Here is a 57,671-nt window from a genome sequence, read left to right as displayed (position 1 = left end):
CGGCCGCTTGCTGCACCAAAGCCCCCGTCGCAACCGACCCGGTGAACGAGATATGGTCAACGCCCGCGTGCCCGGACAGCGCCGCGCCAGCCTCAGCCCCCAGACCGGGAACGACGTTCAGCACACCGGCCGGCAAACCGGCCTCAACCGCCAGATTGACGAAGGCGAGGGCGGTCAAGCAGGCCTCTTCCGCGGGTTTCAAAACGCATGCATTGCCCATGGCCAGCGCCGCCCCGACCGAGCGTCCAATGATCTGCATCGGGTAGTTCCACGGCACGATATGCCCCGTGACCCCATGCGGCTCGCGCAGGGTGTAGACGGTGTAACCGTCGAGATAAGGGATAGTCTCACCCATCACCTTATCCGCCGCACCCCCGTAGAATTCGCAATATCGCGCCAGAGCGATGGCGTCGGCGCGGGCCTGGGTCAGCGGTTTGCCGACATCCATGGCTTCAAGCCGGGCGAGGTCGTCCACCCGGTCCAGAACCAATTGCCCAAGTCTGCTCAGGATGCGCCCCCTCTCAAACGCAGGCACCCGGCCCCAATCTCCGTCCAACGCGGATCGCGCGGCAACAACAGCCGCATCGATATCTGCCTGCTGACCACGTGCAATCTGGCAGAGTTCCGACCCGTCCGAAGGGTTCACAAGCGGCAAGTATTCCCTTGCTTCCGGTCTTTGCCATTCCCCGCCGATAAGGCATTGGCTGGGGTCGAACCAAATCGGGTTGGTCATTGGGAACTCCTGTATTTAGGCTCTAACATTTAGAATATCATGCGATTTTGCGGCCGATTTCGGGCAATTGCGGCGCGGCCGAGATGAGCTTACGGGTATAAGGATGGCGAGGATTGGCAAAGACATCCTCAGTCTCGCCCTGTTCGACGATTTTCCCGGCCTGCATCACCATCACCCGATCCGTGATCGTACGCACGACGCTCAGATCGTGGCTGATGAACAGGTAGGTCAGATCATAGGCCGCGCAAAGCTCAGCGAGAAGATCGAGGATCTGCGCCCGGACCGACACGTCGAGGGCCGAGACTGCCTCGTCAAACAAGATCAGTTCTGGTCGGATAATCAACGCGCGGGCAATGGCGATACGTTGCCGCTGCCCTCCCGAGAATTCGTGGATGTATTTCCCAGCATCATCCGGGCTGAGGCCGACGGCGCGTAGCATCTCGGCGATCCTGTCCTGACGCTCGGACCCTGTCGGAGGAGTTTCCAGCAAGTGAAACGGTTCCGTGATCAACCGCGCGACGCGGTGGCGCGGGTTGAAGCTGCCATAAGGGTCCTGAAACACGACCTGCATCTTGCGGCGGACGTCGAGATTTGGCTTGTGGCCCGAGTAAACGGGGGCGCCATCCAGACGGATATCGCCGGATTGAACCTCCTCAAGGCCAAGAATAGCCCGAGTTAGGGTAGATTTTCCACATCCTGACTCTCCGACTAGGCCCAGACGCTCTCCGCGGTTGAGGGTAAAGCTGATCGTGTCCACCGCCCGCATATGGGCGGGCTTTGTGAACAGTCCCGTGCGCGGCAGGCGATAGTCACGAACCACGTCGGTGACCTCAAGCAAGGGCTTTTGCTCCTGAGTTTCGGGCAGAGCAACTTGATGGTTCGAGGCGTCAAATAGCATCCGCGTATAGGGGTGCTGCATGTTTCTAAGCAGATGATCGGTTGCGCCGCTCTCGACCACTTGGCCCCGACGCATGACCACAATCTGATCCGCCATATCGGCCACCACGGCTAGATCATGGGTGATCATCAGAAGCCCCATGTCGTATTCGCGCACCAGCCCCTTCAGCAGGTCCAGTATTTGGGCCTGAGTGGTCACGTCCAGGGCTGTCGTGGGCTCATCCGCGATCAGCAACCTGGGCCTGAGCGCAATCGCCATCGCGATGACCACGCGCTGACGCTGACCGCCCGACAGCTCATGCGGGTAGCGGGACAGAGGGAAACGGTCAGGAGGCAGGCCAACACGACTGAGAACCTCTTGCGCGCGGGCCTCAGCTTGCGCCCGGGGCATCACTTTGTGGATCAGGATGGTCTCCATAACCTGATCACCGATGGTTTTGACCGGGTTAAGGGCGGTCATCGGTTCCTGAAACACCATTCCGATCGACGCGCCGCGAAGGGCGCACATTTCTGTCTCGGGCAGGTTTAGGATCTCTTGCTCGTCCAGATTTATCGATCCGTCGGTGCGCGCTCCGTTTGGCGTCAGTTGCATGACAGCCAGCGCAGTCATGGACTTGCCCGAGCCGCTCTCTCCCGTGACCGCCACGATCTGACCGGGCGCAATCGATAGGCTGACTTGCTTCAGGATCTCGGCCCCATGTATGGCCAGAGACAGGTTTTCGATACGCAACAGGTTCATGCCCGCGCCACCCTTATGCGTGGATCGAGCCAGTCGCGCAGACCGTCACCCAGTAGGTTCAGACCCAGCACCGTAAAGATGATCGCGAGACCCGGAATCAGAGCCAAATGCGGGGCAAAACTGACCATTGTCTGCGCATCGGCCAGCATTCGGCCCCAGCTTGGCGTGGGTGGTTGCGCGCCGAGACCGACGTAACTCAGCCCCGCTTCGGCCAGGATTCCAAGGCTGAATTGGATGGTCCCTTGAACGATTAGCAGATTGGCGACATTGGGCAGGATATGTTCTACAGAAATCCGCGCGGCACCTTTGCCCGACACGCGGGCAGCTAAGATGAACTCCCGTTCCCACAGGGACAGGGCCGCGCCGCGGGTGATACGGGCGAAGACGGGGATGTTGAAGATACCGATGGCGATGATCGCATTGATCGCTCCGGCACCAAAAACGGCGGTTATCAGGATGGCAATGACCAGCGATGGGAAGGCAAAGACCAGATCATTGCCGCGCATGATGACCTCATCCAGCCAAGACCCCTTACGCGCTGCCGCCGCCAGGCCCAAGGGCACGCCCAACGCCATACCAATCCCAACCGCCACCAGCGCCACTGCAATGGACGTCCGCGCGCCGACCATGATCATCGAGAACATATCACGCCCGAAGTGATCGGTGCCGAACCAATGCAGCGCGTTGGGTGGTTGCAATTTGGCAGGAATGTCCAACGCCGTGTGGTCATAAGGCGTCCAGACAAAAGACACCAGCGCCGCCAGCAGAACCAGAGACGACAGCACCGCGCCAAGGATCAGGTTTCGGCTCATGTCCGGCTCCTCAGCCTTGGGTCCACGGCGGCATAGGCCAGATCGACCAGAAAATTCACGGTGATGACGGCGAAAACCAGAAGCATAACCACGGATTCCACCACGATCAGGTCGCGGGCTGAGATTGCCTGAAACACCAACCGTCCAAGACCGGGCAGGTAGAAGACCTGCTCGATGATAATCGACCCGGCCAGAAGGAACGAAAACTGCAGCCCGATGATCGTCAGCACCGGGATCAGCGCGTTGCGCACTCCGTGTCTCCACAGCGCCTGACGGCGGGAAAGCCCCTTAGCACGGGCTGTGCGCATGAAATCCTCACCAAGAATATCCAGCAGCGACGACCGCATCACCCGCGCCAGAATGGCCGCTTGCGGCAGCGCCAAAGCGATGGCGGGCAGGGTCAGGGAATGCAGCCCGGTCCAGAACCCTTTGTCCCAACCGGCGAACCCTCCGGCGTTGAACCAGCGCAGGTTGATGGCGAAGATCAAGACCAGCATCATCGCGAACCAGAAGTTTGGTACGGCAATGCCCAGTTGCGTGGCCCCCATGACCGTCAGATCGCCCGGTTTGCCGCGACGTGCGGCAGCGTAGATGCCTGCTGGAAAGGCGATCAGGGTGGACAGGGTCAGCGCATAAAGCGCCAGCGGCAAAGACACCCATAGCCGATCCGCGATCATCTGCGAGACAGGCGTGCGATAGGTGTAGGAGGTGCCAAAATCGCCGGTCAGCATGCCACCAATCCAATTAAAGTACCGATCAAGTTTGGACACATCCAACCCCAACTCGGCCCTCAGAGCGGCCAGCGTATCGGGCTGCGCGTTGACGCCCAGCATGAATGAGGCCGGATCGCCTGGCGCGATCTCGATCACAGCGAAGATCACCACCGAGGCAACCGCCAGGCTGATCACCAGCGAAATCAGACGTTTGAGGGCATAGCGAAGCATCAGCGCCACGTTAGGCCGGGCCGCGCTTTGGGTCCAGCACCAGTTCCATTGTCGAGAATCAGTGCGGGCCCTATCCTAGAACCATTGTTTGAAAGGAAATTGATGATGAGAATACCTGTACTTGCGGCTTTGTTTTTAGCCGCAGCGGGCGCGGCGCCCGCTCAGCAACTGGATGCGGATTTCGTGATCACCGAAGACGGGCAATCCGCAGGATGCGCGGCCAGTATCGTCTCGGGTCTGGATCCAAACGGTGATGGCTTTCTGGCTGTGCGCACCGGGCCTGGGTCGAACTATTTCCAGGTCGACCAACTGCGGAACGGCGACACAGTCCGCACCTGCGCGCAGCAGGGGGAGTGGATCGGCGTCTACTATGGCCAGCCCCGTCGCAAGGGCTGGGTTCATAGCAATTGGCTGATTGACGGGGCGGGTTAGCCCCGACAGTTACTCAGCCCAGCTGATCGCGGTCAGATCAATAGCGGCTGTTGGCGCATTCTGCCACAGCCCCTGCACGCCTGCCTTGGCCACGCCGAGCTTGGCCAATTGGAACAAGTATCCGTTGACGTAGTCGCTGGAAATCAGCCGCTGTGCCTCACCCATCAGGCGGGTGCGCTCATCCGGGTCGGTTGTGGTGTTCAGCAACTCCATCAGCGCCTGAAAATCCGAGCTTTCATACTGGAAATAGTATTCGGGCCGGGCGTAGATGCCGATATCCATGGGCTCGGTATGGCTGACGATGGTCAGGCCGAAATCCTTGCCCTTGAAGACCGATTCCAACCACTGCGCCCATTCGACATTAATGATCTCAGCCGTGATCCCGACTTCGGCCAATTGAGCGGCGATGATCTCTCCACCTCGGCGCGCATAGGACGGGGGCGGCAGATGCAGCGTGGTTTCGAACCCGTCTGCCAATCCGGCTTCGGCCAGAAGGGACTTGGCTTTCTCCGGGTCATAGGCGGATTGCCCGGTCAGATTGACATAGGCCGGGTGATGCGGTGCGAAATGGGTGCCGATGGGGGTGCCATAGCCGAACATGGCTCCGTCAATGATCGCCTGACGGTCGATCGCGTGGGCCAGCGCCTGCCGAACGAGGATATCGTCAAACGGCGCCTGCTTGTTGTTCGTGGACAGGATCGTCTCCCCCTCGGTGGAGCCGACAAGCACTTGAAAGCGTGGATCGGCCTCGAACTGAGGCAGGTTCTCGGGCGCGGGGAAGTTGTCGAACACATCCACATCCTCGGCCATCATGGCGGCAAAAGCGGCGGTCGGATCCGAGATGAACTTGAACGTCGCCGTCTCTAACGCGGGCTGATCGCCCCAATAGTCGGGATTGCGGTTCAGCGTGATGCTGTCGCCCTGCACCCATTCGCCAAAGGTGAACGCCCCGGTTCCAACCGGGTTGGTCTTGATGTCGTCGATGCTGTCTGAGGCCACGATCACGGCGTCGCCCCAAGCCATGTTGAACAGGAAGTTCCCGTTTGGCTCGGACAGGGTCACCTTGACGGTCAGGGGCTCCACCGCCTCCACGCCTTCGATGCCAGCGAACAGCGCCTTTTGCGCATTCGCACTGTCCTCGGCCATAGCGCGATCCAGGCTGAACTTGACGTCCTCGGCATCCATTGTGGTGCCATCATGGAAGGTCACGCCATCGCGCAGTTTGAAGGTATAGACGGTGCCGTCGTCTGAGATCTCCCAGCTTTCCGCCAGCCCCGGCACGACCGAGCCGTCGCCCATGAAACGGGTCAGACCTTCGAAAATATTGGTGTAGACAACCGAATCAATGGCCTGCGCGGCGGCGCTGGTCGGGTCCAGATGCGGTGGCTCCAGCTGCATGGCGATGGTGATGTCGGATTTCGCCAACGCCTGCGTCGCCAGCACACTGGCGCTTAGCGCCAATATGGAACCGAAGGTTCGAAACATCTGCTTTGTCATGAAAATCTCTCCCCGTTGATGTCAACGTAGCCACGTATTTCGGGCCTATCGGAGGCCAGTGTTCCCTTAAACCTAGGGTCATTCAAGGAAATGTTCGCGCAACCGGGGTTTCGCGGGCCCGGTCCGATCTGTTATGCCGCGCTGCAACATGAACCGTGCCGGAGCCGAGCATGAGCGCCACAGCCCGCAAAAAAGCCCCGAACGCCGAGGATATCCGCGCGCGCAAAGGCGGCGATCCTTTGGTCAGTCTGACGGCCTACACCACACCGATGGCCCGACTGATGGACGCCCATTGCGACTTTGTCCTTGTTGGCGACAGCGTTGGAATGGTGCTGCACGGGTTGGAATCGACCCTTGGCGTGACGATGGAGATGATGATCCTGCATGGTCAGGCCGTCGCGCGCGGGCTGGAAGGCGCGATGATGGTGATCGACATGCCGTTTGGCAGCTACGAGGAAAGTCCCGCGCAAGCCTTCCGCAACGCGGCCCGCCTGATGGCGGAAACCGGGGCTGGCGCAGTTAAATTGGAAGGTGGGGTCGAGATGGCCGAAACCATCCGCTTTCTTGTCAAGCGCGGCATCCCGGTCATGGCCCATATCGGCCTGACGCCGCAATCCATCAACACGCTGGGCGGCTACAAGGTGCAAGGCCGTGACGAACAGGCCGAGGCGGTGCTGGCTGATGCCTCCGCCGTGGCACAGGCAGGTGCGTTTTCGGTTGTGTTAGAGAAGGTTCCGCAAGGTCTGGCCGATCGGATCACGGCTGAGGTGGAAATCCCGACCATCGGCATCGGAGCCTCTGCGGGCTGTGATGGGCAGATTCTTGTGGTAGACGACATGGTTGGCTTTTTCACAGCGTTCAAACCGAAATTCGTCAAACGCTACGCCGAACTTGGCCCATTGGCCGAAGCCGCCATTGCCGAATACGCCGCCGAAGTACGCGCCCGCACCTTCCCCGCAGATGAGCATGTGTTTGCTGACCAGGCCCCCAAGGGCACCCGCAAATGACCGCGCCAATTCTGCGCCGATTGGCGGACCTGCGGGCCTTGACCACGCAATGGCACCGTGACGGAGAGGTAATCGGCGTCGTCCCCACAATGGGCGCGCTGCATCAGGGGCATTTGTCACTGGTCGAGGCGGCCAAAGCCGGATGCGACCGCGTGATTGTCACGATCTTTGTGAACCCCAAACAGTTCAACAACCCAGAGGATCTCGCCAACTACCCGCGCACCGAGCATGAGGACGCCGAAAAGCTCTCCCCCTATGGCGTTGACGCGATCTATGTGCCGGACCCAGATCAGATTTATCCCGAGGGGTTCTCGACAACCGTAACGGTCGGGGGCCTGACCGATGTGATGGAGGGGCCCTTCCGCCCCGGTCACTTCGAAGGCGTCGCCACTGTCGTCGCCAAACTGTTCCTGCAAACGCAGGCGAATCGAGCCTATTTCGGCGAAAAAGACTATCAACAGCTGTTGGTCGTGCGGCGCATGGCCCGTGATCTGGATATCCCGATTGAGGTCGTCGGCTGCCCGACCGTGCGTGAGCCGTCGGGCTTGGCGATGTCCTCGCGCAATCTGCGCCTCTCAGCCGAAGGGCTGCAGATCGCGGCCCAAAAGAGCCAGATCATGCGCGAGATGGCAGAGGCGCTGTCACAGGGCAAGGATTTCGCCCCGCTTGCGCAAGCTGCGCGCGACACCCTGATTGAGGCGGGCTTCACCGAGGTCGAATATATCGACCTGCGCTGTGCCGAAACCCTGCAGGCCCTTTCCCGCGCAGACCGCCCGGCCCGCCTGTTCGTCACCGCCTGGGCGGATGGCGTGCGGCTGATAGACAATATCCCGGTCGCTGCAGCCTGATTTCTGCTCTGGCCCCTGCGCGAGTGTTTGCGCTAAAGTCCCGCAAAACACCACCGGGGGAGGAACGCGGGCATGACATATATTCTGGCTATTGATCAGGGCACGACATCATCGCGCGCCATTTTGTTTGACGCACAGATGCAGCGTGTGGCCACGGCCCAGCAGGAATTTCCCCAGCATTTCCCGCAGGAAGGCTGGGTCGAACATGATGTCGAGGATATCTGGAACAGCGTTCTGAGCGTTTGTCAGGAGGTGATGGAGACGGCGGGCACAACGCCTGCGCAGATTGCCGGGATTGGCATCACCAACCAGCGTGAAACCACCGTGGTCTGGGACAAGACCACCGGCAAGGCGATCCACAATGCTATTGTCTGGCAGGACCGCCGCACCGCCGATATCTGCGCCCGTTACAAACAAGCCGGGTGCGAGGATGACGTGACCCTGCAAACCGGGCTGCTGTTGGACCCGTACTTCTCGGGCACCAAGGTCAAATGGCTACTGGATACCGTTCCCGGCGCCCGCGAAAAGGCCGAAGCCGGAAAGTTGCTGTTCGGCACCATCGACTCTTTCTTGATCTGGCGGCTGACCGAAGGGCGCAAGCACGTCACCGATGCCACCAACGCAGCCCGAACCCTGTTGTTCGACATCCACAAAGGCGCATGGAGCGCTGAGATCTGCGATCTGCTGGATGTCCCGATGGCTATGCTGCCTAAAGTTCTGGATTGCGCCGCTGATTTCGGCTCAACCACGTTGCTCGGTGGCAATATCCCTATTCTGGGCGTGGCCGGAGACCAGCAGGCCGCCACTATCGGACAGGCTTGTTTCCAGCCCGGCATGATGAAATCGACTTATGGCACAGGTTGCTTTGCCTTGCTGAACACCGGCACGCAGCCGGTTGCCTCGAAGAACCGTCTGCTCACCACGATCGGGTATCAGCTGGATGGGCAGCGGACCTATGCGCTGGAAGGCTCGATCTTTATCGCCGGGGCCGCCGTTCAGTGGCTGCGCGACGCGCTGCAAATCATCGACTCGGCCCCGCAGAGCGGCGACCTGGCCGCGCAGGCCGATCCGAACCAGCATGTGGTGCTGGTGCCCGCCTTCACCGGACTGGGTGCGCCGTATTGGAAGCCGGATTGCCGTGGCGCGATGTTCGGACTGACCCGCAACTCGGGCCGGGCCGAAATCACCCGTGCCACACTGGAAAGCATCGCCTTCCAGACCCGAGACCTGTGGCACGCCATGCAGGGCGATTGGGGGGCCGAAGCCGAGGTGATCCTGCGCGTCGATGGCGGGATGAGCGCATCTGACTGGGCCATGCAGGGCCTCTCCAACATTCTGGGCGCGCCAGTCGATCGGCCCGTGATGCAGGAAACAACCGCCTTGGGGGCGGCATGGCTGGCGGGTATGAAGGCCGGGATCTATCCCGATCAGGACGGATTCGCCGAGACATGGCAATTGGATCAGAGATTCGAGCCTGACATGCCGCAAGAGAACCGCGACGCCGCCTATGCCCGTTGGCAACGCGCCGTTCAGGCAGCCATGGCGTTCTGACGGGTCTCCAAACACCAAGAAGGCGGGGCTTCAGCCCGGCACATCCCTCAACAGCGTTTTGAGTTAGCTGTGATCTTTCATCAACCGCTGCTTCTGCCGCGACCAATCCCGTTTGGCCTGCGTCTCACGCTTGTCATGCAGCTTTTTACCTTTGGCGATCCCGATCTTCAGCTTCGCCCGGCCCTTATGGTTGAAATACAGCACCAGCGGCACCAGCGTCATGCCCTTGCGCTGGGTTGCATTCCAAAGGTTCGACAGCTCTTTGCGCGACACCAACAGCTTGCGGCGGCGGCGTTCTTCATGCTTGAAAACCTTGGCTTGCTCATAAGGGGCAATGTAGCTGTTGATCAGCCATAGCTCACCGTCATCGACCGAGGCATAGCTTTCGGCGATGTTCGACCCACCCGCCCGCAGGGATTTGACCTCAGAGCCCTCCAGCATGATGCCGCACTCGATATCCTCTTCGATTGCGTAATCGAAGCGGGCGCGCCGGTTTTCGGCGATGACTTTGTAGTTCGGGTCTGTCTTCTGCTTGGCCATGACGCGATGATGTAGGCGGCTTGGGCGGTCCTTGCAAGGCGCAGCGCCTACCTCTTGGCCGAGATGATCAGATCTGGGCCAAAAATCGTGTCGGCATGGTTGGCGAGGTAAATCTTGAGCCACGGCGTGAAACGGGTGGGATGGCGGCGTACTTCGGCCAGCAGATCGTGATAGTCGATCCAACGGATATCCATCACTTCGTCCGGATTAGGCTCGATCTTCAACGGTCCGCGGACATGGGCGAGGAACACGTCAACGACCTCATGTTCTACCATGCTGTTGCCGACATCGGCGTGATACTCCAGCCGGTGGCGGTATTCCGGGTAGAGGCCGGTGATCCCCAATTCCTCACGCAGGCGGCGCACAGCACAGGCCGAGGCGCTTTCGTTCCAGTCGGGATGCGTACAGCAGGTATTCGCCCAAAGACCCGGCGTGTGATATTTGCCCATGGCGCGGCGCTGCAGCAGAATTTCGGTGCCCCGCACGACAAAGACGGACACGGCCTTGTGCTTGAGGCCCTTTTCATGCGCCTCCAGCTTGTCGACGGGGGTCAATTGGCCATCAACCCAGGCCGGAATCATCAATCCCATCTGTCATCTCCTGATGCCGATCCGCCGGAACGGCGGGAATTTGGGGTTATGCAATGGCCAGATCGGCGTGGCGGTTCGGTGTCATAGGGCTGAGCGCGGGCACCGCATGGAACGAAGGTGGCAATGATAAGTCAGGTAATCAATCGCACGAAAGGCCGCAGGTGTGCGGCCTTTCGTCATGTCCAACAGGATTTTTGGCCGATTTTACTCGCCGGAGACGCTCACGATGTAGGCATAGACATCCTCGCCGCCATTTTTCAGACGGAACGACATCTTGGACTTGGCCGCGGTTTCGCCCAAGTAATCCTTCAAAAACGCTTTGGGGTCCTGCGAATAGGCGACGAAGGTCTCTTCGTCCCAGACCAGCCCGTTTTCACCGGCAGCAACGATGCTGTCGCCGTATTTGAACCCCTCATAGGTGCCCGCAGTCCGACCTGCGATGCCATAGAGGTTCGGCCCGGTCTTGCCGCCCTTGACGATCACTTCGCCCTCGGGGTCCGCGATCATGTGGCAGGATTTACACTTGTTAAAGGCTTTCTTGCCTGCTTCGGCGTCGCCTTCCGCATAGGCTGGCAGGGCCAGCAGGCCGATGATTGCTGTAGCTAGGATGCGATTCATTTTTTGGCTCCGATACTTGGTGGCTTGCGCAGATGGTGCTTTTGAGCGGCCCAGAGTCAACGGGCAGATTGCCGCGCATACGCGCCTCTGGGCACCTGTACGGGCTTTCCTAGTCTGGTGTGTTCAGCGTGGACCAGCAAGGTAGCAAATCGTCGTAGACCGGTGTCGCAAGATAAATCGCCCGCGCAATCGCCCGCGCCAGGCAGAGCGAGGCCGCGTGGCCGATCTGCCCAAGCTCGGCCTCGGAGGTCATGGGCTTTGCCCCGGTGCTGACGCCAAACACCAGATCGCCATCGCCCGGCGTATGCGCGGGAACGATTGCGCGCGCGATCCCATCATGGGCGGCGACCGCCAGTCTCTGACATTGAGGTTTGGACAAGGCCGCGTCGGTGGCGACGATGGCAATCGTCGTGTTGGCTTTTTGCGGATCGGCCCGCATGGCCTGCGACTTGCGGCTGATTTGCAGTTGGCCCAGTCCAGCGCTGGGATCAGGCCCAAAACCGCCGAATTCATCGCCAATCTCGAACGGGGCGGCCCAGAAATGGCGATCACCCGGCGTTGTGACACTTCCCAGCGGGTTCGCCGCCACCAAGGCGCCAACGGTCACTCCGCTCTCTAAAACAATTGAGGCCGAACCCAGCCCGCCCTTGTGCATCGCCGCCAAGGCTCCGGTCCCTGCGCCAGTTGTGCCTAGGGTGAAATCCTCTCTGGCGGATTCAAAAGCCTTGCGTCCCAAGGCGCGATAGGGGTTTTCGTTCCATGCCTTGTCACCGCCGTTCAACAGGTCGAACAGGATTGCGCCGGGAACGATGGGGACTCGAATATCCCCTACCGGAAACCCCCGGCCTTGTGCCCGTAGCGCGTCCGAGACGCCCGAGCAGGCATCCAGACCAAAGGCCGATCCACCGGACAAAGTGATGGCGTCGACATGGGTGACGGATTTGTCGGGGGCGAGCAGGTCGGTTTCGCGCGTGCCGGGGGCTCCGCCCATCACGTGGACCGAGGCAGTGAACGGCGCGTCGGCTGTCAGAACGGTTGTGCCGGACTTCAGCGCTGGGTCCTGCGCATTGCCGACCTTCAGGCCTGGGACATCGGTGATAAGGTTTCGGGCTCCGGGGGTCATTTTCGCCTTTTGTGTTGGGCCGAAAGCGCGCTAGCGCGCGCTGCCTCCGGCGGAGGTATTTTTGGCCAGATGAAGAGCGGATCAGATACAGCGGCCACCGTCGACCTCGAGCGCTGTGCCGGTGATCATGCTGGCCTCGTCCGAGCAGAGAAACAGGGCCGCGTTGGCCATGTCCTGTGGGGTTGAAAAGCGACCAAGCGGGATGGTTGAGAGGAACTTGGCGCGAATCTCGGGCGTATCTTCGCCCATGAAGGATTTCAGCAGAGGCGTTTCCCCCGCGACCGGGCAGATGGCGTTGACCCGCACACTAGAGGGGGCCAGTTCGACCGCCATTGTTTTCGTCGCGGTGATCATCCAGCCCTTGGAGGCGTTGTACCAGTTCAGATTGGGGCGCGGCGACAGCCCGGCGGTTGAGGCGACGTTGAGGATCGCCCCAGCACCGCGCGACTTCATCGCCGGGACAAAGGCGCGGGCGGTCAGGTAGACAGACTTCATGTTCACGTTAAAGACGCGGTCAAAATCCCCTTCGCTGACGTCTTCCAGCGGTGTGGGCAGATGAGTGACACCAGCGTTGTTGACCAGAATATCGAGCTGTCCAAAGGCGGCCTCGATCGCGTCGGCCATGGCCTGAACCGACGCGCCGTCGCTGACATCCACCTGTTGCGGCATGGCGGCGGAGCCCAGTTGCGCCGCCAGGTCCTGCGCCGCGTCGCCGTTGATGTCAGCGATCATCACACGCGCACCCTCGGCCAGAAACGTCTTTACGATCCCGGCCCCGAACCCGGACGCGCCGCCGGTGACAATTGCCGTTTTCCCCTCCAGCCTCATGACGTTACCCTCCTGCCGCTTTTGCGGGTCAGAGTATCAACGGGTCGGCAAGATACCAGATCAATCTTCTGATACTTTCCCGCGCAGCGCCTTGACGTCGCCACGAGCCTTTTTCGCGGCCAGACGGCGCTTGACCGAGCCGTAGGTGGGCTTGGTGGCAATCCGCCGCTTGGGTTTGACCAGCGCCCGAGCGATCAGTTCCGCCAATCGGGTACGCGCAATCTCGCGGTTGCGGGCCTGAGAGCGGGTTTCTTCGCATTGAATGATGATCGCGCCATCCTTGGTCCAACGCCGCCCGGCCAGACGTTTCAAGCGGTTCTTCACCGGCTCCGGCAGGGATGGAGAGCGCGCGGCCTCGAACCGAAGCTCGACAGCGGTCGAAACTTTGTTGACGTTCTGCCCACCGGGACCGGAGGAGCGGACAAAGCTCTCGGTCATTTCCCAATCCTGGAGGATGATATCGTCAGTGATGCGCAGCATGGTTTGGACCTTACAAGGCGCGGGTGGAAACAGAAAGGGCCGCCCCGGTGGGACGGCCCTTCGAAAGTACAAGGAGGTCGGGTCGGTTAGATCAATCGACCAGCCGGAGCGAGCGCTCCGCCAAGGGCTGCCCTAGCAGGCTTTCCCCCCGGTTGTTCCGACACCTCTCTCCAATCTCTTTCTTGACACTGGATCACCTCCTTTTCTATCTGTTGCGGTTAGTTTTGAGCCTGACACAAGATGCGCCATTCTCAAAGCACTTTTTTACGCAGGCTGTGCGGCGGTCAGACGGGCGACGATCACCTTGAACGGGATCAGGGCAATCAGGGCCAGTGACAGCTTCACCAGCCAGTCCGCAAAGGCCAGCGTGACCCACAGCGGAGCCATCGGGCCGGACAGCATGAACGGCACAGGCTCCCACGCCCAGTTGATCGCAGCGTCAGCGTTTGCGCCGAAGAAGGTGACCGAGGCCGAGAAGGCCAGCGTAAAGAAGATTGCGGTGTCCAGCGCCGATCCGACCAGTGTCGAGACCAAAGGCGCGCGCCACCAACGGCCACCGCGCATCGCGTTGAACACGGTAACGTCAGTCAGTTGCGCGATCAGGAAGGCGGTGCCCGAGGCAACTGCGATCCGCAGCGGTACGGCGGCATAGGTGAAACCATCGCCCTGCAGCATGATCTGGCTACCGATCAGCGAACAGATGATACCGGTGACAAACCCGGCGAATACGACCTTGCGGGCCGGACCCACGCCATAGACGCGGTTCATGATGTCAGTGACCAGAAAGGCCAGCGGATAGGTGAAAGCACCCCAGGTCAGCAATCCGTCAAGGATCAGGAACTGAACCAGAATGTTCGAGGCCACAACAATGGCGGCCATGGCAAGGATGCCGGGAATATAAGAGCGTTGCATTTTCAGATGCCCGTTTTGACAAGGTAGCGGCGACTTGGCCAAGGGCTCATCCCAAGGCAAGCCGTGCGTTTAGACCCTTGGTCGCGACGTGTCAATCGGGCAGGAGGTATTCCACTATTTCGGTCCGCTGAAGCGCCAGAAAGTTATCGTCCGAGATCATCGTGGCGCGCAGGCGGTTCTGATCGTCGCGCCAGACCGACAGACCTTCGAGGTTGTCATGTGTGCCGGTTTCGGTTTCCAGAAGAACCTCCTCGGCGCGTATTGTGTCATTTGAGACGTCCCATCGGCGCAGGCGGGTGCGAAATCCGATGAATGCGACCGAGCGCTCAAGCACGTAGAAGCGCCCATCGGGGCCGAAATCAGCGGCAACGGGCAGGAAGCGATCCCGTTGTGGAAGGGTAAATGGGGTCGACCAGTTGGTCCCGTCCCAGCGAAAAACCGGAATATCGCCGCTCGCCGTGCGGGTTTTCTCCGGCAGGGTATAGAGGTGCCCTTGCCCGTCAATCGCCAGCCCTTCGAACGAGCCGTTGCGATTCAGCGCGCTGAAGGCGTGAGGGCGCGGCAGAACCAACGCGTTGGCTGCCGGAGAGCTATAGTAGGCCACGCGATGAACACCTTCGAAGGACACGAAAAAGCCGCCACCTGGCGCAAGGGCGATTCCTTCAGAGTCCCCCGCCCGGCCGCTCAGCTTACGCCCCATGCTGGACAGAAGCGGCCCGCGGTTTTGCACTTCGGCACCCGATATCGCATCTCCATCGCGCGTGATCCGTGCCGTGACCAGGGTTGCTCGGTCGCTCAGGAGGGTGACGTAGGATCCGTCGTCGCTCAGGTGTATGGCCGAGAAGCCACCGAACCAATCGGTGGCCTCGATCCATGTGTAGCTGCCCAGAAATGTGGCGCTTTTGACCTCAACCGCTGCGACCTGACCGGCCCACAAAGCAGCGGCAATCAGTTGGACGACAAAACGGCTGAGCATTGCTGGGGCAGATCGGCCAAAACATACTCACGACGTTTCTTGGGCGCAGGTGCGTTCGGATCGGGTGGCGGAGGGTTGAGGATATTGTTGACCCATTCCTGCGCCTGTGCGCAGCCATCACCCTTTGGCGGCGGGTCCTGATTGACGCAGCCTTTCGACCCGCGCGGGCATTTCAGGCGCACATGGAAGTGGTAGTGATGCCCCCACCAAGGCCGGATCTTACGCAGATAAGCCCGGTTGCCCTTCTCTTCCTTACACATCTGAACCTTGGCACCGGGGAACACAAAAATCCGCGCGACGCGCTTGTCCTTTGCGGCTGCTCGCAGAACGGCGTGGTGCTGTTTGGTCCAGTTGCCGTTCACGAACGCTCCGTTCGCGCGACGCAGGGAAATGGACGAGATATTCTCACGCGCGTTGCGCGACAGCCGCATGTTGTCTCCGGGCAGCATCCAGATATCGATATCCAGCCCCAACTGGTGCGAGCGATGGCCTGACGTCATCGGCCCGCCCCGCGGCTGGCTGATATCCCCGACATAAAGACCATTCCAGCCCGGCTGCTTGGCCGCAAACCGGCTGAGGTCCTGCACGTAGTCAATCGCCTCGGGGTGGCCCCAGTTGCGATTGCGCGACAGGCGCATGGCCTGCCATGTGGGCCCGGTTTCAGGCAGCTGCACCGATCCGGCGGCGCATCCGCGCGAATAACTGCCGAAGGCGGCAGGTTTTTGTTGTGAGCTTTGCTTTTGCGCCCCGAACAACTGCTTGGCCAGAGGCTGCGCCCCCGCCGTGCCTGCCCATGTGATCGTGGCTAATAGTGCCAAAAAACGTAGTAAAATCATCTGCTCTGATCCCCTTCCGGCTTTACCCAGCGCATCAGGAATAGACCCAGAATAAACAACAGAATGATCGGTGACACCCCTAGTCTTGCACTACCGGTCACAGTTGTTGCCACTCCGATCAGCAATGGCGCGGCAAAGGCGGTCGCACGGCCGGACAAGCCATAAAGCCCAAAGCTTTCTACCGGAGCCGCGGGATCGGTATAGCGCACCATCATTGAGCGGCTGGCGGATTGCAAAACCCCTCCCATCCCGCCGATCAGGATACCACAGCCGAAAAACACCATGTCGGGCAGTCCGGACCCTTCAGGTAGCGCTATGCCATAGATCTGCGTCCGGTCCATCGAAACGACGGTGATACAAACAAAGATCAGCACCCAGATTGCAACCAAAATGACCGGTTTAGGGCCGTATTTCCGATCCAACTTGCCCCCGATCCACGCAAAAATGGCGGAGGCCAGAACGCTGACAATCCCGAAGACACCGATCTTGATCAGATCCCACTCAAGAACCAGCCGCGCATAGACTCCACCAAAGCTGTAAAGCCCGTTCAACGCGTCGCGGTAAAACATCGACGACCCGAGATAAGTCGCCAGACTTACCCGATGCCGCAGGTTCGAGATGGAGTGCCCCAGCAGGCGTAGCGCCTCGGCGAAACTGCCGGTTTTCTCGGCTTTTGGGTCATCACGTACCCACAGGAAATATGGCACCATGAACAAAACGAACCACGCGGCGGTGAAAGGCCCAACAAAACGCGTGCCCTCACGCCTGGCGGCATCAAGGCCAAGCGCAGGCTCCATCCCGATCAATGTCTTACCGCTGGGTTGTTCGACAAACAGCGCCAGCATGATCGCCAGAGAAATCAGCCCACCAAAATACCCGAAGGCAAAACCCGAACCCGAGATCTCACCCACCTGATTATCATCGCCCAGTTCAGGCAGCTGCGAGTTGATGAAGATCAGCGCATATTCCGCCCCGACAAAGCCCAGCCCGAAGGCCGACAGCATCAGCCACATGTTCGAGCCGTCGGGCATGGTGTACCAAAGCGCAGCGGACCCCATCGCATACATAGCCGAGAACGCAAAAATCCACGGTATGCGGCGACCCGAAACATCTGCCATCGCCCCCAGCAAGGGCGCGCCAAAGGCGATGATCAGCCCGGTGATGGTCAGGCAATTGGCCCAGACCGTCTGCGCCCGCGCGGCGGCGGCTTGCGGGTCCAGCCCGGCATCGGTGAAATACCCTGCGGCGACCCCGGCGAAATAGGGGCCGAAAACAAAGGTAACCAGCAGTGTATGATATGGCTGAGACGCCCAATCAAAAAACCACCAGCCCCAGATGCGCTTGCGATTGGAAATCTCTGCCATGACTGCCCCAGTTTTTCTTTTGTCCAATAAGACGGGTGTTTGGTCCAATTCGCAAGCTTTCAGTTGGCGCAGGCTTGCTCTTTGCGGCGTGTGTGCTTAGGTCTTTTTCGGTGAAAGAACGGAGTACCCATGCTGTCGCTGATCCAAATCCTGCTGCTGATCCTGGACATTGTCTGGTTCATCATCCTCGCCCACGTGATCATGAGCTGGCTGATCAATTTCCAGGTGCTGAATCTGCACCAACAGCTGGTCGCGCAAATCTGGTACGGCCTGAACCGCATACTCGAACCGATCTACGGCCCGATCCGCCGTATCCTGCCGAATATGGGCGGGCTGGATCTGACCCCTCTGGTCGTGCTGATCGGGGTCTATGCGGCGCGGATCATCCTGATCAACAATGCAGGCTATTTTGTCTGACCTCTTGTTCACCGAATCTTAGTATGTGATTGTCCTGTCTTAAGAGCAGATAAACCTTAAAACAGGGCAACCCCGCACATGTTCGACGCCGCACCCCTGCTGCGAGATGTCTTTGGATTCGACGACTTCCGTCCCGGTCAGGAAGAGATCGTCGATGCTGTAACTGCAGGTGAAAACGTATTGGCAATCATGCCAACGGGCGGCGGTAAATCCCTGTGTTTTCAATTGCCTGCGTTGCTGCGCGATGGTGTGACGGTAGTGATCTCCCCTTTGATCGCTTTGATGCGCGATCAGGTCCGAGGCCTGCAAGAGGCCGGGGTTGAAGCCGGCGCGTTGACCTCGGGCAATACACCCGAAGAAACCGACGCGGTGTGGGAGGCGTTGGAGTCCGGACGGCTCAAACTCCTCTACATGGCGCCCGAGCGTCTGGCGGCCGGATCCGCGCTGGGCATGTTGCGCCGGATCAATGTCAGCCTGATCGCTGTGGACGAGGCGCATTGCGTCAGCCAATGGGGCCATGATTTCCGACCCGACTATCTGCGGATCGGAGAACTGCGGCGCGCTCTGAACGTGCCTCTGGCAGCGTTCACCGCCACGGCGGATGCCGAAACGCAAGATGAGATCGTCGAGAAACTGTTCGACGGCACAACCCCGCGCAAATTCCTGCGCGGCTTTGATCGGCCCAACATCCATCTGGCCTTTGCCGCCAAAGATGGTCCGCGCAAGCAGATCCTCGATTTCGCCGCCGCGCGTAAAACCCAATCCGGCATCGTCTATTGTGGCACCCGCAACAAGACCGAAGTTCTGGCCAAGGCTCTGCGCGACGAAGGACATTCAGCCTGTCACTATCACGGCGGCATGGACCCCGAGGACCGGCGCATCGTCGAAACGCGGTTTGCCCGCGAGGACGGGCTGATCGTCGTCGCCACCGTGGCCTTCGGGATGGGTATCGACAAACCCGATATCCGCTGGGTCGCCCATGCGGACCTGCCGAAATCCATCGAGGCCTATTACCAAGAGATCGGCCGTGCCGGGCGTGACGGAGGCCCGGCTGAAACCCTGACACTGTTTGGCCCTGATGACATTCGCTTGCGTCGGTCGCAGGTGGATGAGGGCCTGGCCCCGCCTGAACGGCGCATGGCTGATCACGCGCGCTTGAACGCTCTGCTGGGTCTGGCCGAGGCGCTGGTGTGCCGTCGTCAGACTCTGCTGGGCTATTTCGGAGAAACGGCCGAACCCTGCGGGAAATGCGATCTCTGCGACACCCCACCCGAGGTTTTTGATGGCACAACCCCCGTCCGCATGGCGCTGTCAGCGATCCTGCGGACCGAGGAATGGTTTGGCAGCGGCCATCTGATCGACATTCTGCTGGCCAATGAAACCGACAAGATCCGCGCGCGTCGTCACGATACGCTGTCGACCTGGGGCATCGGTAAGGACTGGTCGCGCCCGCAATGGCAGGCGATCTTTCGGCAAATGATGGGCCATGATCTGGTCCGCCCCGACCCCGAACGCCACGGTGCCTTGCGCATGACCGAGGCTGCCAAGCCGATCCTGAAGGGTGAGGCGCAGATCAACCTGCGCAAGGATACGATCCGCAAAGCCGCGCGCCGCCCGGCAGTCAAGGCGATGGTGGCCGAGGAAGACGCTCCGCTGCTCTCTGCCCTCAAGGCCAAGCGCCGCGCTTTGGCCGAAGCCGCGCGTGTACCTGCCTATGTCATCTTCCCCGACCGCACCTTGATCGAAATGGCCGAGAAACGCCCGCAAACACTGGACGACATGGCCCGCATCGGAGGGGTCGGGGCCAAAAAGCTTGAACGCTATGGCGACACTTTCCTTGAGGTCATCGCCGGGGCCGTAGAAGCTGTCCACCCCGCCCGCCGCAAGCTGGCCGGTCGCGAGCAGGGCGAGATTTACGACCGCCTGCTTGAGGTGCAGTCGCAATTGTCCCGCGGGCCAGATGGGATCGACAAGCCGCTCAGTTGCACGGCCTCGCAACTGGCGAAGGTGGCGCAGTTGCGACCGGATGACTCACGCGGGGTCGAACAGGTTTTGGGCGATCGTCGTCACGAAAGGTTCGGTGCAGCCTTTCTGGACGTGCTGCGGCAAGCGGGATAGGTCAGTTCACGTTTCAAAGGCGTCAAAAGACACGGCCTCTCCCAGCGGTCGACCTTGCCTTTTGACAAAATCTCTTTTGGTGAAACGTAAATCGACCTAGATACCGCAGGACAGGCAAGGAACGAGGGCGGATATGCTGGTAGTGATTTCCCCGGCCAAGCGGCTGGACTGGGCAGAGCGGGATGTTGAGGCCACGCAGCCCGACTTTCAGGACGATGCGATCCGTCTGTCCAAGACCGCGCGCAACCTGACACTGGGCGACCTCAAGAATCTGATGGACCTCAGCGATGATCTGGCCCGGCTGAACCGCGACCGCTATCGCGCTTTCGCCGACGCGCCCGAGCTTGAGGCGACCCGCCCCGCCGCACTGGCCTTTGCCGGTGACACCTATCAGGGGCTAGAGGCGGCCTCACTGGACGCTGATGAGATGGCATGGGCGCAGGACCACCTGCGAATCTTGTCCGGCCTTTACGGCGTACTACGCCCTCTGGACGCGATTCAGCCCTATCGGTTGGAAATGGGCAGTAAACTGAAAACTCGACGCGGCAAGAACCTGTATGAATACTGGCGCGATCAGCTTAGCAAAGCACTGAATGCGCAAGGGGCTGAGGTTGGCAGCGAGGTCCTGGTTAACTGCGCCAGTCAGGAGTATTTCGGGGCGGTCGACCTGAAGGCGTTGAACCTGAAAGTCATCACTCCGGTCTTCATGGAAGACAAAGGTGGTACGCCCAAAATCGTCAGTTTCTTTGCAAAGAAAGCGCGCGGTGCGATGGCACGGTACATTATTCAGCATCGCCTGACAGGTTCGGCCGGGTTGCTGGATTTTGACAGCGGCGGCTATGAATACCGCCCCGATCTGTCCGAGGACGACAAGCCCGTTTTCGTACGCCCTTACGCAGCATAGAGGGCAGGAAGCGAGGGGCCAGCCCCTCGCGCTCCCCGAGATATTTTTGGCCAGATGAAGGTGGGATCCCTTTTCAAGGTTCTTGTACCTGATCACTGCCTCCAGGCGTGATAGGTTTGGCGTCCTCGGGGCAATGGTCCAAGATCATTTGCTGGATGAGGGTCTTGTGCAACGGCTTGGTCAGGTAATGATCCAGACCAGCCTCTAGAATACCTTGATCATCCCCCGCCATGGCATGCGCCGTCAGGGCGACGATCGGCACGTGACGACCGGTTTCAACCTCGCGGCGGCGGATTTCGGCAGTGGCTTGTTTGCCATCCATCCGGGGCATCGAAATGTCCATGAAGATCAAATCGGGTGAAAACTCCTGATAGAGGTCGACTGCCTCTTGCCCGTTGCCGGCGAAACGCATGTCGATGTTCAGATCCTTGACCATTTTCTTCAGGATCAACTGGTTGGTCCGGTTGTCCTCAGCCGCCAGAACGCGCATCACGCGGTTCCCGATTGGGTGGGTCTCAGGCGTAGGTTGAGGCGAGGTATCTGGCTGAGATACGGGATCCCCCAAAGCGATCAGTCGACTGTAAAGCTCGGAACGGGGGATAGGCTTTTGCAAGACGCCTTCGATCAAATGCCGCGCGGGGCTGGCGTGAATGACGCCCGGATTGGTGGACATGATGACCACTGGCAATTCAGTCCAGCCGCGGTCGTGCAGGATGGTCGCAAGCTCCATCCCGTCCATGTCGGGCAGGTCATGATCGCATAGCAACAGATCAATCGAGGGGTCTAGTTTCGACAGCGCTTCGCCTCCGGAAGCGCAGACCGTGACCTTTGCCCCAAGGCGCCCCAGTTGCTTGGCGAGGATGGCCCGGTTGGCGGCCATATCCTCGACCAGCATCACGTGTTTCAGGCACCCTTGCGGGTCAGGCGGAGAGGGTTGCGGCCCCTCGGCGGTGGGCAGAGACACCCGGAAGCCAAAGCACGAACCTTGCCCAACTTCGCTTTCGACCCAGACATTGCCCCCCATCATGGTGATCAGGCGTTTGGTGATCGCGAGGCCTAGCCCTGTCCCTTCGAATTGGCGATTGCGCTCATCTTCGACCTGATTGAACTCAACAAAGATATGGGTGATCTTGTCATCCTCAATCCCGATGCCGGTGTCTTCGATGGCGATGTGGACGTCGCAATCCTGCCGGTCCGGATGGGGTACGCCGGTTACCCGGATCAGCACATGCCCCTCGCTGGTGAACTTGACAGCATTGCCCACAAGATTGGTCAAAACCTGCCGCACACGGCCCGGATCCCCCACGAACAGAGTCGGCAGGAAGAGGTCATAGTCCACCAGCAGGGTCAGGCCCTTGTCGCGCACGCTGGGCTGCAGCAGCATCGCAACCTCAAGGATGCAGCGTTCAAGGTCAAACTGCTCGGGGTGCAGGATCAGCTTGTCCGCTTCGATTTTGGAATAGTCCAGCACATCGTTGATGATGACCAGAAGGGCCTCGCCCGAGTTACGGATCGTATTGACATAGAGGCGCTGCTCTTCGTCCATCGGCGTTTCTGACAAAAGCTCTGTCATGCCGACGATGCCGTTCATGGGCGTCCGGATTTCATGGCTCATATTCGCGAGAAAGGCCGATTTGGCGCGGTTTGCGCCCTCGGCCCGGTCGCGTGCGGCCTGCAATTCGGCCTCATGCCGGACCGATGCGGTAATGTTCAGGGCAAGACTGACCACATCTCCGCCGCTGCCACGCTGGTCGATCAGGCGGATGTATTGACCATTCCACAGTTGGATCACTTCGGGTGGCGGATTGGCCCGTGCCCAGCGTCTTTGCATGCGGGCCTGCCAGTCCCCGGCCTTTTCCGCGCCAGTGTCGACGATGCCTTCGTTGGTCAGAAGTTCGAGAATGCGCGTGTAAGGGATACCCGGCGCGACCTCATCCAGACCTTCGAACACGCTGAGATAGGCAGTATTGGCCCCAATCAGACAGCTGTCACCGTCGAAAAAGGCAAAGCCGTCCTGAATGGTCTGGATCGAATGCCACAGGCGACGCTCGGCCACTTCGACCTTGGCATGGGCCTCGGTCAGGTCGGATTTGACCTTTTCATTCTCATCCCGGACGGTTTCAACCTCAGCCTGGGTTTCGCCGATGCGTTTGGTCAACGCCATCGCGTGGCGGCCCAGTTTGCGGTTGGCCGAGGACAGCTCGGCCTGTTTCAGCGCCAACATCCGTTCCGCCGCCAGGCGCGCGCGCCGTTCCTGTGCCAGTTTTTGTGCAAGGCTCATGATGCGTGATTCCGGTTTGTTCAGCCGTCAGCATCCGGGCAATCGGTGAAAAAGTGTTTAAGCCGTTGCCTGAGGGGCACCGCACGTGTCAAATTGACTTCAAACCGGAGGTCACAATGCACCACTTTGTATTTTTTTCAATAACTTACATCATTTCATCTTTCGCCCTGACCCTGGGTGCTCTGGCCCAGACAGCCGTGCCCGAGTTCCGCTATATCACGACCCGAGATGCGGACTTTTACGGCTCGGATCTTGATGCGCTTTTCGATACGGATCTGAAGTCCTGCATTCGCGCGTGTTCGGCCAATCAAAGCTGCACGGCTTTCACTTACAACACTCGGTCAGATGCCTGTTTTCCTAAAAGCGGTGTGAACCGGCAGGAGCCATATCAGGGCGCGGTGTCGGCACAGAAAGTACTCACGTCAGAACGGACCCTAATATTGGGGAAAACGCGCAATGAGGCCCTCACATTCCTAGGCCAGAAAGACCTGAACGAAGCGTTTCAACAGGCCCGCGATCTTGGGTTTCGTCACTCTGCCGGAGGGCGTGACCTGCAGACTTTGCTGGAGTCAGCACGGAACGCAGATACAGACCGGCTTGCAATGTTGTGGACTGGGGCGGCCGTGACCCTCAGCGATGCGTCCGACCTATGGGTTGAATACGCCCGGCTGCTGCTGCGCCTGAACCCGAATGGATATCAGGAGCAGCAGGAATTCCGCACTCGCGCGTTGAACGCCGCCATCAACGGATATCTGCGCGCGGACACACCGGGGGCGCAAATCGCGGCGCTGATAGTGATGTCGGACGCGCTGGAAGCGGTCGAACGCGGGCGAGACATGGTGTCGGCACTGCGGCTGGCCGAACAGGTCCAACCGCGTGAGGATGTCTTGGCGGCTTTGGATGATGCCATCGGAAAATACGGCTTCCGCATCATCGACAGCACGGTGGAAAGCAACGCCGCTGCGCCGCGTATCTGCGTTGAGTTCTCGGAACCCTTGGTCAAGGCGGGGGTCGATTACGACCCGTTTGTGCAACGCAGTGACGATGGGCTGGTAGTTCAGGTCAATGGCAAAAGCATTTGCCTGGACGGCGTTGCGCATGGTCAACGCTATCGCTTTTCCCTGCGCGAAGGGCTTCCGGCGGCCTCGGGTGAGGCCCTGAATCGTACTGTCGAGCTGACGCACTACGTGCGTGATCGTGCTCCGTCGGTCCGGTTTCCGGGGCGCAGCTATGTGCTACCGAAATCGGCAGATGCGGCCTTGCCGGTTGAGACGGTCAATACCGGCTCTCTGGAGCTGACCTTGCGACGCGTCAGCGACCGCAACCTGATCAGGGCCGTCCAGCAGGATTTCTTTGGCCGCCCCCTCAGCGAGTGGCAGGAACGTGAATTCTCGGACGAGATTGCCGAGGATGTATGGATCGGTACCGCCGAGATCGCAAACGAATTGAACCAGAGCATGACCGCCCGCCTGCCCATGGCGGAGGCGATTGCCGATCAACCCGCTGGGATCTACGCCCTGACTGCGCGCGTCCCCGGTGCAGATCCCTATGATGATCCAGGCGCAACTCAGTGGTTTGTGCTGACCGATCTGGGGATCAGCACGGCCCTTGGCACCGACGGGCTGCATGTCACCGTACGCGGTCTGCACGACGCAACCCCTCGAGAGGGGATCGAGGTCTCGCTGGTTTCAAACGCCAACGCGGTGATTGCCAAGGCGCAGACAGATGCCAGCGGCTATGCGCAGTTCGAAGCGGGCCTGACCCGCGGCAAGGGGGCAAGCGCACCTGCTTTGGTGATGGTGGCGGACGGGGATTCCGATCTCAGCTTCCTCTCTCTGAACGACCCCGCCTTTGACCTCTCGGATCGCGGGGTCGAAGGGCGTGCGCCAGCGGGTCCTGTGGATGTATTCCTGACCACCGACCGAGGCGCCTATCGCGCCGGAGAGGTCATTCACATCACAGCTCTATCCCGCGACAACACAGCTCAGGCCATCGAAGGTCTACCCCTGACCGCCGTTCTCTATCGCCCCGATGGGGTGGAATATCGCCGCGCGGTCTCGGATGGCGGTGTTGCGGGCGGCCATGTCTTCAGCCTGCCCGTCGCCCCGGATGTGCCGCGCGGAACGTGGAAGATCGAGATCAAGGCCGACCCCAAGGCCGACGCTCTGGCCCGTCAAACCGTGCTGGTGGAGGATTTCCTGCCCGAGCGCATCGACTTTGACCTCAGCCTGCCAGACGCCCCTCTGCGCCCCGGCGATACGCCGCCCTTGCAGATCGACGCGCGCTACCTTTTTGGCGCGCCGGGGTCAGACCTGAGCATTGATGGTCAGGTCATCGCCCGCCCAAGTGACGCCGTTCCAGGCTTTGAAACCTATCGCTTTGGGCGCTACGACGCCGAGACTTCAACGAAAAGCACATATTTTGGCGATGCGCGGACGGATGCTTCTGGACAGGCCTCGATTGCCATCGAAATCCCCGAGTTAGAGACGAATGGCAAACCTCTTGAAGCCGAAGTTATCGCCCGACTGACGGACGGATCAGGCCGCCCTGTCGAACGCCGCCTGACGGCTCCTGTCCGATCCGCAAAGGCGATGATCGGTATCCGGCCCTTGGTCGAGGATGTGATCCCCGAAGGCACCGAGGCCGCGTTCCAAATCATCGGCCTGTCTTCGGACTTGATCATTGAACCCATGCGCCTGCGCTGGACGTTGAACAGGCTGGAAACCCGCTATCAATGGTATCAGCTCTACGGCGATTGGAATTGGGAGCCGACCACGCGCCGTACCCGAATTGCCGCCGGTGAGGTTGAGACAGGCGCAGAGCCGCTGAACCTGTCGCAACCGGTCGACTGGGGACAGTATGAACTGGTCGTCGAACGCCTCGATGGCACATACGCGGAAACCGCCGTGGAATTCAGCGCGGGCTGGTATCAGGCGGCAGACGCCTCAACCTCGCCCGACCGGCTGGAGATGTCGCTGGACCGCGACAGCTATCGCCCGGGTGAGACGGCGCAACTGCGGATCGTGCCGCGCATGGCGGGCGTGGCGCAGATCGAGGTCCTCTCGAACCGTCTGATCCACCGCCAGATGGTCGACGTGCCAGAGGGCGAAACCGTGATCCCGATCGACGTGACCGAGGATTGGGGCGCCGGAGCCTATGTCACCGCCACCGTGATCCGGCCCATGGATATTGCCGCCGGTCAGAACCCGGCTCGGGCAATGGGTGTGGCCCATGCAACGGTTGAACCTGTCGGGCGTCTGTTGGATGTGAGCATTGACGTGCCGCAGGTGACCTCTCCCAGATCGACACAGAAAGCCCTTGTTAGGGTCGAGAATGCGCCCGAAGGTGAGCCTGTTTGGCTGACCCTGGCCGCCGTGGACGTGGGTATTCTCAACCTGACCGGTTTCGAAAGTCCGGATCCTCAGGCGTACTATTTCGGCCAGCGCCGTCTGGGTATGGACCTGCGTGATGTCTATGGCCGACTGATCGACGGCATGAACGGCGCGATGGGCACAATCCGTTCCGGCGGAGACAATTCGGGAATGCAGAGGCAATCTCCTCCGCCGACCCAAGACCTGATGGCCGTTTTCAGCGGCCCGGTTCAGGTGGACGCAAACGGAGAGGTCGAGGTCGACATCCCTCTGCCCGCCTTCAACGGAACCGTGCGTCTGATGGCGGTCGCCTGGTCGGCGGCAGCCGTTGGACAGGCCGAGGCCGAGATGATCGTGCGCGACCCCGTGGTCGCCACAGCCAGCCTTCCCCGTTTTCTGGCCCCTGGCGACCAAAGCCGGATGTTGCTTGAGATCGTCCATGCCGACGGTCCATCAGGTGAGATGGGACTGGGGCTGACCACCGCATCCGGGTTGGAGTTGGGAACAGCGCCCACCAGCTTTGTTCTGGAGGATGGCGGCAAAGCGGTGTTCGAAATCCAGCTTCGCGCGCTTGCCGTTGGAGACCCGGAAATCAGCGTGGCGATCACGACGCCGGATGGCCGTGACTTGTCGCAAACCCTCCGGATGCCAATACGCGCAAACGACCCTATTGTGGCTCAAACACGGCGGTTTTCGCTGGGTACGGGCGACAATTTCCTGTTCACCCAGGACGTGTTCGATGGCTTCCAGCCCGGCACCGCAAAGGCGATCTTATCCGCGGGAGCTTTGGCAAAGTTCGACACGCCCGCCCTTCTGGATCAGTTGAATCGCTACCCATATGGCTGCACCGAGCAAATCACCAGCAAGGCTCTGCCGCTGCTGTACCTGTCGTCCGTGGCGCAAGCGTCGGGGCTGGGTGACGGGCCAATTGTGGATCAACGCATCGGCGACTCGATCCGCAGTATCCTGACCCGGCAGGCCCCGAACGGAGCGTTCGGCCTCTGGCGTGCAGAAAGCGGGGATTTCTGGTTGGATGCCTATGTCACCGACTTCCTCTCGCGCGCCCGAGCGCTAGGCCACCCGGTGTCGGACCGCGCCTTTGCGCAGGCCATGGATAACCTGCGCAACCGCGTAAACTATGCCCCGGATTTTGACGAAGGCGGTGAAGATATTGCCTATGCTCTGATGGTGCTGGCGCGCGAAGGCGCAGCCTCGATGGGCGATCTGCGCTATTACGCGGATACCAAGGGGGACGCTTTCGACACCCCTCTGGCCGCCGCGCAACTTGGGGCGGCCCTGGCATCCTACGGAGATCAGACCCGCGCCGATGCCATGTTCGCCCGTGCGGCCCAGCTGCTACAGCGCCGACCCGCGCAGGAGCGCTACCTGTGGCGGGTCGACTACGGCACAGATCTGCGGGATGCCGCCGGTCTTCTGACCCTTGCGGTCGATGCGGGCAGTCAGGCAGTGGATCGCGACGCGCTTGTCCAGCGTGTCACCTCAGGCCGCGCGCATTTGTCGACGCAGGAGGCTTCATGGTCCCTGCTGGCCGCGCATGCGCTTGTATCAGACCCATCCGACTCGGGGTTGATGGTGAACGGCACGCCGGTCTCGGGTCCCTTCGTTCAGGTGCGTGATGCAGGGTTTACCGATGACCTGAACATCTCGGCCACCGCAGCCAACCCAACCGATATCACGCTGACAGTGACGGGCATCCCAACCACTCCGCCCGAAGCCGGAGGCACCGGATACGCCATAAACAGAGCCTATTACTCGCTTGAAGGCGACCCTCTGGACCCGTCTACCTTCACCGTCGGTGACCGCTTCGTTACCGTTCTAACCGTCACACCGTTCGAGAGCGGCGGCGCGCGGTTGATGATCGATGACCCTCTGGCCGCGGGGATTGAGATCGACAACCCCAACCTGTTGCGATCAGGCGATGTACGCGCGTTGGATTGGCTGGACCTGTCCGACGCGACACATACCGAGTTCCGCTCAGACCGCTTTCTGGCGGCGGTCGATCTGTCCGGGGGCGAGACGGTGACGCTGGCCTATGTAGCCCGCGCCGTCACGCAGGGTGCGTTCCACCACCCAGCCGCCTCGGTCGAGGATATGTATCGCCCGCAAAACCGCGCGCGGACAGAAACCGGGCGGGTTGAGGTGCGGTGATCCCGCACCCTCCATATCGCAGCAAGGGGTTCGCCCCGCTGCTGCTGGCGCTGGCCTTTGCGTTCTACCTGACCGCCTTTGCGCGGGACCGGTTGGATGCGTGGGTAGACGCGACCGTCCTGCCACCTGTTCTGGCCGAAACTTCGGTCGAAGTCAGGGACCGAGACGGAGCCCTTTTGCGGGCTTTCCCGGTCGAAGATGGCATCTGGCGGATGCGCCCCGGCTCGGTGGACCCGGCGTTCATCGAAATGCTGGTGCGGTATGAGGACAAACGGTTCTGGTCACATTCCGGTGTCGACGCTCTCGCGTTCCTCCGCGCTGCCGGGCAAGCCCTATGGAATGGGCGAACTGTTTCGGGGGGATCAACCCTGACCATGCAGGTCGCGCGGCTGATCGAGGATGGCTCAACTGGGCGCTGGAGCGGCAAAATTCGCCAAGTTAGGGTCTCATTGGCGCTGGAACGGCGTCTGAGCAAACAGCAGATCCTAAACCTCTACCTGACCCACGCCCCCTATGGCGGCAATCTGGAAGGTCTTCGCGCAGGCAGCCGTGCATGGTTTGGAAAAGACCCGGCGCGGCTAACCCCAGCGCAGGCGGCCCTACTGATTGCCCTTCCGCAGTCGCCCGAGGTCCGGCGCCCGGACCGTGCCCCTTTGGCCGCCCGAGACGCGCGAGATCGGGTTCTGAAGCGGATGCAGTCTTACGGAGTTCTGACCGCGTCCGAGACGCACAGCGCGCTGACCGAAAACATCCCGGATCAGATGCGCGCATTTCCCCGCTTGGCCCCTCACCTGACAGACCGAGCGCGGCGTGAAAACCCGGAAGCTGAGGCTTTGGACCTGACACTGGATGCCGGGCTGCAGAAAAGGCTGGAGCCACTTGTGGCGCAGGCGACGGCGCGAGCGGGGCCGCGTATTTCGGGGGCGCTGATCGTAGCAGATCACCGCAGTGGAGAGATTCTGGCGTCGGTCGGTTCTTCGGGCTACGCGGGGGCGCGGCAAGGGTTCGTGGATATGACGCGGGCGCTGCGCTCGCCGGGGTCGACGCTGAAACCTCTGGTCTATGGGTTGGCCTTCGATCAGGGGCTGGCCCATCCCGAAACTTTGATCAGCGACAGCCCGGTTATGTTTGGCCGCTACGCGCCGCGCAATTTTGATGGCGCCTATCGTGGCGATGTGCGGGTTCGGGACGCGCTGCAATTGTCGCTCAACATCCCGGTTGTACGCCTGACGGATGAGCTTGGGCCTGCGCGCGTGATGGCCGCCCTAAAACAGGCCGGAGCCCACCCGCAACTGAACGGAGGCACCCCAGGCCTTGCTATTTCACTGGGGGGCGTAGGCCTAAGCCTGCACGATCTGGTGCAACTCTACGCCACGCTGGCCGCAGGTGGGCAGGGGCCATGGTTGCGCCATGAGGCCTTGGCGGATCGCACTGAGACGCCTCGGGTTCTGTCAGATGTCGCGGCATGGCAGGTGAGTGATATCCTGTCCGGTCTGTCGCCCCCACCGGGGGCTGCCGCATTTGGCTTGGCGTACAAAACCGGCACGTCTTACGGGCACCGGGACGCCTGGGCGATCGGCTATGACGGCCAGCACGTCATCGGCGTCTGGCTGGGGCGCGCGGATGGCACTCCAGTCCCCGGTGCCTTCGGCGGAGAGCTGGCGGCCCCCCTGCTGTTTGAAGCCTTCGGTCACCTGAAACCGACTGCCACGCCATTGCGCCCACCGCCTCCATCGACCTTGATCGTGGGGGCCGCAGAACTGCCTCAACCCTTGCAACGCTTTCAGCCGCGAGGGGCAGCATTCGACGATGATCCAAGCGCTCCGGACCTGATCTTTCCGCCCAATAACTCTGTGTTAGAGACGGATGGAGGCCCAGTGACCGTCAAACTACGTGGCGGGGTTGGACCGTTTTCGCTTCTTGCGGATGGCGTTCCGGTTTTGACCGGGCAACGGAATCGCGAGTTCGAAATTCCGAACCCGGGTCGCGGGTATTCCGCTCTCGTGGTGGTGGACGCCCATGGCGCGTCGGATCGGGTGTCGGTTCGGATCGATTAAGGCGTTTCGGGTTTGACCCGACTCGATCTAGCGACGGCCTTCGCGAAGCCAGCCACCCAACAGGAAGCCACCAGCCAGCAGCAGTACCAGCCACGGCGGCAGCAGTCCGGCTTGCGTAACGTCCCGCGTCTCATAAGCCTCACGCGGGGTCAGACCGATCCAGCCACGCCCCGCCGCCGGACGCCCAGCGCGGACGTTTCGGATTGAGGGCAAGCCCTCTTCCAGACGGATCACTCCACCGCGCATGGCGGCGATCGCGGGTTCCAGCACGTCCCCTGTTGCGATCGTACGCTCGAACTCTTTCGGGGCCGCGGGGCCGAGGCCGATTACCGCCATCAAATCGCCTTCCTGCAGGCGATAAAGGCCAATCTCGGGCCCGAAATACTGCGCCTCGAACCGTCCGGGCGAAACCTCTTCAAGGATGATCTCAAGCGTTTCGCCATTGGGCCGGGTGATCGTGACCGGTCCGACCTCTTCCTCGAGGGTCTGGCGAATGATCCGCATCGACTGGCCGTTGGCCTCAGCCCAGAGCGCCTCTTCTTCAAGCTCGGGCTCTTTCATCATCCAATGTGCGAGACGTCGCAACAATTCCAGCTGAGGCCCGCCGCCTTCAAAACCACGGCTCCACAGCCAGGCGTGGTCTGACGCCAACAGGGCCACCCGTCCCTCACCGACCCGGTCCAATACCAACAGCGGCCGGTCCTCAAGGCCGGTCATCAGCACCTGGCCCGAGCGCTCATTCACATCGATCTGGCGCAGCCATGCACCCCAATCCTCGGAATCGCCCAGATTGGTAGTCACAGGGTGCCGATGCCCCAGATCACTGACCATGGGAACGTAGCGCTCCTCGATCACCCGTGCCGTCGGTTGCGCCGGAAGACTGCCCGCGAGGGGCGAGCGGAAGATGCTATCTGCGGTGGCGAAATCGGGGCCAGCGGCAATCAGCACAGCGCCTCCGTTGTCAATATAGTCGGCCACGTTATCCAGATAGATCGCAGGCAGGATGCCCCGGCGTTTGTAGCGATCAAAGATGATCAGGTCGAAATCATTTATCTTTTCCAGAAACAGCTCGCGCGTGGGGAAGGCGATCAGAGACAGTTCATCCACCGGGACACCGTCTTGCTTCTCAGGCGGACGTAGAATGGTGAAATGTACCAAATCGACCGAGCTGTCGGATTTCAGCAGGTTGCGCCAGGTGCGCCCGCCGGGATGCGGCTCGCCCGACACCAGCAGGACGCGCAGGCGGTCGCGCACGCCGTTCATCTGGATCAATGCGGTATTGTTGCGATCGGTCAGCTCACCATCGGCCTCCGGGACCGTGAATTGGATGACGTTCCGCCCACCATGCGGCAGAGAAATCGGCAGTTCGACATCCACGCCAATGGGTATACGGAATTCCTCCGGCTCGCCCCCGTCAACCGAGATCTCAAGCGGCGCGCTGGTGGCCCCGCCCGGAGCCGCGCCGCTGTCTTCAACGCGCAGAGTCAGGGTTACGGGTTCACCGATGATGGCAAAGGCAGGCGCGTTGCGGACGATGAGCCTGCGGTCCCAGTCGCTCTCACGCCCGGTCTGCAATAGGTGCAATGGCGCGGGCAGGTCAGGTGCTTGATCAACGTCATGTACGATCCCGTCCGAGACCACGAGGATACCGGCCACCCGCGCACGCGGCTCCTCGGCCAGGGCCGCATTCACCGCGGCCATCACTTGCGTGCCTTCGTCGCCATCGCCGTCGCCCACGCGGATGCGGCGCAGCTCGGTATTGTCACGCGACTCGATCTCGGCCGCCAAGGCCTCAGCCGCTTGGGCGGTTTGGTCGGCCCTGTCCGAGAGCGTCTGGCTGGCGCTTTCATCCTCGATCATCAGAACGATATCTGTCAGCGGCGCGCGGTCTTCGACCTGGTAGACCGGACCGGCAAGTGCTGCGATCACCACCAAAACGGCCAACCCACGCAAAGCCCATCCGGACAACCCACGCCAGACCGCCAAGACCACGCCTGCAACGGCGATCGAGGCGACCGCAAGTAGTATTGGCCAAGGGATCAGCGGATCAAATATAACGGTTCCGGTCATTGTCCCAACCTGTCCAGCAGAGCAGGCACATGGACCTGATCGGATTTGTAGTTCCCGGTCAGCACATGCATCACCAGATTGACCCCAAAGCGATTGGCCAGCTCGCGCTGACGTTCCCCCGCATAGCCGCGCCCGACCGGCAGCAGGGCTTGCCCGTTGCGATCTACCGCCCAGGCCCCGGCCCAGTCATTGCCGCCGATCACCACCGGCGTCACATTGTCGTTGAGGTTGCGGAAAGGCATCCCTTCGATCTGCTCGGCATCCAGCGGAGCGGCCTCGACCCAGACATCGGTTCCGGCGTAGCGGCCAGGGAAATCCTGCAGAAGATAGAAGGTTCGTGTCAGGACGTGATCGTTTGGAATCGGCTCTAGCGCGGGGATATTCAGCGGCGCCGCCAGTTGCTGCAGCTTGCGCCCATTGGGGCTGGAGGCGCCGAAACCCGCGATATCCGCATCGCGCGTATCAAACAGGATCATACCGCCCGAGCGCAGATAGGCATTCAGCTTGGCATAGGCCTCATCCGAGGGGCGCGGCTGATCCTGCGTGATGGGCCAGTAGAGCAGCGGGAAAAAGGCCAGCTCATCCCGCTCCAGATCAACGCCAATCGGCGCCGCGGGTTCGACCGAGGTGCGGTAGTTCAACGTCTGAGCCAATCCTCGCAACCCGGCTTGCGCGATGTCGTCCACCTGACCGTCGCCCGTCAGTACATGCGCCAAAACCAGTTCATGTGTCGCGGCGAGGGCAAAGTCGGTCTCATCGGGCGACTGCGCCTGCGCCTCGGGCACGAGCAACACGGCCCCGATAGCAACCGCTGCCGCCTTGGCCAGACTCAATCGGCCCGACAAGGCCAGAGACGCGATTACGTCCACGGTCAATAGGATCAATGCGAGGCTCAGAAGTATTCCTCCCAAGGGCGTCTCGGTTGAGGCCTCCTGCCCACGGATCGGCACATCTGCTGGCCAGACAACGGGGCCGAGCGTCGTCTCCTCGGACAAAACGTTCCGCGCCAGCTTTTGCTTCCCACTTTCATAGAGGCCGGGGCGAAGGTTGGGCCCGATCTGCCCTGAAACCAGTTCAACACCATCTACACCGGCCAGCGTACCGGCATCGGACAACGCGCCGAACCCATCCATGATCTGGACCGGCTCCCACGTGGTGCCCTCCAATTGCGCGACCTGACGCGATTTCGCGGCCGAGGCGACGGCCAGACGGTCCAGCATTTCCACGAAAAGGCCAGACAGCGGCAGGCTGGACCACTCCGCGTCGGCAGTCACATGGAACAGGACAACCTGCCCCAAGCCCAGCGCCTTGCGGGTGACCAGAGGGGTGCCGTCTGACAGCGACGCAATCACGCGATCGGCCAAGTTAGGGTCTGGTTGCGCCATAACCTGAGTGGAAACGGTCACGTCATTCGGTATCTGCAACCCGTAGAAAGGCGAGTCCTCAGGGAAGGGTGCCAGTGTCTTGGATTCCCCCCAGCTCATTGCGCCGCCAACGGTGCGACCGCCGCTGCGCAAGCGAACGGGCAGTAGCGTATCCTCTTCATCGCGCCCCAGATCGCTCGCCGCCATGCGGGGTCCTGCAAATCGTAGCAACAGACCGCCCTGTTCAACCCACTCGATCAGAGCAACCTCTTCCGGGCCCGAGATCTGGGCGACGTCCGACAGCACAATTACATCAGGATTTGCAGGTAGAACCTCGGGCAAGCCGCCCTCAACAAAATCGGCGGTCGGGATCAGAACCTGCGTCAGGTAGTGGAGCGGCGACAACAGCTCCAACCCCTCGCGGTTAAGAGTTCCGGCGATCAGCGCGACTTCGCGACGCCGCAGACTGTCATCGGTCAGCGTCACCGCCCCGGCCGAGCGCTGGCCCTGCAGCTCAAACCGTGTGATCCGGGCGCGCAGCTCAGACGGCAGGGCGAGGTCGATCTGGGCCTGGGTCTCGCCAGCTTCGAACGTGATCTCGGCCGATTGCAGTACCCGTGCCGTACCTGCCGGGTCACGGCCTTGCGCAAGAACGGTCACGCTCTCCTCCGGGCCCGGTTCGGCCCGCAATGCGGTCAATTGAATGATGCCGTCCTGATAAACGGCAGGCAAAAGCGCCAACGCTGCCGCGTTTGAGCGGTAGACGGTGACTTGCCCTCGGGACTGCAGTTCAGACACTAACTCATTGTGTTTTTCATAACCCAAGCGGTCGCTAAACCAATGCGTATCAAACCCGCCTTCGACCTGGTCCAGCGTGGCGATGACCTGATCAATCTGTTCTTCGGTCGGCTGCCACGGGTTCGGAACAAGGCCCGGCAAACGGTTGCGCCACGCCTCGGCTGCCTGAAACACGGGCGGTTCCGGCTCGGTCAGCCGCAGGATCGAGACGGGGCGGCCCGCGCGTCCGGCTTCGGTCAATTGCGCGTCGATCTGGTCCAACGTCGACGACCAGCGCGTCGCCCCGGCCCAGCTTGCATCCAACACCAACATCAGGGGTCCGGTGCCCGTCTGATCGCGCGACGGGTTCAACACGGGACCGGCCAAACCGATGATGATCGCTGCTGCCGCCAGCATCCGCAGCAAGAGCAACCACCAAGGCGTTCGGTCCGATACGCTTTCATCGTCCTTAAGGCCGAGCAACAGTGTGACCGCCGGGAACATCCGACGGATCGGCGCAGGTGGGACCGCACGCAGGATCAGCCACAGGATCGGCAGGGTCAACAGACCCAACAACGCCCACGGCGCGGTGAAACCGATGCCCGCCAAAACGGTCATTGAACACCCCCGTCCAGCGCACGATAGAGCCACAATAGAGCCGATTGCGCGCTGTCACCGGTGTGGTGCAAACCCAACTGCCAGCCGGTTGCGCGACACAGATGCGTCAGCGCATCCTTGCGCGCGGCAAGGCGGTCCAGATACCGGTCGCGCAGTTCTCCGGCCTTTAGCGTTTCATGCCGAACGGTGCCGCCGACGCTTTCGAAAATCGTTCGCCCCGCGAAGGGAAACGTCTCTTCCCCCGGATCGAGGACTTGTAACAAAACGCCCCGAACACCACGATCAGCGGCTTTGGTCAGGGCCAGTTCCACCTCATCCATCGGGCCAAGAAAATCCGAGATGAACACCGCACGGGCATGAGGGATCATAGCGCGGTGTTCGGGCGGAGCGTAGTCGACCTCGGAATCCTCGGACCATGCCTCGGCCAAACGTATGATCTGCGCATTCCCGCGTCGGGGCGGCAGGGTTGTACCTGTCAGGCCAACACGCTCGCCCCCGCGCACCAGAAGGATCGCAGTCGCCAGACCCAACAGTCGGGCGCGATCCGCCTTGGAGGGCAGCCCCTTATCCGACGAAAAGCGCATCGAGGCCCCCTGATCGACCCACAGCATGACCGATTGCGCGATCTGCCACTCGCGTTCGCGCACGAATTGCTGATCCCCGCGCGCTGATCGGCGATGGTCGATCATCCGGCGGCTGTCTCCGATCTGGGCGGGACGATATTGCCAGAAGTCGTCCCCCATGCCGGATCGTCGCCGACCATGGTCACCCAACAGAACGGTGCCTGCCAGGTGCTCGGCGCGTGCCAATAGGGGCGGCAGCCGGGACGCCTCGGCCTCGGAGCGTTGACGAAGGGTTAGCGCAGCATTCACGCCGCAGCCTCAGTGCGGATCAGGCCAGCCGCTGTGCTATCGATCAGGTCGGCCAAGCTGTCGCCCCGTGCACGTGCCGCAAAGTTCAGAGCCATCCGGTGGCTGAGAACCGGGCGCGCCATATCCAGAACGTCCTCGGCATTCGGGGCCAGACGCCCCTGCAGCATCGCACGCGCCCGAACAGTCATCATAAGCGCCTGCGCCGCTCGCGGACCGGGACCCCAAGCAACAGTTTCAGCGACGCGATCCGAGACGCCCGCTTCCTCGGGACGGAACGCGCGGACCAGATCGAGGATCAGTTCCACAACGGAATCCCCGACAGGCATCCGGCGCAACAGGACCTGAGCTGCCAACAGCTCTTCCTTGCTGAAAATCTGATGCGCCTCGTCCTCGGCCACGCCAGTGGTGGCCAACAGGATATCCCGCTCGGTCTGACGATCGGGGTACTCTACGTCGATCTGCACAAGGAAACGGTCCAGCTGAGCTTCGGGCAGCGGATAGGTGCCCTCTTGCTCAATCGGGTTCTGCGTTGCCAACACGTGGAACGGCGTGCCCAATACACGGTCTTCGCCCGCCACGGTCACCGTGCGCTCCTGCATCGCCTGCAGCAAGGCCGACTGCGTCCGAGGGCTGGCGCGGTTGATCTCATCCGCCATCAGCAGCTCGCAGAAGATTGGCCCCGAAATAAACCGGAAATGACGGCTGCCATCATCGGCGGTGTCCAGAACCTCGGACCCCAGAATATCGGCGGGCATCAGGTCGGGCGTAAATTGAATACGGTTGCCATGCAGGCCCATCACGGTCGACAGCGTTTCAACCAGTCGGGTTTTTCCCAGACCCGGCAAACCGATCAGCAGGGCATGCCCCCCGCACAGCAGCGCCGTCAGGGTCAGGTCCACGACCCTCTCCTGCCCGATGAAGCGGCGAGTGATCGAGGATTTTGCCTCTTGCAGCTTGTTTTCCAACGCTTCGATCTCGGACACGAGGTCGGCAGGTTCGGACATGACTTTCCCTTCCGTGGACTATTATAGATGAAGTCTATCGCGCTGAGAGGAAATGGCAAAAGCAATGAGCGGACAAAAACCTGTGAAACCTTCCCCTGACGGTCTTGCGGCCTCGATCAAAGCGACCAAAACCAAGGGTTTACCCCCCGTTCACCTCTGGAATCCCCCTTTTTGCGGTGATCTGGACATCCGGATCGCCAAAGATGGCACTTGGAGTTATTTAGGCTCGCCCATCACCCGTTTCGAGCTTGTGAAGCTTTTTTCCTCAATTCTTAAGCTGGAAGACGGGAAATACTATCTGGTGACCCCGGTCGAGAAGGTGGGAATCTCCGTCGAGGATGCGCCGTTCATCGCGGTGGACGTCGATGCCTCGGGCGAGGGGCAGGCGCAGGCTCTGACTTTCACCACCAAAGTTGGCGATGTCGCGGTGGCCGGGCCAGATCATCCTATCCGCGTTGTCATGGACCCGCAGACCCAGGAACCCTCTCCATACATACTGATCCGTGATGGCCTTGAAGCCCGGATTGACCGCAAGAGCTTTTACCGGCTGGTCGAGATGGGTACCCATCATGAGGGCTGGTTCGGAGTTTGGTCCGAACAGCGTTTCTTCCAGTTGATCAAGTCAGAAGACCTGCCGGACTAGGCCGGCTTTGCAACTTTGCGATCCTGCGCCAGCACGACGGCCACCGCAACGACACCTGCGCCCAAAGCGCGGGTCCAGTTCCACTCTTCCCCCAGCACCAGCATGATCAGCATCACGTAGAACGGTGCGATATTGATGTGGAACGAAGCCAAAGCAACGCCCAGTTTCCCAACGGATCCGACAAACAGAACCTGGCTGAGGCCCATAGACACCAGGGCATAGATCCCAAGCATTCCGATCTGTTGAACATCAATCTGCGCCGTTGGCATGACATCCATACCCACTTGGCGTGCCCCGAAGAACAGCAGCAAAGCGACAACCAAGCCGCCGAAGAAGGTGATGGTGCTGCGCCCGGTTTGACTCAGCTCGGGGAAATCCCTCGCTGTTGCCATGGTCGCCCAGCAGAACAACCCGGTGGACGCGATGGCGCAGATCGCGCCCAAACCCAATTGCGCGGGCGCCACTGCACTGGTCGCGATCATACCGCCAATGATCGACACCAAGACGCCCAGCGCGAAATTCCAGCGCAACCGCCGCGCCCCGGTTGCCAGTTCGATCAGTGTCGCAAACAATGGCGCGCAGGAGGCAATGATGGCAACCGTCACCGGATCTGTCAGCTTCTGCGCCACGATAATCAGGAACATCCCGGCCCCGAGCGTCCCTCCAACAAGCATCGCATGACCCCACCGGGCGCGCAAAACCCGGCTTGGCCCGTCGATCACAAACCACAAAGGCACCATGACCGCCACGGCAAGCGCCAGCCGCGCCACGAAAAGCGCGACTGGAGGCCAGGTCTGCAACAACACTTCGGCCGCGGGAAACCCCGCCGCCCAGGTCAGCATGGAGGCCACAGCCAAACCGTTTCCAGACAAGGCCGAGCTGCGGCCAGTGGACATAGGAAGAGTGTTCCCGCGCACAGGATCAGGGCTCATCGCCATGGGATCGGACCTTCTGTTGGAACGGCGCAGAAAAATGATTCGCCGTGTTAGCCCAAACATCTCTGGACTTGGGCCTGCCTTCTTGTCGATTTTCGACAATCTGTCGTTTTCAATCCCTTTCCTCGAAAATCGGTGGAGACTAAGCTTGGGCGGATCACCGACCCAAAGGCCTCTCATGCCCAAATTCGCCGCCAATATTTCTCTGCTCTTTGCCGAACTCCCGTATCTGGAGCGGTTCCAGGCCGCGGCCGAGGCGGGCTTCAAGGCCGTTGAAATTCTGTTCCCCTATGAGTTGGCCGCGAAAGAGACCAGCTGTGCCCTTCTGGCCAACGGGCTGGAGCTTGTGCTGATCAACGCGCCTCCCCCGAACTACACCGGGGGTGAGCCGGGCTATGCCGCCGTTCCCGGCGGTGAGGCGCGGTTCCAATCCGATATCCGCCGCGTCTTGCGCTATGCCGATGTGCTCAAACCCGGCCTGATCCACATCATGTCCGGCTATGCATCGGGGCCTGAGGCGCTGGATTGCTTTGTTCGCAACCTGCAATGGGCCGCCGATACAGCCCCCGGTCAGACCTTCACCATCGAGCCGCTGAACCCCGTGTCCCAGCCCGGCTATTTCCTCAAAGACTACGATTTGGCCGCCGAGATTCTGGATCGCGTGGATCGCCCCAATCTAGGCCTGCAATATGACAGCTTTCACGCACAAATGATCCACTCAGATCCGCTGGAGATTTGGGACCGCTTTCACAATCGCGTCATCCACGCCCAGATCGGCGCCGCGCCGCACAGGTCCGAACCGGGTAGCAGCGAACTGGATTTTCAGACCCTGTTCAAGGCGATGGAGGTCTCCGGCTATGAAGGATGGGTCAGTGCGGAATATACTCCCTCAACAGCTTTGACGAGCTCATCCCTGGATTGGATGCATAAGGCAGTTCTTGCCAATGCAGATCTCTGACCCGCAGATAGGGCGGTCCGTCGTACCGTAGATACCAAGGAAACACCTTATGATCCCTGCCCGCTATGCCCGCGCCGTGTTTAGCCTGATCATGTCCGGGCTGATGTCCTGCATCGTCACCGGGATCGCCACGGTCAAAGCCATCGGCTTTGGCCCCTCTACCCTTGGCGATTGGATGGCCTCATGGGCCTTTTGCTGGCCCATCGCCTTCACCGTAATCCTGTTGTTTGGCCCCAGTGTGCAACGGTTCGTCAATCGCATGGTCAGGCCGCAGGACTGACCCGCTGTGAAGAGGGCCCTCCGGGCCTGATGAGCAGCGCCTCTTAATGCGCTTCGGCCCAGTTCGCCCCCTGACCGGCGTCCACAACCAATTTCACGTCCAGCTTCACGGCAGGGTCTGAGGCACCCTCCATCACGTCCCGCGCAACGCCGATCACCTCATCCACCGCATCTTCGGCGACTTCGAACAGCAATTCGTCGTGGACCTGCAGCAGCATTTTGGCCGGCAACCCATTGATCGCCTCTGGCATCCGCACCATCGCGCGCCGGATCACATCCGCCGCTGTCCCTTGAATAGGGGCATTGATCGCCGCCCGACGCGAGAACCCGGCATGAGGCCCCTTGGCGTTGATCTCAGGCGTATGGATCTTGCGTCCGAACAAGGTTTGCACATAGCCATTCTCTTTGGCGAAGGCGACCGTGTCGTCCATATAGGCTCTAATACCCGGGAAACGCTCGAAATAGCGATCGATAAACCCCTGAGCCTCGGCCCGCGGGATACGTAGATTGCGCGCCAAGCCAAAGCCCGAGATACCATAGATCACACCAAAGTTGATCGCCTTGGCCTGACGGCGGATATCCGGCGTCATCTCATCCAGTGGCACATCGAACATCTCGGACGCGGTCATCGCATGAATGTCCAACCCGTCGGCAAAGGCCTGTTTTAACGCCGGTATCTCAGCGATATGCGCCAGAATACGCAACTCGATCTGGCTGTAGTCGAGACTGACCATCACATTGCCCGGCTCGGCGATGAACGCTTCGCGAATACGACGGCCTTCCTCGGTCCGGACGGGAATGTTCTGCAGGTTCGGATCGGTCGAGGCCAAACGGCCCGTGTTCGCGCCGGTGATCGAATAAGACGTATGCACACGGCCCGTGTCCGGATTGATATGGGTCTGTAGCGCATCCGTGTAGGTCGACTTCAACTTCGACAGCTGCCGCCAGTCCAACACCCGGCGCGGCAACTCATGCTCGGTCGCCAGATCCCCAAGAATATCCGCCCCGGTCGAGTACTTCCCGGTTTTCCCCTTCTTGCCGCCTTCCAGGCCCATCTTGTCGAATAGGATCTCGCCCAACTGCGCGGGCGAACCGACATTGAAGTTCTCACCAGCCAATTCGTGAATTTCAGCCTCTAACCCGGCCATTTTCTGCGCGAAGGCGTTCGACATCCGGCTGAGAACATCGCGATCCACCTTGATGCCGTGCATCTCCATTTCCTTGAGAACCGGCACCAGCGGTCGTTCGAGCGTTTCATAAACCGTCGTCACCTGAACCTGATGCAGTTGCGGCTTGAACAACTGCCACAGGCGCAGCGTGATATCCGCATCCTCAGCCGCATAGGCCGTAGCCTCATCAATTGCGACCTTGTCGAAGGTGATCGCCGATTTGCCAGATCCCAGCAACGGTTTGATCGGGATCGGAGTATGGCTCAGATAGCGCTCGGACAGAGTGTCCATCCCATGCCCATGCTCACCGCCATGCATGGCATAGGACATCAGCATCGTGTCATCGATCGGAGCCACCTCGATGCCATAGCGCGCAAAGATCTTGGCGTCGTATTTCATGTTCTGCCCGATTTTGAGGATCGAGGGGTCTTCGAACAGCGGTTTTAACAGTGTTAGAGCCTCATCCAGCGGCATCTGCCCCTCGGCCAGCGCATCCGAGCCGAACAGATCATCCGCCGATCCGTCGCGGTGGGTCAGCGGGATATAACAGGCCTCACCGGCTTCGATACAAAGCGAAATGCCGACTAGATCGGCGATCATTTCGTTCAGCCCGGTTGTCTCGGTGTCTACGGCTACCCAGCCGCGTTCATAGGCCTGATCAATCCACTTCTGCAAAGCGCCCGCGTCCCGCACGCACTCGTATTTCGACGCGTCAAACGGGATCGCCTCGGCAATAATCTCTTCCGCGACTGGCGCGGGCGCATCGGCGATAACCGGAGCCTCGGCCCCCAGCTTGTCGGCAATCCGTTTGGTGAGGGTGCGGAACTCCATTTCTGCCAGAAAGCCCAGCAGGGTTTCGGGGTCAGGGTCCTGAACCTCAAGGTCGTCGAGGGTGAAATCCAGCGGCGTGTTCTCATCCAACTGCACCAACTTCTTCGACAGTTCGATCTGATCCCGCTTTTCGATCAGGGTCTGGCGGCGTTTGGGCTGTTTGATCTCTTCCGCACGGTCCAGCAGAGTTTCCAGATCGCCATATTCGTTGATCAACAGAGCCGCCGTCTTGACGCCGATTCCCGGAGCCCCCGGCACGTTATCAACGCTATCCCCGGCCAGCGCCTGCACATCAACCACGCGATCTGGCCCGACGCCAAATTTCTCGAACACGCCATCCGTGTCGATGCGTTTGTTCTTCATGGCGTCCAGCATCTCAACGCCGCCGCCGACCAACTGCATCAGGTCCTTGTCCGAGCTGACGATGGTCACGCGCCCACCCGCATCGCGCGCCTGAACGGCCAGCGTGGCGATGATGTCGTCAGCCTCATAGCCTTCCAATTCCTTGCAGGCGATGTTGAACGCGCGGGTGGCCTCGCGAGTCAGCGGCATCTGCGGGCGCAAATCCTCGGGCATCGCCTCGCGGTTGGCTTTGTAGAGGTCGTAAAGATCGTTGCGGAAGGTATGCGAGCCCTTGTCGAAAATCACCGCCACATGGGTCGGCGCGTCAGGCCCGGCGTTCCCCTCGACATATTTCTGCAGCATGTTGCAGAAGCCCGACACAGCGCCAATCGGCAAACCATCCGACTTGCGCGTCAGCGGAGGCAGCGCGTGATAGGCCCGAAAAATAAAGGCCGATCCGTCGATCAGATGCAGGTGACATCCTTTTCCGAAATTGCTCATGCGCGTGCTCCCTGTCGGTCAGGGATGGTTCTGCCACAGGGCCGCGCGACTGACCAGTGAGGAACGTCAGTTAACCACCAAAGAGGCCGCCAAATACATCCGAGAAACTGTGAAGCAGCGCCATGATGATCAGCGCGCCCAGGAAGGCAAAGAAGGCCATCGCGAAGAACTGAAACAGGATTGCACCGACCCCAATGGCCACCCCGGCGATGGCAGGCCGCATCCGTTCATGGCGCAAAATGCCAACAACAGAGACGATAATGGCCAATCCGCCCAGCATGGCGACACCGATCTGCAGGAAATCGTCCAGATCACGAGTTTGGGCGACAGGTTCGGGCTGCTCGAGACCTGCAGCGGCGCGCAGGGTAGATTTCCCAAGCTCGGCCGCCAGCTCCCCCAGTGACACGCCGGTGGACTGCTGCGGCGCGAAAGGCCCGGCCCAAAATACGAACAGCGCTGCGAACAAAGCCATCGCTGCGAGGCAAAACCCGATCCAGCCGAATACGGGTTTGGCCGTCTCAGTTGCGGTCATGTCTGTCATCACACTCACCTGCGTTGGTCTCAGCGAGAGTCACCATGATAAACGCGGCGAGATTGGGGCGGCACCCGTTTGGGTGGGTAATCAGTTTTGCTCTGTGCCCTTCAGGACGTATTTACAATCACAATAAGGACATTCGACCCAGCCCGTGTCCTCTGGAATCTGCAGCCACACCCTCGGGTGTCCCAAAGCGCCTTCGCCGCCATCACAGGCAACACGAGAAGTTTCCACGATCTTCGTTTCCGGCGCTTCGATTGTCACGGCTGGCGATCCTTCACTGGTTGTCGGCCTCGCGGGCATGCATTAGGTGCGTTTATGAGCGATGAGCAAACCGGGGGCAAGAGCCACATGAGCAATGCGGCAATCAGGATCGAAGGGCTGCGCAAGACCTATCGCGGCGGCAAAGGCCAGCCCGAAAAACACGCACTGAAGGGCGTCGACCTGACCGTGCCACGCGGGTCGGTCTTTGGCTTGCTGGGTCCCAACGGGGCGGGGAAGTCGACCCTGATCAACATCCTTGCGGGGTTGGTGGTGAAATCCTCCGGCCATGTTTCGATCTGGGGATATGATCAGGACAAGAACCCACGCTCGTCCCGCGCCGCCATCGGTGTCATGCCGCAAGAGCTGAATCTCGATCCTTTTTTCACCCCGCGTGGCGCGTTGGAGGTTCAGGCCGGTCTCTATGGTGTGCCCAAGGCCGAGCGCCGCAGTGATGAGATTCTGGAGCTGGTGGGCCTCAGCGACAAGGCCGAGGCCTATGCCCGCACCCTGTCCGGCGGGATGCGGCGTCGACTGTTGCTGGCCAAGGCGCTGGTGCATCATCCCAAGATTCTGGTGTTGGACGAGCCAACGGCGGGCGTGGATATCGAGCTTCGCCAGATGCTCTGGGCCAATGTGCGCAAGCTGAACGAACAGGGCATGACCATCATCCTCACCACGCATTACCTGGAAGAAGCGCAAGAGATGTGCGACGAGATCGCCATCATCAATCACGGTGAAAAGATCGCCCAGGACAGCACGGCCAACCTGCTGGGCCGAATGGACAGCCGAACGATGGTGATCGCCCCTGACAGCCCCGTTACCGATTTACCCATGACGGATGGTGTCGAGGCCACTCTGCGCGACGATGGCAGCCTTGTGCTGCAGTACCGCAGCGCCCAGACCAGCGCCGAGCAGGTTCTGGAATCGGTGCGTGCCGCCAATATCCGCATCCGCGACGTCCGGACCGAAGAAGCAGACCTCGAGGATGTGTTCCTTGCGCTGACCTCATCGCGTGCGGATGACACCCCGGTCGAGGATCAGGATCAGCCGCGCCGGGGTATGCACCGGGTCAAGCTCTAGGCCCGGTCGATCCGCGCCTGATAGCAATTGTTCCGCGCTGATCGGACGTGAATATAAGCGATGTCCGATCGAGCAAAGATATCAGCGATTTTGGCTCCGATCTGGTCGGTTGGCGTGATGGCACCCGTGCCGTAGACGATCCGATCATCCTCACCATAGCCCTTTATCAGGTAGTCGGGGGAAGAGGTCAGGATCTCCGGCAATGCATCTCCTTCGTAACGCTCGCATGGTTTGGCGCACAGGAAGATCGGGCCGGTTTCGGCATAAGGATGTGGCTCTAAAAAGGGCCTGTGTGCCATAATCAGCATGTCCTGCCCCTCGGGGATGTTCTGTAAACAATGACGACAGGGATTGCCTGCGCCGGTGGAAATAGCCCGCTCAGGCGTGGCACCGTAGGCATCTGGCCCACCCGCCTGCAGGGCGCGGACTTCGTCAGTGGGGAGTGCGGTGATCTTGAACATTTCGGGTCTCCTTTTTTCCCGACCATGCCCTCCTGATCTGCCGCAAGCGACCCGGTTCCTGCGCAAAGGACTCGAAAAAGAACAAAACGTGAATATAATAGTGACTCGCCATGTATGCCGAGCTGTCGATCACGTCAAACTTCACCTTCCTCACCGGGGCCTCTCACCCCGAGGAGTATATGGAGCGTGCCGTGACCCTGGGCCTGCCCGCCATCGCAATTGCCGATGACAACTCAGTCGCCGGGATCGTTCGTGCCCATACCCAAGCCCGCGAGATCACCCGCAAGGTGCGCGAACGGCAGGAGTGGGAGGCGCAGAACACGAGCCTAGGCCCGCCCTGCCCCGATCACATCCCCAAACCGCCTTCATACCCGATCCACGCGGTGCCGCGCCTGATCCCGGCAGCGCGGCTGATCTTCACCGACGCGCCCACCGTCACCGCCCTGCCCCTGAACCGGCAGGGCTGGGGGAACCTGTGCCGCATCCTATCCAAAGGCCGCCTGCGTGCGGAAAAGGGCGATTGCATCCTGCACCTGTCCGACCTGCTGGAGTTTTCCGACGGCCTCCACCTGCTGCTCTGGCCACAAGCAGACCGGTCAAAGGGCGGCGCGAACACGTGGCGGACACAGGCGCAACAGCTGACGCGCCGCTTTGGTGGGCGGATGCATCTGCTGATGCATCCTCGCTATGATGGCGCGGATAGTACATATTTCTCTTTGTTAGAGACTGAATCAAAGCAACTCGAGATCCCTGCCCTCGCCAGTGCCGCGCCGATGATTCACCACGGCGCACGCCGCAAGCTGGCCGATGTGCTGACCGCCATTCGCTTGCGCCGCAAGGTGGATGAGCTGGGTCGCGACGCGCTGGCCAATGGCGAACAGCGGTTGCGCTCCGAGGGAGAGATGCTGCGGATCTTCAAAGGTCACGAGGGGGCCGTCACCCGCGCCTATGACCTCAGCGAGCAGCTCACCTTCTCGCTGGATGAGCTGCGTTATGAATACCCCAGCGAAGTTAGCGAACAGGAAACCCCGACCCAACGCCTGCACCGCCTGGCGCATGAGGGGTTGAAATGGCGCTATCCGGCAGGTGCTTCGGACAAAGCCAAAAAGATGCTGGCCCATGAGCTCACCCTGATCGGTAAGCTGAAATATGAACCCTATTTCCTCACCGTCCGCGATATCGTCCATTTCGCCCGCTCGCGCGACATCCTGTGTCAGGGACGTGGCTCGGCGGCCAATTCGGTGGTCTGCTTCTGCCTCGGCATCACCGAGGTCAGCCCCGAGATGGGCACGATGGTCTTTGAGCGCTTCGTCTCCGAGGCCCGCGACGAGCCGCCCGATATTGACGTCGATTTCGAACACGAACGCCGCGAGGAGGTGATCCAGCATATCTACGACCGCTATGGCCGCGAACGCGCGGGCCTTTGCGCCACGGTTGTTCACTATCGCGGCAAGCGTGCCATTCGTGAGGTCGGCCGCGCCATGGGTCTGACCGAGGACACGATCTCGGCCCTGTCCTCACAGCTCTGGGGCTTTTTCTCGACCAAAGGGCTCGAGGCGCACCGGATGCGCGAAATCGGCCTCGATCCTGAAGATCGACGGCTAAAACAGACTCTAATGCTGGTCTATGAGATCGACGGCTTCCCCCGTCACCTGTCACAGCACGTTGGTGGCTTCATCATCACCGAGGGACGTCTGGACGAGCTTGTTCCCATCGAGAACGCCACGATGGAGGGGCGCACGGTCATCTGCTGGGACAAGGACGATATCGACTCCTTGGGTATCCTGAAAGTCGATGTCCTCAGCCTCGGGATGCTCACCTGTATCCGCAAGGCGTTCGACCTGATCGGACAGCATCATCAGACCGGCTATACCCTCGCCACCCTGCCGCCCGAGGACCCCGAGGTCTATGATATGCTGTGCAAAGCAGACTCTATTGGGGTGTTTCAGGTGGAAAGCCGGGCGCAGATGAACTTCCTCCCCCGGATGCGACCGCGCAATTTCTACGATCTGGTGATCGAGGTCGCTATCATCCGCCCCGGCCCGATTCAGGGCGACATGGTCCACCCCTATATCCGCCGCCGGAACGGAGAGGAGGAGGTCAGCTTCCCCTCGGACGCGTTGGGGGATGTGTTGGGCAAAACACTGGGCGTACCGCTGTTTCAGGAGCAGGCGATGCAGATCGCCATTGTCGGCGCGGGCTTCACCCCGGAACAGGCGGACCGGCTGCGACGCTCACTGGCGACCTTCAAGAAACATGGCAATGTCAGCGAGTTCCGCGCGCTGTTCCTGCGCGGGATGAAGCGCAACGGGTACGAACACGATTTCGCGGAACGCTGTTTTTCCCAGATCGAAGGGTTCGGATCTTATGGTTTTCCCGAAAGCCACGCGGCCAGCTTTGCGCTGCTGGTCTATGCCTCGGCTTGGATCAAATGCCACCATCCGGGCATCTTCGCCTGCGCGCTGCTGAACTCGCAACCGATGGGCTTCTACGCGCCCGCCCAGATCGTGCGGGATGCCCGCGAACACGGGGTTCAGGTGCGGCCAGTCTGCATCAATGCGAGTTTCTGGGACAATGTGATGGAACCTGATGGCCATGGTGGGCTGGCCCTACGGCTGGGGTTCCGCCAGATCAAGGGCCTCAGCGAGGAAGACGCCAGTTGGCTGACCGCCGCACGGGGCAACGGCTACACCCAAGTGGATGACGTCTGGCGTCGCGCAGGGTTGGGGCCATCGGTGATCGAACGTTTGGCCGAGGCCGATGCCTTCGCTGCCTGCGATCTGACCCGGCGCGAGGCTCTGTGGCAGGCCAAGGCGATTGCGACCGCGAAGCCTCTGCCGCTGTTCTCACAGGATCTGGAAGGCGAGACGCTGGATGAACCCGAAGCCTACCTGCCGCAGATGACATTGGGCGAACAGGTGGTCGAGGATTACGTCGCCACCCGCCTCAGCCTGAAGGCACACCCAGTGGCCCTGATCCGGCACCTGCTGACGCCCGAGCCGCCCGACAAAACCACACCTGTTGCCTGACCTCCGCCCCAGATATGTCCCGGGCTAGACTCGAAATCCGAGACCATTATGACCAGACCCATCTTGCCCCCGCGCTTTACCGCGACACCGGACCAGATCAACGCGCAGGTCCACGCCTTCTATGCCCGCGTGCGCGAGGATGCTGTTCTGGGACCGGTGTTCAACAAGCACGTCCATGACTGGCCCGCGCATGAGGGCAAGATTGCCGCCTTCTGGCGCAACGCCATCCTTTTTGAGCGCAGCTACAACGGCAATCCGCAGCGCGTTCACAGCGAAAGGCCCGACGTGCAGCCCGAGATGTTCGCCCATTGGCTGGAGCTATTCGAGGAGGTCGCCACCCAAACCCTACCCGCTGAGATCGCCACCCCTTGGGTCGCGCTGGCACGGCGGATCGGTGTGGGGATGAAGGCAGGCGTGCAATCCGCACGACAGCCCAAGGACGCGCCGCCGATCCTGCGTTGATCTCACGACATGGCGGCTTTGCTGTGTTAGCGGTAAAATAGGGGCTATGCGGTCTGGGAAAATGCGTCTACTCAGGGAAAAGACAGCCCATTTAGCTGCGCCGGCTTAAAGCCACCACACCGACATCGCCTGAGGCCAGATCATGAGCACTCAAAACACCACCCTCCGGGGACTTGGTTTCGCGTTTCTGGGATTCGCGGTCTTTGCCAGCCATGACGCGCTGATCAAAGTGCTGGGCGGGACCTACTCGGTGATGCAGATCATCTTCTTCGCCACGTTGTTTTCCTTTGTACCCATGGCAGTGACGATCCTGACAGACCGCACGACCGGGAACTTCCTGCCACATCATCCGTGGCTGGTGCTGCTGCGCTCGGGTCTGATGGTCACATCCATGGTCTGCGCTTTCTATGCCTTTTCGGTCCTGCCTCTGGCCGAGGTCTACTCGCTGCTGTTTGCCTTCCCCCTGTTCGTCACAGTGCTATCGATTCCGATTCTAGGAGAGGTCGTGCGCGTCCAACGTTGGGCCGCGGTCGGCGTTGGCTTGATCGGTGTTCTGATAGTCCTGCGCCCCGGCGCGACGGATATCACGCTAGGCCACATGGCCGCCCTGACAGCCGCGTTTTGCAGCGCGTTAGGCTCTGTTCTGGTGCGCAAGATCGGGAATGAGGAGCGCTCGGCCGTGCTGATCCTCTACCCGATGCTGCTGGCGATCGTGGTAATGAGCTTGATGCAACCGGCAGTCTACCAGCCGCCTTCGCTGCTGCATCTGGCGATGATGGCACTGGTCGGCGTGTTCTCGGTGATCGCACAACATCTGATCATCCTGGCCTATCGCGCGGCCCCGGCCGGTGTCGTGGCCCCCAGCCAGTACAGCCAGATCATCTGGGCCACCTTGTTCGGCATGATCTTCTTTGGCGAACACCCGGACGGCTGGGTCGCGGTCGGCGCAAGCATCATCATCGCCTCGGGCATCTTCGTCGTCTGGCGCGAAAGCCGGTCGAACACCACCTCGACCAACACGCCGGTTCTGCGCGTGCGGTCACCAAGGTCAGATACCGGCGCATCACGACCCGGCGAATGAAAAACGGCGCGCCAGACAGCGCGCCGATTAGGCGAATTCAAGTGGTTTAGAGCCCTAGTAGACCACCACCGAGCGGATGCTCTCGCCTTTATGCATCAGGTCGAAACCATGGTTGATGTCGTCCAGACCCATGGTGTGGGTGATCATCGGGTCGATCTCGATCTTCCCTTCCATGTACCAGTCGACGATCTTGGGTACATCGGTCCGACCCCGCGCGCCGCCAAAGGCGGTGCCGCGCCAGGAACGACCAGTGACCAGCTGGAACGGACGGGTCGAGATCTCGGCCCCCGCAGGTGCAACGCCAATGATGATCGACTCACCCCAGCCCTTATGCGCTGATTCCAGTGCGTCGCGCATCACGCCGACATTGCCGGTCGCGTCGAACGTATAGTCTGCTCCGCCTTTGGTCAGGTTGACCAGGTAGGGCACCAGATCGCCTTCGACCTCTTTCGGGTTAACGAAATCGGTCATCCCGAACTTGGTGGCCATTTCGACCTTTGATGGGTTCAGGTCGACACCGACGATCTGGTCGGCTCCGGCAAGGCGCAGGCCCTGGATCACGTTCAGGCCGATACCACCCAGACCGAACACGATGGCGCGGCTGCCGATTTCCACCTTGGCGGTGTTGATCACAGCGCCGATGCCGGTGGTAACGCCACAGCCGATGTAGCAGATCTTATCGAAGGGTGCGTCCTCACGCACTTTGGCCAACGCGATCTCAGGCAGGACAGTGTGGTTGGCGAAGGTCGAGCAGCCCATGTAGTGCAGGATCGGATCGCCATCCAAGGTCGAGAAGCGCGAGGTGCCATCGGGCATCAGGCCCTTGCCTTGAGTCTCACGGATTGCCTGACACAGGTTGGTCTTTGGATGCAGGCAGTATTCACACTCCCGACATTCGGGTGTGTAGAGCGGGATCACATGGTCGCCCGGCTTCAGGCTGGTGACGCCCGGGCCGACCTCGACCACGACGCCTGCGCCTTCATGGCCCAGAATGGCCGGGAAAAGTCCTTCGGGATCCGCGCCGGACAGGGTGAATTCATCGGTATGGCAGATGCCGGTGGCCTTGATTTCGACCAAAACCTCGCCCGCCTTGGGGCCTTCGAGGTTCACCTCCATCACTTCCAAAGGTTTGCCAGCCTGAACGGCGACGGCTGCACGGGTGCGCATGGTGCTTGTCTCCCAGTCTTGTTTGACCCGACCCTGCGTCAAATGCAGGGTGTTTTCAACTGCACTTTCATGGCAGATTGGCTAAACATTTGATATTGCAGAAACGACATTGTCATACTGGGGAACGCCAATGCACCGATTTATCCCGATCCTGATCCTTCTGGCCGCCTGCGCCGAAACCTCGACCTTGGAAGGAGCAGACCTTGCGCCCGAGGCCTCGCCTGTGGATCTGGCCTTCTGCAAAGGCGATCCGTTTGCGGATTCCATCGGCCAGCCGGTTTCGACCATTCAGGCCAGCCTGCCCGAGCGCGCGCGGGTGTTGGGACCCAATGACATTGCGACTCAGGATTACCGTATTGACCGGCTGAATGTCTTCGTGAACGGTGCGGGCATCATTCAGCGCCTGACCTGCGGGTAAGCGTGGACTCCGGCGCTGATTCTCGGATAAGAACAAAATGTGAACATTTTGATGTCTGCCGATGCCAAAACGCCGAATACTTTCACTCTGGTTTCCCCGTCTGGGGGCTGAACGGCTGATCCGCGCCGCGCGGGGGCTGCATGTCGGACCTTTGGCCGTAGTGGCTGAGCAGTCGAACATGCAGGTGATCACCTCACTGAACGCGGAAGCTCAGGCCGCCGGGCTACAGGTGGGTCAGCCGGTGCGCGATGCCCATGCCATGTGTGCGTCCCTGATCACGCGGCACCGCAACGCCCCGGCCGAGGCCGCGTTCCTGACCGCGTTGCGCCGCTGGGCAGGCAAGTTCAGCCCTTGGGTCGCTGAAGAGGCTCCGGACGGGCTGATCGTTGACCTCTCGGGCTGCGCGCATCTGTTTGGTGGGGAAGAGGCGTTGCTGCGCGTACTTGAGGTCGACTGCGCCGATATGGGCCTGAGCGTACAGATGGGCATTGCCGACACGTTGGGCGCGGCCTGGGCGCTGGCGCGCTATGCCGGGCAAGAGGCCATCTCCGACCGCAACGGTGACGCCATCAGCCAAGAGGCCCGCGCCACCCGTGCCCGGGCCAGCCAGCGACGACACTGGACCAAGGGCGGGGCCGCACCGCAAGTGGTGGCCTTGGGCGGCGGGGCGCGGATCGCAGCCCCGGGGCAGTCTTATGGGGCGCTCAGCCCGCTGCCCATCGCGGCGCTGCGGCTGGAGGATCAGGTGGTCGCGCAGTTGAACCGTCTGGGCCTGCGGAGGATCGGGGATCTGCTGGGGCAACCGCGCGCCTCCCTTGCCCGCAGGTTCGGGCGGGGGCTGGTTTTGCGGCTGGATCAGGCGATGGGTAGCGCGCCCGAGCCAGTCTCTCCGGCCCGCCCGCCACATCACTTCGCGGTGCGGATGACTCTGCCCAACCCGATTGGTCTGGTCGAGGATGTGATGGCCGCCATCGACCGGGTTCTGCCGACGCTGTGTGCCAAGCTGGAAGAAAAGGGGCGCGGCGTCCGCACCCTGCGGCTTGAGGCTCATCGTGCCGATCAGGCGGCCGAGGTCATCGAAGTTGGGCTGGCCCGGCCAACTCATGACAAACACCGCATTCGCCCTTTGTTAGAGATGAAAGTTGACAAGATCGACGCGGGCTATGGCATTGACATGCTGCGGCTTGAGGCGGTGCAGACGGAACCCATCCACGCCCGCACCATTGCCGGTCATGCCGAGGCCCGCCGTGTGGCCCGCAACCGGCTGGAGGGCAACACCGCCGTCGAAGACCTTATGGCCAAGTTGGGCGCACGGGTGGGACTGGAGGTCATCACTCGGCGTCACCCTGCGGCATCGCATATCCCCGAGAAAACCGCGCAAGTGCTAGCAGCGGCATGGTCCGAACCGGCGCGAGACTGGCCTGCGCCGCCACGCCCGCGCCCCCTGCAGATGTGGCAGCCCGAGCCGGTGATGGCCCCAGAAACCCCGGATGTGCCCTCCGCCTTTCGCTGGCGCGGGCGTGATTGGCAATTGGCACAGGCCACTGGCCCCGAACGGATCGCGCCGGAATGGTGGCTGGACGACCCTAACTGGCGCAGCGGCGTGCGCGATTACTGGGTTGTGGTGACCGAACAGGGGGAGAGGCTCTGGCTGTTTTATGGCCACGGCGGCACCATGTCCGCAGGCTGGTTCTGCCAGGGGCAATTTGGCTAGAAGCCCAAATTAGGGTCTATTTTCCGCGATAAATCAGGATGTCGGGCAGATAGTCCAGCAACCGGATCACCCAGGAAAACGGGGCCGGAAAATCGGTGCGGAACCGGCGGCGCGACATCGCTTTGATCACACGCTCTGCCGCGTCTTCAGCCGACATCAGCATGGGCATTTTGAAATTGTTCTTCTCAGTCAGGCGGGTTTTGATAAAGCCGGGATTGACGATCCGAACCGTCACGCCCGTACCCGCCAGATCAAACCGCATGGTCTCGGCCAGCGAGACCAGCGCCGCCTTGCTAGCTGCATAGCCCACCGCCGCAGGCAAACCGCGATAGCCCGACAAAGAGCCGATCAGAGTGATATCCCCGCGTCCGGCGCTCACGAAGCCCGGCACGGTTTCACCCAACACCCGAAGGGCACCGGTGTAGTTCACGTCGGTCATCGACAAGACCGCCTCGGTATCCCAATCACCGGTGCGCATAGGCTCATAGGCTCCGGCGTTGTAGACAAGACCATCGACCTCTCCGACTTCAGCCACGGCACGGCGCACGGCCTCAAGGTCGGTCACGTCAAAAGGCACCGCACGCGTATTGGGAAGGGTTGCGCAGATCTCGGCCAGCCGATCCGCATTGCGCGCCGACAGGACAAGATGCGCGCCGCGCTCGCTTAGCCCTTGGGCCAAAGCGCGCCCGAGCCCTTCGCTCGCGCCTACAATCCAATACGTCTTTCCTTCGAAACCGGTCATGCCTGCCCCAACGTGGAACCATGAAACAACGCCCCATGCGCGGTTACGGTTCTGCTTCAGCTATCATGTATATTTTACGACCAAGCCAACCGGTCGGATCATCCCCAGCTGAGTGAATTTTGCCACGAAGTCACAATATAGTGCGTTGGGAAATATAATCTAACCTGATTGATCCGCGTCAGAACCTGCTACGTATCCCTAGATAAATGTCGCACTTAAGGGGATCACATGTTCGACGAAACGCGAGGCGAGCGCAAGAAAATCGCAGTCATAGGTGCAGGCATTTCAGGACTCTCCGCAGCTTACTACCTTTCAGAACTGCACGATATTACCGTTTACGAGGCCGAGCCGCGCCTTGGCGGTCATGCCCGAACGGTGATGGCGGGCAAGAACGGAGACCAACCGGTCGATACCGGCTTTATCGTCTTCAACTACGCGACCTACCCCCACCTGACCAAGCTGTTTGATGAGCTGAACGTGCCCGTCGAGAAAAGCGAGATGAGCTTTGGCGCTACCATCGACAATGGCCGCATTGAATACGGGTTGAACACGCTGCGCACTCTGACAGCCCAGAAACGCAACCTATTGCGACCGTCTTATTACAAGATGATCTCGGACATCCTGCGCTTTAGTAAAGAAGCCCCGGATGCGGCGAAGGATGATGACACAACCATTGGAGAACTGGTGGACCAGATGCGTCTGGGTCATTGGTTCCGCCACAACTACCTCATGCCGATGTGCGGCGCGATCTGGTCCACGCCGGTTGAGTTTGTGGATCAGTTTCCGGCCCGCTCGCTGGTGCAGTTCTTCCGCAACCATGCACTGCTGGCCAGCGGCCGCGCCAACCAGCATCAGTGGTACACAGTCAAAGGCGGAAGTATCGAGTATGTGCGCCGAATTGATGCCGCGCTGCGGTTGCGCGGATGCGACATCCGTCTGGCGGCTCCGGTAGATCACGTACAGCGTCATGAGACCGGCGTAACGGTCACCAGCCAGGGCCACGCCGATCAGTTTGACGAGATCATCCTTGCGACCCACTCGGACCAGTCGCTGGCCATTCTGGGCGACGACGCCACAGCGGATGAGGCCGCGGCCCTTGGCGCGATCCGCTATCAGCCCAATCACGCGATCCTACATTGTGACGAAAGCCAGATGCCGAAGCGGCGCGCCTGCTGGTCCAGCTGGACCTATCGCTCACAAGCCGGGGATGTTGGCGTGACCTATTGGATGAACCGCTTGCAGAACATCCCGGACAGCGATCCGCTCTTTGTATCTTTGAACGCGTCTTCGCAAATTGCCGAGGACAAGATTTATGACCAAGTCGAGTTTGCCCACCCGGTTTTCGATAAAGCCGCGCTGAAAGCGCAGGCACAGATTCGCGACATGCAGGGACAGAATCACACCTGGTACGCCGGAGCTTATAACCGGCACGGGTTTCACGAAGACGGGATCGCCAGCGCGATGCATGTCGTCGACCGCTTGCGCGGCGCCCCGCACATAACCGGAGCTGACAATGGCATTCTTGAAAAAGATCCGGCCATCCATGTGGCCGCCGAATAAATCCACTTTGCGCGCAGCACTGCTGTCTCTCGCCTTGCTTTCGTCAGGTGAGGCAGGGGCGTCGCCTCTGTCCAGCGAACTGAGTGATCCCAAGCTTTTGGGCAGCTCGACATTTAGGTTCTTGGGCCTGCCTGTCTATGACGCCAAGCTATTCACGCCTGCTGGAGCGGCATTCAATTGGACCGAGGATTTCGGGTTGCAACTGACTTATCGAAAAAACCTCGCACAAAAGGCTCTTGTAGAGTCGACGCTGGATGAGATGGCAAGGCAAGGCAATCCCGCGCCGACAAAGGCCCAGCTAGAGACCTGTTTTCAAGCAGTCAGCAAAGGTGACAGCTATCTGGCCATATCCGAAGGACCTAACAAAGTTGGGTTTTGGCGCAATGGTGCACAAACCTGCACACTAACCAACACCGGCATCAAGAAATCGTTCATGTCGATTTTTCTTGGCGACAACACTCGGTCCGCCAGTTTTACACGGCAATTGAAGGGGCAGTGATGCTGTATCCCCGGGTCAGCCTCTATGCGCTGATGCTCGCTGCGGCGGGTATCCCGCTCTATATTCACCTGCCGCGTTTTGCGGCGGTGAATTTGGGCATTGGCCTTGGGGTGATCGGAACTGTTCTGCTGGTGATCCGCCTGGTCGATCTTGTGCAGGATCCGCTGATCGGCTGGGCCATCGACCGCTGGCCCGGCGCGCAGCTGCTGTTTGCCGCTCTGGCGGCGCTTGGGCTGGCAGTTGGGTTTCCGCTGCTGTTCGGCCTGCCGGACGGGGCCAGCGTCGGCGCGCTGGTCGCCATCCTCGTACTGCTGTTTTCGGCCTACAGCCTGGGCACCATCCTGCTTTACGGTCGCAGCGCAACTTTGGCCAAACAGGCCGACCCACAAGAGCTGATGCGCCTCGCCGCCTTTCGCGAAGGCGGGCAACTGACCGGAGTCGTTCTGGCCGCCAGCGCTCCGGCCCTGTTCGTTGCCTTCGGCGCGCAGGGGCAGGGCTATCCCGCTTTTGGTCTGTTTCTGGGCGCGCTGGCGCTCCTAACCCTGATCGTCACCATCCCGATATGGCGGCGCACGCCAATCACGGGCGAAGGTATCTCGTTCACCGCGCTCGGACAATCCGGCGCCCTCCGCCTGCTGGTTCTGGCGCTGATCAACAGCCTGCCGGTTGCCCTGACCGCCACGCTGTTTCTGTTCTTCGTCGAGGACAAACTGCAGCTCTCCGGTATGGCCGGCCCATTGCTGATCCTGTTTTTCCTAAGCGCTGGGGCCAGCGTGCCTCTCTGGGCGCGGCTCAGCAATCGGATCGGCCCGAAACAGACCCTGATGATCGCCATGCCGCTGGGCATCGCGTCCTTCATCGGCGCGGCCACCCTCTCGGCCGGAGAGCTGACCACTTTTGCCCTGATCTGCCTGGCCTCGGGCGCAGCGGCAGGGGCGGATATCGTGATCCTGCCCGCCATGTTTTCCGTGGTGCTGACACGCGCGGGGCTGAATGCCTCGGCCGCGTTTGGCATCTGGTCTTTCGCTGGCAAGCTGGGCCTTGCGCTCGCTGCCTTTTTCACCCTGCCCCTGCTGGAACGCAGCGGCTTTTCACCCGGTCAAGCCAACTCGGCACAGGCTCTGAACACGCTCACTTTCGCCTATGCCCTGCTGCCCTGCATCCTGAAGCTGGGCGCATTCGGGATGGTCTTGACCCTGCCTACGGAGGTCCCAGCCAAATGAATACGCTTGTTGTGATTTTGCTCGCCATC

Annotated in this window: 49 protein-coding genes (2 of these 49 cut by a window edge); 22 read left to right on the top strand and 27 right to left on the bottom strand. The window is 60.9% G+C overall.

Annotation, left to right across the window (positions count from 1 at the left end; genetic code table 11):
* The 4 genes in view from ACR0B5_RS16945 to ACR0B5_RS16930 are tightly spaced (at most 37 nt apart) and all read right to left on the bottom strand, a layout consistent with a single transcriptional unit that may run on beyond the window.
* Positions 1-733, bottom strand: partial view of an aldehyde dehydrogenase family protein gene (locus tag ACR0B5_RS16945; RefSeq protein ID WP_480542027.1) — the 5' portion only. Its footprint begins 719 nt before the window's first position; 733 of the gene's 1,452 nt are visible here — the first part of the coding sequence; its start codon is at positions 731-733; its stop codon lies beyond the left edge, outside the window.
* Between the two features lie 37 nt (positions 734-770).
* Positions 771-2,369, bottom strand: coding sequence for an ABC transporter ATP-binding protein (locus ACR0B5_RS16940; protein WP_480542025.1), 1,599 nt, complete (start codon positions 2,367-2,369; stop codon positions 771-773).
* Positions 2,366-3,181 (bottom strand): ABC transporter permease, encoded by an 816-nt coding sequence (locus ACR0B5_RS16935; RefSeq protein ID WP_480542023.1) that lies wholly within the window; start codon positions 3,179-3,181, stop codon positions 2,366-2,368. Before ACR0B5_RS16935 ends, ACR0B5_RS16940 begins: the two co-directional genes overlap by 4 nt.
* Positions 3,178-4,125 (bottom strand): ABC transporter permease, encoded by a 948-nt coding sequence (locus ACR0B5_RS16930; protein WP_480542021.1) that lies wholly within the window; start codon positions 4,123-4,125, stop codon positions 3,178-3,180. The genes ACR0B5_RS16935 and ACR0B5_RS16930 overlap by 4 nt, the downstream gene beginning before the upstream one ends.
* Before the next feature lie 105 nt (positions 4,126-4,230).
* Between ACR0B5_RS16930 and ACR0B5_RS16925 the strand changes: the two genes are divergently transcribed.
* A complete protein-coding gene (locus ACR0B5_RS16925) occupies positions 4,231-4,557 on the top strand; it encodes an SH3 domain-containing protein (protein ID WP_480542019.1) in 327 nt (108 codons plus the stop codon).
* Positions 4,558-4,566: 9 nt separating this feature from the next.
* Here ACR0B5_RS16925 and ACR0B5_RS16920 read toward each other — a convergent pair whose 3' ends face one another.
* A complete protein-coding gene (locus ACR0B5_RS16920) occupies positions 4,567-6,054 on the bottom strand; it encodes an ABC transporter substrate-binding protein (protein ID WP_480542017.1) in 1,488 nt (495 codons plus the stop codon).
* A gap of 170 nt (positions 6,055-6,224) precedes the next feature.
* Between ACR0B5_RS16920 and panB the strand changes: the two genes are divergently transcribed.
* From panB to glpK, 3 genes are all read left to right on the top strand, one after another.
* The gene (panB, locus tag ACR0B5_RS16915; RefSeq protein ID WP_480542015.1) at positions 6,225-7,061 is read left to right on the top strand and encodes a 3-methyl-2-oxobutanoate hydroxymethyltransferase; all 837 of its coding nucleotides are present in this window, start codon (positions 6,225-6,227) and stop codon (positions 7,059-7,061) included.
* Entirely contained in the window at positions 7,058-7,909 is an 852-nt protein-coding gene (panC, locus tag ACR0B5_RS16910; protein ID WP_480542013.1) for a pantoate--beta-alanine ligase, read from the top strand. The genes panB and panC overlap by 4 nt, the downstream gene beginning before the upstream one ends.
* Before the next feature lie 72 nt (positions 7,910-7,981).
* Positions 7,982-9,460 (top strand): glycerol kinase GlpK, encoded by a 1,479-nt coding sequence (glpK, locus tag ACR0B5_RS16905; RefSeq protein WP_480542011.1) that lies wholly within the window; start codon positions 7,982-7,984, stop codon positions 9,458-9,460.
* Positions 9,461-9,523: 63 nt separating this feature from the next.
* On the opposite strand, the gene smpB is transcribed toward glpK, so the two are convergent.
* From smpB to ACR0B5_RS16855, 10 genes are all read right to left on the bottom strand, one after another.
* The gene (smpB, locus tag ACR0B5_RS16900) at positions 9,524-10,000 is read right to left on the bottom strand and encodes an SsrA-binding protein SmpB (protein WP_170379480.1); all 477 of its coding nucleotides are present in this window, start codon (positions 9,998-10,000) and stop codon (positions 9,524-9,526) included.
* A 47-nt stretch (positions 10,001-10,047) separates the two neighbouring features.
* Complete coding sequence (gene idi / locus ACR0B5_RS16895) at positions 10,048-10,590, bottom strand: isopentenyl-diphosphate Delta-isomerase (RefSeq protein WP_170459547.1); 543 nt, start codon at positions 10,588-10,590, stop codon at positions 10,048-10,050.
* Between the two features lie 204 nt (positions 10,591-10,794).
* Positions 10,795-11,208, bottom strand: coding sequence for a cytochrome c family protein (locus ACR0B5_RS16890; RefSeq protein WP_170379484.1), 414 nt, complete (start codon positions 11,206-11,208; stop codon positions 10,795-10,797).
* Between the two features lie 109 nt (positions 11,209-11,317).
* A complete protein-coding gene (locus tag ACR0B5_RS16885) occupies positions 11,318-12,331 on the bottom strand; it encodes a P1 family peptidase (protein WP_480542009.1) in 1,014 nt (337 codons plus the stop codon).
* Positions 12,332-12,412: 81 nt separating this feature from the next.
* Positions 12,413-13,159 (bottom strand): SDR family oxidoreductase, encoded by a 747-nt coding sequence (locus ACR0B5_RS16880; protein ID WP_480542007.1) that lies wholly within the window; start codon positions 13,157-13,159, stop codon positions 12,413-12,415.
* 60 nt (positions 13,160-13,219) lie between these two features.
* The gene (arfB, locus tag ACR0B5_RS16875) at positions 13,220-13,639 is read right to left on the bottom strand and encodes an alternative ribosome rescue aminoacyl-tRNA hydrolase ArfB (RefSeq protein ID WP_170379490.1); all 420 of its coding nucleotides are present in this window, start codon (positions 13,637-13,639) and stop codon (positions 13,220-13,222) included.
* Between the two features lie 264 nt (positions 13,640-13,903).
* Positions 13,904-14,551 carry a queuosine precursor transporter gene (locus tag ACR0B5_RS16870; RefSeq protein ID WP_170379493.1) on the bottom strand — a complete coding sequence of 216 codons (648 nt, stop codon included), beginning with the start codon at positions 14,549-14,551 and terminating at the stop codon, positions 13,904-13,906.
* A gap of 91 nt (positions 14,552-14,642) precedes the next feature.
* Entirely contained in the window at positions 14,643-15,527 is an 885-nt protein-coding gene (locus ACR0B5_RS16865) for an esterase-like activity of phytase family protein (RefSeq protein WP_480542005.1), read from the bottom strand.
* The gene (mepA, locus tag ACR0B5_RS16860; RefSeq protein ID WP_480542003.1) at positions 15,500-16,363 is read right to left on the bottom strand and encodes a penicillin-insensitive murein endopeptidase; all 864 of its coding nucleotides are present in this window, start codon (positions 16,361-16,363) and stop codon (positions 15,500-15,502) included. The genes ACR0B5_RS16865 and mepA overlap by 28 nt, the downstream gene beginning before the upstream one ends.
* A complete protein-coding gene (locus ACR0B5_RS16855; protein WP_480542001.1) occupies positions 16,360-17,727 on the bottom strand; it encodes an MFS transporter in 1,368 nt (455 codons plus the stop codon). Before ACR0B5_RS16855 ends, mepA begins: the two co-directional genes overlap by 4 nt.
* Positions 17,728-17,856: 129 nt before the next feature.
* Here ACR0B5_RS16855 and ACR0B5_RS16850 point away from each other — a divergent pair, with 129 nt between their 5' ends.
* The 3 genes from ACR0B5_RS16850 (at position 17,857) to yaaA (ending at position 21,166) form a co-directional block, all read left to right on the top strand.
* A complete protein-coding gene (locus ACR0B5_RS16850) occupies positions 17,857-18,144 on the top strand; it encodes a YggT family protein (RefSeq protein ID WP_170472916.1) in 288 nt (95 codons plus the stop codon).
* A gap of 78 nt (positions 18,145-18,222) precedes the next feature.
* Entirely contained in the window at positions 18,223-20,262 is a 2,040-nt protein-coding gene (gene recQ / locus ACR0B5_RS16845) for a DNA helicase RecQ (RefSeq protein WP_480541999.1), read from the top strand.
* A 133-nt stretch (positions 20,263-20,395) separates the two neighbouring features.
* Positions 20,396-21,166 carry a peroxide stress protein YaaA gene (yaaA, locus tag ACR0B5_RS16840; protein ID WP_480541997.1) on the top strand — a complete coding sequence of 257 codons (771 nt, stop codon included), beginning with the start codon at positions 20,396-20,398 and terminating at the stop codon, positions 21,164-21,166.
* Positions 21,167-21,239: 73 nt separating this feature from the next.
* Here the strand turns inward: yaaA and ACR0B5_RS16835 are convergent, their stop codons facing one another.
* A complete protein-coding gene (locus ACR0B5_RS16835) occupies positions 21,240-23,447 on the bottom strand; it encodes a response regulator (RefSeq protein ID WP_480541995.1) in 2,208 nt (735 codons plus the stop codon).
* Positions 23,448-23,563: 116 nt separating this feature from the next.
* On the opposite strand from ACR0B5_RS16835, the gene ACR0B5_RS16830 reads away from it, so the two are divergent.
* Together ACR0B5_RS16830 and pbpC are read left to right on the top strand one after the other, a co-directional pair.
* Entirely contained in the window at positions 23,564-28,987 is a 5,424-nt protein-coding gene (locus tag ACR0B5_RS16830) for an alpha-2-macroglobulin family protein (protein WP_480541993.1), read from the top strand.
* Positions 28,984-31,044: a penicillin-binding protein 1C gene (gene pbpC / locus ACR0B5_RS16825; RefSeq protein WP_480541991.1), complete on the top strand. Its 2,061-nt coding sequence runs from the start codon at positions 28,984-28,986 to the stop codon at positions 31,042-31,044. The genes ACR0B5_RS16830 and pbpC overlap by 4 nt, the downstream gene beginning before the upstream one ends.
* 27 nt (positions 31,045-31,071) lie before the next feature.
* Here pbpC and ACR0B5_RS16820 read toward each other — a convergent pair whose 3' ends face one another.
* The 4 genes from ACR0B5_RS16820 to ACR0B5_RS16805 are packed head-to-tail and all read right to left on the bottom strand — an operon-like array spanning position 31,072 to position 37,749.
* Positions 31,072-33,114: a hypothetical protein gene (locus tag ACR0B5_RS16820; RefSeq protein ID WP_480541989.1), complete on the bottom strand. Its 2,043-nt coding sequence runs from the start codon at positions 33,112-33,114 to the stop codon at positions 31,072-31,074.
* Complete coding sequence (locus tag ACR0B5_RS16815) at positions 33,111-35,873, bottom strand: DUF4159 domain-containing protein (RefSeq protein WP_480541987.1); 2,763 nt, start codon at positions 35,871-35,873, stop codon at positions 33,111-33,113. The genes ACR0B5_RS16820 and ACR0B5_RS16815 overlap by 4 nt, the downstream gene beginning before the upstream one ends.
* On the bottom strand, positions 35,870-36,745 hold the full coding sequence (locus ACR0B5_RS16810; RefSeq protein WP_480541985.1) for a DUF58 domain-containing protein: 876 nt from the start codon (positions 36,743-36,745) through the stop codon (positions 35,870-35,872). The genes ACR0B5_RS16815 and ACR0B5_RS16810 overlap by 4 nt, the downstream gene beginning before the upstream one ends.
* A complete protein-coding gene (locus ACR0B5_RS16805) occupies positions 36,742-37,749 on the bottom strand; it encodes an AAA family ATPase (RefSeq protein WP_170379521.1) in 1,008 nt (335 codons plus the stop codon). The genes ACR0B5_RS16810 and ACR0B5_RS16805 overlap by 4 nt, the downstream gene beginning before the upstream one ends.
* A gap of 64 nt (positions 37,750-37,813) precedes the next feature.
* Here ACR0B5_RS16805 and ACR0B5_RS16800 point away from each other — a divergent pair, with 64 nt between their 5' ends.
* A complete protein-coding gene (locus ACR0B5_RS16800; RefSeq protein WP_480541983.1) occupies positions 37,814-38,392 on the top strand; it encodes a DUF1285 domain-containing protein in 579 nt (192 codons plus the stop codon).
* On the opposite strand, the gene ACR0B5_RS16795 is transcribed toward ACR0B5_RS16800, so the two are convergent.
* On the bottom strand, positions 38,389-39,324 hold the full coding sequence (locus ACR0B5_RS16795) for a DMT family transporter (protein WP_480541981.1): 936 nt from the start codon (positions 39,322-39,324) through the stop codon (positions 38,389-38,391). The two genes, ACR0B5_RS16800 and ACR0B5_RS16795, sit on opposite strands and share 4 nt — an antisense overlap.
* A 181-nt stretch (positions 39,325-39,505) precedes the next feature.
* Between ACR0B5_RS16795 and ACR0B5_RS16790 the strand changes: the two genes are divergently transcribed.
* Both ACR0B5_RS16790 and ACR0B5_RS16785 read left to right on the top strand, forming a co-directional pair.
* The gene (locus tag ACR0B5_RS16790; RefSeq protein WP_480541979.1) at positions 39,506-40,285 is read left to right on the top strand and encodes a hydroxypyruvate isomerase family protein; all 780 of its coding nucleotides are present in this window, start codon (positions 39,506-39,508) and stop codon (positions 40,283-40,285) included.
* 49 nt (positions 40,286-40,334) lie between these two features.
* Positions 40,335-40,565 carry a DUF2798 domain-containing protein gene (locus ACR0B5_RS16785; RefSeq protein WP_170472889.1) on the top strand — a complete coding sequence of 77 codons (231 nt, stop codon included), beginning with the start codon at positions 40,335-40,337 and terminating at the stop codon, positions 40,563-40,565.
* 43 nt (positions 40,566-40,608) lie between these two features.
* Here ACR0B5_RS16785 and polA read toward each other — a convergent pair whose 3' ends face one another.
* From polA to ACR0B5_RS16770, 3 genes are all read right to left on the bottom strand, one after another.
* Positions 40,609-43,407, bottom strand: a complete 2,799-nt coding sequence (gene polA / locus ACR0B5_RS16780) for a DNA polymerase I (protein ID WP_480541977.1) — start codon at positions 43,405-43,407, stop codon at positions 40,609-40,611.
* A gap of 70 nt (positions 43,408-43,477) precedes the next feature.
* Positions 43,478-43,948 (bottom strand): hypothetical protein, encoded by a 471-nt coding sequence (locus tag ACR0B5_RS16775; RefSeq protein WP_480541975.1) that lies wholly within the window; start codon positions 43,946-43,948, stop codon positions 43,478-43,480.
* Positions 43,949-44,029: 81 nt separating this feature from the next.
* Entirely contained in the window at positions 44,030-44,206 is a 177-nt protein-coding gene (locus tag ACR0B5_RS16770; protein WP_170459503.1) for a zinc-finger domain-containing protein, read from the bottom strand.
* 87 nt (positions 44,207-44,293) lie between these two features.
* On the opposite strand from ACR0B5_RS16770, the gene ACR0B5_RS16765 reads away from it, so the two are divergent.
* Positions 44,294-45,286 (top strand): ABC transporter ATP-binding protein, encoded by a 993-nt coding sequence (locus tag ACR0B5_RS16765; RefSeq protein WP_480542179.1) that lies wholly within the window; start codon positions 44,294-44,296, stop codon positions 45,284-45,286.
* On the opposite strand, the gene ACR0B5_RS16760 is transcribed toward ACR0B5_RS16765, so the two are convergent.
* A complete protein-coding gene (locus ACR0B5_RS16760; RefSeq protein ID WP_480541973.1) occupies positions 45,283-45,747 on the bottom strand; it encodes a DUF1203 domain-containing protein in 465 nt (154 codons plus the stop codon). The two genes, ACR0B5_RS16765 and ACR0B5_RS16760, sit on opposite strands and share 4 nt — an antisense overlap.
* A 110-nt stretch (positions 45,748-45,857) precedes the next feature.
* Between ACR0B5_RS16760 and ACR0B5_RS16755 the strand changes: the two genes are divergently transcribed.
* From ACR0B5_RS16755 to ACR0B5_RS16745, 3 genes are all read left to right on the top strand, one after another.
* Positions 45,858-48,776 carry an error-prone DNA polymerase gene (locus tag ACR0B5_RS16755; protein WP_480541971.1) on the top strand — a complete coding sequence of 973 codons (2,919 nt, stop codon included), beginning with the start codon at positions 45,858-45,860 and terminating at the stop codon, positions 48,774-48,776.
* 48 nt (positions 48,777-48,824) lie between these two features.
* Positions 48,825-49,238, top strand: coding sequence for a group III truncated hemoglobin (locus ACR0B5_RS16750; protein WP_480541969.1), 414 nt, complete (start codon positions 48,825-48,827; stop codon positions 49,236-49,238).
* 142 nt (positions 49,239-49,380) lie between these two features.
* Positions 49,381-50,319 (top strand): DMT family transporter, encoded by a 939-nt coding sequence (locus ACR0B5_RS16745; protein ID WP_480541967.1) that lies wholly within the window; start codon positions 49,381-49,383, stop codon positions 50,317-50,319.
* A 54-nt stretch (positions 50,320-50,373) separates the two neighbouring features.
* On the opposite strand, the gene ACR0B5_RS16740 is transcribed toward ACR0B5_RS16745, so the two are convergent.
* Positions 50,374-51,486: an S-(hydroxymethyl)glutathione dehydrogenase/class III alcohol dehydrogenase gene (locus ACR0B5_RS16740; protein ID WP_480541965.1), complete on the bottom strand. Its 1,113-nt coding sequence runs from the start codon at positions 51,484-51,486 to the stop codon at positions 50,374-50,376.
* Between the two features lie 130 nt (positions 51,487-51,616).
* Between ACR0B5_RS16740 and ACR0B5_RS16735 the strand changes: the two genes are divergently transcribed.
* Both ACR0B5_RS16735 and ACR0B5_RS16730 read left to right on the top strand, forming a co-directional pair.
* On the top strand, positions 51,617-51,904 hold the full coding sequence (locus ACR0B5_RS16735; protein ID WP_480541963.1) for an I78 family peptidase inhibitor: 288 nt from the start codon (positions 51,617-51,619) through the stop codon (positions 51,902-51,904).
* A 61-nt stretch (positions 51,905-51,965) separates the two neighbouring features.
* Complete coding sequence (locus tag ACR0B5_RS16730; RefSeq protein WP_480541961.1) at positions 51,966-53,618, top strand: DUF6504 family protein; 1,653 nt, start codon at positions 51,966-51,968, stop codon at positions 53,616-53,618.
* 16 nt (positions 53,619-53,634) lie between these two features.
* Here ACR0B5_RS16730 and ACR0B5_RS16725 read toward each other — a convergent pair whose 3' ends face one another.
* Positions 53,635-54,360 carry an SDR family NAD(P)-dependent oxidoreductase gene (locus ACR0B5_RS16725; RefSeq protein WP_480541959.1) on the bottom strand — a complete coding sequence of 242 codons (726 nt, stop codon included), beginning with the start codon at positions 54,358-54,360 and terminating at the stop codon, positions 53,635-53,637.
* A 228-nt stretch (positions 54,361-54,588) separates the two neighbouring features.
* Here ACR0B5_RS16725 and ACR0B5_RS16720 point away from each other — a divergent pair, with 228 nt between their 5' ends.
* The 4 genes in view from ACR0B5_RS16720 to ACR0B5_RS16705 are tightly spaced (each overlapping or abutting the next) and all read left to right on the top strand, a layout consistent with a single transcriptional unit that may run on beyond the window.
* The gene (locus tag ACR0B5_RS16720) at positions 54,589-55,920 is read left to right on the top strand and encodes an NAD(P)/FAD-dependent oxidoreductase (RefSeq protein WP_480541957.1); all 1,332 of its coding nucleotides are present in this window, start codon (positions 54,589-54,591) and stop codon (positions 55,918-55,920) included.
* Positions 55,904-56,419, top strand: coding sequence for a hypothetical protein (locus ACR0B5_RS16715; protein WP_480541955.1), 516 nt, complete (start codon positions 55,904-55,906; stop codon positions 56,417-56,419). Before ACR0B5_RS16720 ends, ACR0B5_RS16715 begins: the two co-directional genes overlap by 17 nt.
* Positions 56,419-57,642, top strand: coding sequence for an MFS transporter (locus ACR0B5_RS16710; protein WP_480541953.1), 1,224 nt, complete (start codon positions 56,419-56,421; stop codon positions 57,640-57,642). The genes ACR0B5_RS16715 and ACR0B5_RS16710 overlap by 1 nt, the downstream gene beginning before the upstream one ends.
* Positions 57,639-57,671: the 5' end (the start) of a DUF3833 domain-containing protein gene (locus ACR0B5_RS16705; RefSeq protein WP_480541951.1), read on the top strand. Its footprint extends 585 nt past the window's final position; only the first 33 of its 618 coding nucleotides appear in the window; the start codon lies at positions 57,639-57,641; its stop codon lies off the right edge, out of view. The genes ACR0B5_RS16710 and ACR0B5_RS16705 overlap by 4 nt, the downstream gene beginning before the upstream one ends.

Source organism: Ruegeria sp. AG1 (assembly GCF_056541705.1).
The sequence above is the reverse complement of the archived record's forward strand: the minus strand, read 5'-3'. Positions and strand labels throughout refer to the sequence as shown.

Coding starts and splice junctions, on each gene's coding strand:
- ACR0B5_RS16715 (WP_480541955.1), top strand. CDS start 55,904: ATGTGGCCGCCGAATAAATCCACTTTGCGCGCAGCACTGCTGTCTCTC.
- ACR0B5_RS16730 (WP_480541961.1), top strand. CDS start 51,966: ATGCCAAAACGCCGAATACTTTCACTCTGGTTTCCCCGTCTGGGGGCT.
- recQ (WP_480541999.1), top strand. CDS start 18,223: ATGTTCGACGCCGCACCCCTGCTGCGAGATGTCTTTGGATTCGACGAC.
- ACR0B5_RS16800 (WP_480541983.1), top strand. CDS start 37,814: ATGAGCGGACAAAAACCTGTGAAACCTTCCCCTGACGGTCTTGCGGCC.
- panC (WP_480542013.1), top strand. CDS start 7,058: ATGACCGCGCCAATTCTGCGCCGATTGGCGGACCTGCGGGCCTTGACC.
- ACR0B5_RS16865 (WP_480542005.1), bottom strand. CDS start 15,527: ATGCTCAGCCGTTTTGTCGTCCAACTGATTGCCGCTGCTTTGTGGGCC.
- ACR0B5_RS16805 (WP_170379521.1), bottom strand. CDS start 37,749: ATGTCCGAACCTGCCGACCTCGTGTCCGAGATCGAAGCGTTGGAAAAC.
- ACR0B5_RS16750 (WP_480541969.1), top strand. CDS start 48,825: ATGACCAGACCCATCTTGCCCCCGCGCTTTACCGCGACACCGGACCAG.
- ACR0B5_RS16930 (WP_480542021.1), bottom strand. CDS start 4,125: ATGCTTCGCTATGCCCTCAAACGTCTGATTTCGCTGGTGATCAGCCTG.
- ACR0B5_RS16870 (WP_170379493.1), bottom strand. CDS start 14,551: ATGCAACGCTCTTATATTCCCGGCATCCTTGCCATGGCCGCCATTGTT.
- ACR0B5_RS16925 (WP_480542019.1), top strand. CDS start 4,231: ATGAGAATACCTGTACTTGCGGCTTTGTTTTTAGCCGCAGCGGGCGCG.
- ACR0B5_RS16775 (WP_480541975.1), bottom strand. CDS start 43,948: ATGACAGACATGACCGCAACTGAGACGGCCAAACCCGTATTCGGCTGG.
- ACR0B5_RS16740 (WP_480541965.1), bottom strand. CDS start 51,486: ATGCGCACCCGTGCAGCCGTCGCCGTTCAGGCTGGCAAACCTTTGGAA.
- ACR0B5_RS16755 (WP_480541971.1), top strand. CDS start 45,858: ATGTATGCCGAGCTGTCGATCACGTCAAACTTCACCTTCCTCACCGGG.
- ACR0B5_RS16935 (WP_480542023.1), bottom strand. CDS start 3,181: ATGAGCCGAAACCTGATCCTTGGCGCGGTGCTGTCGTCTCTGGTTCTG.
- ACR0B5_RS16890 (WP_170379484.1), bottom strand. CDS start 11,208: ATGAATCGCATCCTAGCTACAGCAATCATCGGCCTGCTGGCCCTGCCA.
- ACR0B5_RS16795 (WP_480541981.1), bottom strand. CDS start 39,324: ATGAGCCCTGATCCTGTGCGCGGGAACACTCTTCCTATGTCCACTGGC.
- ACR0B5_RS16785 (WP_170472889.1), top strand. CDS start 40,335: ATGATCCCTGCCCGCTATGCCCGCGCCGTGTTTAGCCTGATCATGTCC.
- ACR0B5_RS16710 (WP_480541953.1), top strand. CDS start 56,419: ATGCTGTATCCCCGGGTCAGCCTCTATGCGCTGATGCTCGCTGCGGCG.
- ACR0B5_RS16850 (WP_170472916.1), top strand. CDS start 17,857: ATGCTGTCGCTGATCCAAATCCTGCTGCTGATCCTGGACATTGTCTGG.
- yaaA (WP_480541997.1), top strand. CDS start 20,396: ATGCTGGTAGTGATTTCCCCGGCCAAGCGGCTGGACTGGGCAGAGCGG.
- ACR0B5_RS16760 (WP_480541973.1), bottom strand. CDS start 45,747: ATGTTCAAGATCACCGCACTCCCCACTGACGAAGTCCGCGCCCTGCAG.
- ACR0B5_RS16855 (WP_480542001.1), bottom strand. CDS start 17,727: ATGGCAGAGATTTCCAATCGCAAGCGCATCTGGGGCTGGTGGTTTTTT.
- glpK (WP_480542011.1), top strand. CDS start 7,982: ATGACATATATTCTGGCTATTGATCAGGGCACGACATCATCGCGCGCC.
- ACR0B5_RS16830 (WP_480541993.1), top strand. CDS start 23,564: ATGCACCACTTTGTATTTTTTTCAATAACTTACATCATTTCATCTTTC.
- ACR0B5_RS16820 (WP_480541989.1), bottom strand. CDS start 33,114: ATGACCGGAACCGTTATATTTGATCCGCTGATCCCTTGGCCAATACTA.
- ACR0B5_RS16885 (WP_480542009.1), bottom strand. CDS start 12,331: ATGACCCCCGGAGCCCGAAACCTTATCACCGATGTCCCAGGCCTGAAG.
- ACR0B5_RS16835 (WP_480541995.1), bottom strand. CDS start 23,447: ATGAGCCTTGCACAAAAACTGGCACAGGAACGGCGCGCGCGCCTGGCG.
- idi (WP_170459547.1), bottom strand. CDS start 10,590: ATGGGATTGATGATTCCGGCCTGGGTTGATGGCCAATTGACCCCCGTC.
- smpB (WP_170379480.1), bottom strand. CDS start 10,000: ATGGCCAAGCAGAAGACAGACCCGAACTACAAAGTCATCGCCGAAAAC.
- ACR0B5_RS16815 (WP_480541987.1), bottom strand. CDS start 35,873: ATGACCGTTTTGGCGGGCATCGGTTTCACCGCGCCGTGGGCGTTGTTG.
- ACR0B5_RS16765 (WP_480542179.1), top strand. CDS start 44,294: ATGAGCAATGCGGCAATCAGGATCGAAGGGCTGCGCAAGACCTATCGC.
- arfB (WP_170379490.1), bottom strand. CDS start 13,639: ATGCTGCGCATCACTGACGATATCATCCTCCAGGATTGGGAAATGACC.
- ACR0B5_RS16790 (WP_480541979.1), top strand. CDS start 39,506: ATGCCCAAATTCGCCGCCAATATTTCTCTGCTCTTTGCCGAACTCCCG.
- ACR0B5_RS16725 (WP_480541959.1), bottom strand. CDS start 54,360: ATGACCGGTTTCGAAGGAAAGACGTATTGGATTGTAGGCGCGAGCGAA.
- ACR0B5_RS16735 (WP_480541963.1), top strand. CDS start 51,617: ATGCACCGATTTATCCCGATCCTGATCCTTCTGGCCGCCTGCGCCGAA.
- ACR0B5_RS16720 (WP_480541957.1), top strand. CDS start 54,589: ATGTTCGACGAAACGCGAGGCGAGCGCAAGAAAATCGCAGTCATAGGT.
- panB (WP_480542015.1), top strand. CDS start 6,225: ATGAGCGCCACAGCCCGCAAAAAAGCCCCGAACGCCGAGGATATCCGC.
- ACR0B5_RS16920 (WP_480542017.1), bottom strand. CDS start 6,054: ATGACAAAGCAGATGTTTCGAACCTTCGGTTCCATATTGGCGCTAAGC.
- ACR0B5_RS16940 (WP_480542025.1), bottom strand. CDS start 2,369: ATGAACCTGTTGCGTATCGAAAACCTGTCTCTGGCCATACATGGGGCC.
- mepA (WP_480542003.1), bottom strand. CDS start 16,363: ATGATTTTACTACGTTTTTTGGCACTATTAGCCACGATCACATGGGCA.
- polA (WP_480541977.1), bottom strand. CDS start 43,407: ATGAGCAATTTCGGAAAAGGATGTCACCTGCATCTGATCGACGGATCG.
- ACR0B5_RS16880 (WP_480542007.1), bottom strand. CDS start 13,159: ATGAGGCTGGAGGGGAAAACGGCAATTGTCACCGGCGGCGCGTCCGGG.
- ACR0B5_RS16745 (WP_480541967.1), top strand. CDS start 49,381: ATGAGCACTCAAAACACCACCCTCCGGGGACTTGGTTTCGCGTTTCTG.